Source organism: Caballeronia sp. GAFFF1 (assembly GCF_023630705.1).
Taxonomy (GTDB): domain Bacteria; phylum Pseudomonadota; class Gammaproteobacteria; order Burkholderiales; family Burkholderiaceae; genus Caballeronia.
The window spans coordinates 56,532-113,813 of record NZ_JALQEM010000031.1 but is presented as its reverse complement, the minus strand read 5'-3'; the positions used below and the strand labels follow the sequence as shown (position 1 = coordinate 113,813).

Sequence of the window (57,282 nt, the reverse complement as noted above, 5' to 3'; positions counted from 1 at the left end):
AAAGCAGCCGAGCTTCGGATCTCACCGACGCAATGGATGAATGTCCGGGCGGATTTCCACCCGGCAGCGACTTCCGGAGACACTCCCTTGCGCGAGACTCAAGCCCGATCAGAACCCGCAGCCGCCACCGCGGCCGGGTCCGCAGACAGTCCGTCGACGCCCGCTCGCCCGCGCATGTCCATCGCGCGATCGGGCCTGCCGCGGACGTTCCTTTGCCTCTCGCACCTTCGCTGGAATTTCGTGTATCAGCGACCGCAGCATTTGCTCTCGCGCATCGCGAAGCAGGCGGAAGTGCTCTTCTTCGAAGAGCCTCGACGAACAGATACCGCCGCGCCGTTCCTCGATGTTCGTACTACTGATGAAGGCATTCGAGTGCTGACGCCGTGCCTTCCGTCCGGCTTCACGCAGGAAGAGGACGAGCGCGCGCAACGCGCGCTGCTCGACGCGTATCTCGCGGATACGCTCACTTGGGATCTCGGTCTCTGGTACTACTCGCCGATGACGCTCGCTTTCACCGATCACCTCGACGCGAGGCTTATCGTGTATGACTGCATGGACGAGCTCTCGGCGTTCAGGAACGCGCCGCCGCAACTCACGGAGCGCGAAACGCGGCTCATGCGCAAGGCGCATGTCGTCTTCACGGGTGGTCAGAGCCTCTATGAGTCGAAGCGGCGTTTTCACCATAACGTGCATGCGTTTCCGAGCAGTGTCGATGTGGCGCACTTCGAGAAGGCGCGCGCGCCGCTGTCCGAGCCTGACGACCAGATGCCGATACCGCGCCCGCGTCTCGGCTTCTATGGCGTGCTCGACGAGCGCTTCGACGCCGCGCTGATCGGCGCGCTCGCCGCTGCGAGACCGGACTGGCAGTTCGTCATGCTCGGTCCCGTGGCGAAGATCCGGCCCGCTGATCTGCCGCAAGCAGCGAATATTCATTATCTCGGCCAGAAGTCCTACGACGACCTGCCGCGCTATCTCGCCGGCTGGGACGTCGCGCTGATGCCTTTCGCGATCAACGAGGCAACGCGCTTTATCAGCCCGACGAAGACGCCGGAATATCTCGCGGCAGGGCGCCCCGTGGTATCGACGCCCATTGCCGATGTGGTGTCGCGCTATGGCGAGAGCGGCGTGGTCCGCATCGCGGATGACGCGCCCGCCTTCGAGCGTGCCATCGAAAGCGCGCTGGAGGACGGACAGGACCGCGCAGCATTCATCGGCCGCGTCGAAGCGGTGCTGGCCGGGACTTCGTGGGACAACACGTGCGCCGCCATGCTCGCCGAGGTGAAAAAATGCGCATCGTAGAAACAACAGCAAACGGATCTTCCAATTCCGGCTCGAGCGGTCATCCGTCGCAGTCCGATGCGCGCCCACAGCAACGCAAAGGCTTCGATTATCTGATCGTCGGTGCAGGTTTCGCGGGCAGCGTGATGGCCGAGCGGCTCGCGAGCGAGTACGGCCAGCGCGTTCTGCTCATCGACCGGCGCCCGCATATTGCAGGCAATGCCTATGACGAGTACAACGCGGACGGCATTCTGATTCATCGTTACGGGCCGCATATCTTTCACACGAACGCACGGCGCGTACTGGATTATCTATCGCGTTTCACGGCATGGCGACCGTACCGTCATCGCGTGCTCGCGTCCGTCGACGGCATGCTCGTGCCGGTGCCGATCAATCTGACCACGCTCAATCGCCTCTATTCGCTCGACCTTTCGCCGCAGCAGGCGGAGGCGTTTCTCGCGGCGCGCGCCGAGCCGCTCGCCGAAATCAGGACATCTGAAGATGTGGTGGTGAGCAAGATCGGCCGCGAACTGTACGAAAAGTTCTTTCGCGGATACACCCGCAAGCAATGGGGCATGGACCCTTCGGAACTGGATCGCTCGGTGACATCGCGCGTACCGGTGCGCACGACGGCCGACGACGGCTACTTCAACGACGAGTATCAGTGCATGCCGCTCGAAGGATATACACGCATGTTCCAGAAGATGCTGGCGCATCCGAATATCAAGGTCATGCTCAATACCGATTATCGCGAGGTCCGCGACGAGGTGACTTATCGCAAGCTCGTCTATACGGGGCCGATTGACGAATACTTCGATCACTGTCTCGGGAAACTGCCTTATCGGTCGCTCGCATTCCGGCACGAAACGCTCGATCAGGAGCACTTTCAATCGCTTGCCGTGGTGAACTATCCGGCCGAGAAAGTGCCTTTCACGCGCATCACGGAGTACAAATATCTGACGGGCCAACAGCACGCGAAAACGAGCATCACGTACGAGTATCCGAGCGACGAAGGCGACCCTTATTACCCGATCCCGCGGCCCGCGAACGCGGCGTTGTTCAAGCGCTACGAGGCGCTCGCGGAGGCGCATCCGGAAGTCATCTTCGCGGGCCGGCTGGGAAGCTACCGCTACTACAACATGGATCAGGTGGTGGCCCAGGCTTTGAGCCTCGTCGAGCGTATCGCTGCGGCGGAGGGATTCGGAACTCGCGCCGAGGTCGCTACCGTCTGATTCTTTCAACCATTAGGAAGGTATGTTTTACCGTGGTTTTTAGGGTGGTTCTGTCTTGCAGGTAAGCGTCGATTAACACTACACTTTCGCCGCGATGGAATTTCCGGGTATGGCCATCGCGATAGAAGTGAAATCGGCATTCCTTACCGAGGACGATCGAATCGTCGCCTCGAACAGCGACGATGCACCGAGCATCACTGTCTGGCCCGGTGCCAGTCCGACACTGCAATGCGCGTTGCCGGACATCGATCATTCAACGCAAGACCATGTCGAAGCACGAGCAGGAAATGCTCCTCTTTGTCTCCCTGCAAGGAGCAATCGGGACGCTGGCCGGTTTTATCGGCTATTTCGTCGTCGGTGTCGATGACACCGACGCCATGTTTCGTTTTACCGCCTACATGCTGTGCGACGCGAGCGGCGCAGCACTCTTCGTCTATTTGCTCGGCCCGCGCCTGGGACTCACCGGGCGGCGGCTGATGCGCCTCAGTTTTCTCGTGCCCGGCGCGTTGCTTCTGTGTGGCGGCGACTCGATTCCGGTAATGGCAGCCGTCTACGGCTTCTTTCTCGGACTCACGTGGAGCGCGCGTTACTGGCTCGAAATGAGCGTGCTGACCGACACCGAGCGCGATAGCTATGCTTCGCGCTCCGGCGCGCTCGCCGTCGCGGGCGGCATCATCGCGACGCTCATCGCCACGCTCTGCCTCGCGAAGACGGAAAACAGCAGTCACGTGCTGTACGTCGCGTATGGCGTCGTGTGCGTCATCGCCGGTCTTGCGCTCGGGCGTCATGTCTCCGAAGCGCCGATGGTCCCCGCGACGAACCCGCTCGGCGTCATCGCGAAACCGGAGTTCCGCGCGTGTTTGCCGCTCTTTTTCGTCGAGTCGGGCCTGCTCGGCGTCGGCGGCGCGGTCGGATCGGTCGGCGCGGCCATGTCGTTAGCTTCGGCCAGCGACCTCGGCTGGGTGTCCACCGTCGCGGGACTGGCGGGCGCGGTCGCGCTCTACATGACGCGCAAGAGCCGCGGCGTGCATAACCGCGCGGGCTGGCTCGGCTGGTCGTGCCTCGCCGTCGCCATTTCGTTCGTCCTGCTCGGGTTCAGCGCGTGGCTCCCGGCGCTGTTCGTCGCGCATTCGATCCTTCGCGCGGCTGCGGGGCCGTTTCTCAACGCGAGCGAGCATGTGCTGAATCAGCGCGCGCTCGACATACGCGGCGAACTCGTGGACCGTATCGTCGCGCGAGATCTCGTCATGCTCGTCATGCGCATGGGTTCGCTGCTCGCGTTCTGGTGGCTGTCGAGCGCGATGTCTCCGGCCCACTTGCTCGAACTGGGCTCGGCCGTGCTCGCGCTTGGCGCCATCGCCGAATATCGCGTCGGACAAACGTGGTTCGGCGTCGCCACGCGCGGCCGGACCGCCGGGGCGCTGGACGGCTCGCTCAATTAACGCGCCTCACGCGCTATTCCACGATGGGCGCCGCCAGCCGGTAACGGTTCCTGCCTTCGCGCTTCGCCTCGTACATGGCGCTGTCGGCGGCGGCGAGAAGCGCATCCGGCGTCGTTCGCGCCCGCGCATTGCAGACGACGACGCCCACGCTCGTCGCGATCCTGACCTCGGTGCCAGCCAGCATGAACGGGCGGTTCAAGGCGCTGCAAATGGCGTCTGCGATGCGCGCCGCGGTGGCTTCGTCCGCCACGCCGTGACTGACGATCACGAACTCGTCGCCCGCCAGACGGCTCGTGAAATCGCTATGCCGTACCGTCTCCGTGAGCCGGGCGCCGACCAGCCGCAACAGCTCGTCGCCCGCTTCGTGACCGTATGCGTCGTTCACGGGCTTGAACTGGTCGAGGTCGAGGAAGAACACCGCGAGGGCCTGCCGCGTCGCGCTGTCGGACGCAATGTTGTGCGTGAGGTGCAGCAGCAGCGCGCGCCGGTTCGGCAGGCCGGTGAGCGCGTCGCGCATGGCTTGCGCTCGTAGCTTTCGCTCGGCCTGCCTGCGCGACGTCACGTCCTGCGCCATCATGTAGAAACCGATCACTTCGCGACCGCGCATGTCGGGCACGAGCGACACGCTCCACGTGCGCGGGTGTGCCTCGTGATCTTCCACATCGTCGTGTTGCAGCCGCTCGCCCGCGAGCGCGCGCCGGAACGAAGGCGCGAGCGTTCGATACATGGCAGCGGGCATCGCCGATGCGACCGGCTTGCCGCGCATGGACGCGGTGTCGCGCCCGAGCAGCCGCCGGTAGCCGTCGTTGTTGAACTGATAGCGCAGGTCCCGGTCGACGTAGGCGATCAGCACGGGCAAGCTGTCCGTGACCTTCTGAATCGCTTCCCGGCTTTCGATAATCTCCGCCTCCACGCGCTTGCGCTCGCTGACGTCCGTGATGAATGCGAAGAGCGTCTCGCCGTCCGGCGTCGCGGCGGTCGAGATGCGCAGCTCGGCGGGGAAAAGCTCCCCCGAGCGGCGCAGCGCGGTGACTTCCGTCGCTTTCGAAAGAATCGTGGCGACGCCGGTTCGGATGAAGCGGCGCATGCCCGCGTCGTGCGCGGCGCGCCACGCGGCCGGAACGATGGTCTCCGCCATCGGCAGGCCCATGACCTCGTGGCGGCCCCAGCCGAACATGTGTTCGGCCGCGTCGTTCCACTCGGTGATTCTCCCTTCGCCGTCTATCGCGACATACGCGTCCTGCGCGTTGTCGATCACCGCCTGAAGATGCTCGTTCTGCGCGCGCAGCGTCGCTTCGATCGTCTCGCGCCGCGCCACTTCGCCGCGCAGCCGCATGTTGGTCGCGCGCAGTTCGGCCGTACGCTCGTCCACTTGCTCTTCCAGTGCCGCGCGATGCTCGCGCTGCAGCCGCTCATTTTCCTTGCGCGCTGCGATGTCCTCGACGATCGCGATAAAGTGGAGCGGCTCGCCATTGGCCTGCCGCACGAGCGCGACGTGAAGCTGAACCCACAGGTGCGAACCGTCGCGGCGCAGATACCGCTTTTCCATCGCGTAGGTCGGGATGTGTCCTGCGAGCAGCTGACGTAGATTCTGCAGATCGCTCTCGAGATCTTCAACGAATGTGATCTGCTGGAACGTCAGCATCACGAGTTCGTCGGCGCTGTAGCCGAGCATTTCGCAGAGGCGCGCATTCACTTCGACGAAGCGCCCATCCGGCGCCACGATCGCGGCGCCCGTCGGCGTCTGTTCGAAGATCGTGCGGAATCGCGTTTCCGAGAGGCGTATGGCCTGCGTGTCCGCGTGATGCAGCACGCGCGCCGAATACGTGCTTTCGCGCGACAGCAATTCGCGCTCGACGATGGCGGCAAGGTCGCGCATGATCGCGGCATCTTCCGGCGACAGCGTGCGCGGCACCGTATCGATCGCGCAGAGCGTGCCGATGGCATGACCGTCGCTCGAGCGCAGCGGCACGCCCGCGTAAAAACGCACGGACTCCGGACCCGCGACGAACGGGTTGTCGGCGAAACGCGGATCGTTGCGCGCATCCTCCACGACGAGCATGTCGACTTCGTGCAGCGCGTGCGAGCAGAAAGACACATCGCGCGATGTTTCGCACGCTTCCATTCCGAGCCGCGACTTGAACCATTGCCGATGCTCGTCGACGAGCGACACGAGAGCGACCGGCACTTCGAGCGCGCGCGCCAGCACACGCGTCACGCGATCGAACGCTTCTTCGGCGGGCGTGTCCAGAATGTGCAGGCTGCGCAATACGCGCAGGCGTTCGGTTTCGTCGTCGGGCAGGGGAGCTACTTGCATGAAGGGCGCTTTCGAAGCATGAACGCGTAGAGTACGGTTCATTCTAACGGGTGCCGCCGGCTACGCTGTGTGTCCCAAGGACAGCATAGGCTGCCGGGGCAAACGAGAACCTTCACTCCTGCCGCTGCCGCGACGCGAGTTCGCCAAGGAGCGAGAACAGCTTGCCGACGTCGAGCGGTTTGACGAAGTGGTGATCGAACCCGGCCGACAGCGCCTTTTCTCTGTCTTGCTGCAAGCCGTATCCGGTCACGGCGACGAGAACGGCATCTGCCGTGCGCGGCTGATTCCTCAAGAGGGATGCCAACTGATAGCCGTCCATGTCCGGCAAGCCGATATCGAGAAGACACACGTGCGGTATCCACTGCTCGGTTTCCTGAAAGGCGGTGATGCCGTTCGCGGCCACGCGCACCTCGTTGCCGAGCGTCTCCATTAACATCGCGAGCGTCTCCGAGGCGTCGGTATTGTCGTCGACGATCAGCACTCGCAGCCGCGTCAGGAAGGGCGCTTCCCGCGTGTCGTCCTGCTCGATTTTTCTCTGCGTCTTCGTCATCTCGGCGTGAGGAATACACACGACGAACGTACTGCCTTTGCCGGGTCCCGCGCTATAGGCTCTCACTGTGCCGCCGTGAAGCGCGACCAGGCTTCGGACCAGCGCGAGCCCTATGCCGAGTCCTCCTTGCGTGCGGTCGGAACTGCGCTCGGCCTGCGCGAAAAGATCGAAAGCATGCGCGGCGACGTCGGGCGTCATGCCGATGCCGTTGTCGGTGACCGTCACCTTGATGAACTTGCCTTCGGCCGCGACCGAGAACTGGATATCGCCCCTTTCCGGCGTATATTTCGCCGCGTTGTTGAGCAGGTTGACGAAGACCTGCGTCAGCCGCTTTTCATCGGCGCGAACGAGCGCAGCGCACGGCAACGTGAGCAGCGACAGCCGATGCCTTTTCCGGTCGAGCATCGGCCTGACCTGCTCGATTGCGTCAGCCGCTATGCGGTTGGCATCGAGCACTTCCATGTCGAGCTTGATAAGCCCCTGCGTCACGCGCGACACATCGAGCAGATCGTCGATCAGACCGGTCATGTGCTTCACTTGCCGCGAGATGATCTCGCACGATTTGCTGACCCGCCGCGCGTCGCTGGGCGCGGCGCGCATCAGTTGCGCGGCGCTTGCTATCGGCGACAGCGGATTACGCAATTCATGCGACAGCATCGCGAGAAACTCGTCCTTGCGCTTGTCTGCAAGGCGCAGTTCCTCTTCTGCGTTGATGCGGTCCGTGATGTCCAGTTGAGCGACGACCGCGCCGACCACGGCGCCATGATCGTCCCGGATCGGTGCGCCGGTGCTCAGTAGCGTGCGCCGATTCGGTGGATCGTCGAAGCTCTCGATCGACACGATGTCCGTCGTCGCTCCGATGCCCTTGAGCACGCGGGCAATCGTCCAGTCGTGCGCGTTCAGCATTTGCCCGTGCTTGTCGGAGTGATCGGCCCAGCGTCCTTTCCATTGCGCGAAATCGTCGATGGTCGCGGGGCGCGGATGCGCTTTGCCCCATAGCTGCACGAAAGAGCGATTCACGCGCTCGATGCCGCCATGCTGATCGCAGACGACGATGCCGATAGGCGCCGCTTCGAGCACCGCGTCGAGGCGGCGCGTGGCGTCGAGTGCCTCACGCGCTGCGGCGCGCGCGCTTTGCTCGCTCGCGAGAAGACGCTCCTCGCTCTTGCGCTGCTCGGTGATATTGGAGAAGAGCACGCCGACCTGATTCGGCATCGACGCGTCGGGACGGAACGCATAGATGTCGAACCAGCGGTTCAGCTTCGACGCCTTCACCTGCACGTGAATCGGCACGCCGTTCTTCGCAACCGAGCCGTAGATTTCGAAGAAATGGCGATCGTGGCCGGGCACGAGTTCCGACATGTTCTTTCCCACGGCGTTCACTACGCTGGTCTGCGCTTCGAATGCAGGGTTCGTCGCCAGAAAGCGGTAGTCGACGGGATCGCCCCGCTCATCGAATGCCATCTCCACGACGCAGAAGCCCTGGTTGATGGCGTCGAAAAGAGTGCGGAACCGTTGTTCGCTTGCGGCCAGCGCTCTTTGTGTCAGATGCGCGGCGGTGACATCCGTGGTCGTGTGCGAGACGCAGATCAGCGATTCTTCCGCGTTGAAGATGGGCGTGTTGACCGCGCTCCAGAAGCGCTCCTCATAGCGCATGCTGCCGTCTTCGGCGCTGACCCACAGCGGAAAGCGCTGTAGCGGCATATGATCGGCGCGGCCGCTTTCTCTCGCCCGCGCGATGGACTGGCGCAGCGCCTCGACGCCCGTATCGTTCGGATCGGATTCGTTATGAGGAAAGATGTCGAAGAGGCTCTTGCCCACCATGTCTTCGCGGCGCAGCGTCGAGACCTTCAGGAAGGCATCGTTGACCGCGAGAACGATGGCCTCGGGCGTAGAAGAGAGCAGATAGCTGCCGACAGGGGCGGTATTGAATATTTCTTCGAATAATGATGGCGAAGCCATAGGCAGGGTGACGCACGATAAGCTGCGTCGCTTTTTGCTTGGACGAACCTTTATCGTCGCAACGTCCGTGCCGGCCCTGAAATGCGCGGCCGCGGTCGGCGCGGCCGCGCATGCGATCAATGTTGCGGCGCGCCCTCCCATGCCGGCAGTGTCGCGCCGTGATACACGGCGAGGATGGTCGATGCGACATTCGCCTGCTGATAACTCTCGACGAGCGTCTTCGCCCACGGCGCCTGAGCGTCCTTCGCGTTGACCGCAATAAAGTTGCGATACGGATTGCCCGGCACTTTCTCCTGCGCGATGCGCTCCTTCGGAATCTGAATGCCGGCCTTGATTGCCCAGTCGGTGTTGACGACTGCGGCATCCAGATCGCCGATGGCGCGCCCGACGATGCCCGCATCGAGTTCCTTGATCTGCACGTGCTTCGGGTTCTCCGCGATGTCGCGAGCGGTCGGCAGAAGACCGACGTTATCGCGCAGCTTGATGACGCCGTTCGCCTGCAACAGCAGAAGCGCGCGGCCTTCGTTGCTCGGATCGTTGGGTACGCCAATCGCCGCGTTCTGCGGCAAATCCGCGACTGACTTCACCTTGCGCGAATAGAGACCGATGGGCTGCACATAGGTGAAACCGACAGGCACGATCGCATAGTGACGCGCCTGAATCTGCGCATCGAGATACGGCTTGTGCTGGAACGAATTGGCGTCGAGATCGTGTTGCGCGAGCGCCTCGTTGGGCTGCGTGTAGTCGGAGAAGGTCGTGACCTTCACCGTGATGCCGTGCTTCGCTGCGTTGGCCGCGACCGTGCGCCAGACATCCTCGTCCTCGCCCGACATGATGCCGACGCGAACCGTCTGGCCGGCGGCCTGAACCGGCTGCAACCCTGCCACGCCCCATGCGAGCAGAACCGAGAAGAAAGCGGATTTGAATGGCGTGAAAGTCTTCATATAAGCGACGTCGTCAGTGGAAAGAGACGTGATGCTAGGGGCGCGCATACGTTGCCGCAAACAATATCGAACGCTATGCATAGTGCGCGCGCAGGCTGCAATGCTTATCACGATTTCTCGCTTAGGCCGCGCGGCGAGCGTTGTTACGATGGCCGGGAAAGCGGCATCGACGATGCCATCGCTCATCGCCCGAGGAACCACGAATGTCATATGAAAACGCGCCGCCTTCATCGACACGCAGACGCGCGCTCTTCACGCTTGCCGCGCTGGGCGCGAGCGCGCTTGCATCGAATGCCGCCCGTGCCGACGATGCCGGCAAGACCCTGCGAATCGGCTATCAGAAATACGGCAACTTCGTCGTGCTGAGGGCGCGCGGCACGCTCGAGAAGCGCCTCGGGCCGCAAGGGGTCACGGTGCAATGGCTCGAATTTCCGGCGGGGCCGCAACTGCTCGAAGGGCTCAATGCCGGCGCCGTCGATATCGGCACGGTCGGCGAGACGCCGCCTATCTTCGCGCAGGCAGCGGGCGTCGATTTCGTCTATGTCGGCAGTGAGCCGCCCGCGCCGCGCGCCGAAGCCATCGTCGTGCCGAAAGAATCGAACATCCGCTCGGTCGCGCAACTGCGCGGCAAGAAAATCGCGCTGAACAAGGGCTCGAATGTGCATTACCTCTTCGTCGAGGCGCTCAAGAAAGCAGGGCTTTCATACGCGGACGTTCAGCCGGTCTATCTCGCGCCCGCCGATGCGCGCGCGGCCTTCGTGCAGGGCAGCGTCGATGCGTGGGTGATCTGGGACCCATATCTCGCCGCCATCGAGCGCCAGGCGAACGCGCGGCAACTCGCAGACGGCACCGGGCTCGTGCGCAACATCCAGTACTACGTCGCGACGCGCAAGTTCGCCGCCGGCCAGCCGCAGATCGTGCGCGCCGTACTGGAAGAACTCGATCATGTGGATCGCTGGGCGCGCGACAACGTACCGGCCGTCGCGGCGCAACTGTCGCCGCTCGTCGGGCTGGACACCGCGACGATCGAGCACGCGTTGCAGCGCACCGCGTACGGCATCGAAGCCATATCGCCCGCGACGCTCGCGTATCAGCAGCAGATTGCCGACACGTTCACCAATCTCCGGCTGATCCCGAAGAAGCTCGACGTGACCGAGGCGCGCTGGAACGTCGCATAAGATGATTCGCCATACTAACGAATGACTGTCTACGAGAAACGCCCAAGCATGAATGTCTTCTGGTTCATTCCGACTCACGGCGACAGCCGCTATCTGGGCACGTCGCAAGGCGCGCGTGCCGCCGACTACGATTACTTCCGCCAGATCGCCGTCGCCGCCGACACGCTCGGCTACGAAGGCGTGCTGCTGCCGACGGGCCGCTCGTGCGAGGACGCGTGGGTGGTCGCATCGAGCCTCATTCCCGCGACGCGCCGCCTCAAGTTCCTGGTCGCGATCCGGCCGGGCCTCAGTTCGCCGGGACTCTCCGCGCGCATGGCGTCCACGTTCGACCGGCTTTCGAATGGGCGCCTGCTCATCAACGTCGTCACAGGCGGCGATCCGAACGAACTCGCCGGCGACGGCGTCTTCGAAAGCCACGACACGCGCTATGAAATCACCGATGAGTTTCTGAGCATCTGGCGCGGCCTGCTGGAAAGCTCGCACGAGAAGGGGAGTTTCGACTTCGCGGGCAAGCATCTGCGCACGGAAGGCGGCAAGGTGCTGTATCCGCCTGTGCAACGGCCGCATCCGCCGCTGTGGTTCGGCGGATCGTCGGCGGCGGCGCACGAGATCGCGGCCAGGCATATCGACACGTATCTCACGTGGGGCGAGCCGCCTGCCGAAGTCGAGAAGAAGCTCGCCGACATTCGCCGCCGCGCCGAGGCAGAAGGGCGCAGCATCCGCTTCGGCATTCGCCTGCATGTGATCGTGCGCGAAACGGAAGCCGAAGCCTGGGCCGATGCGGACAAGCTCATCAGCAAGCTCGACGACGAGACTATCCAGCGCGCGCAGGCCCAATTTTCGAAGATGGACTCCGAAGGGCAGCGGCGCATGGCGGCGCTGCATGGCGGCAAGCGCGACAAGCTGGAGGTCTATCCGCATCTGTGGGCGGGCGTCGGGCTCGTGCGCGGCGGCGCGGGAACCGCGCTCGTCGGCAATCCGCAGCAGGTCGCCGGGCTGATGAAGCAATATGCCGAACTCGGGATCGAGACGTTCATTCTGTCCGGTTACCCGCATCTGGAGGAGTCGTACCGCTTCGCGGAGCTCGTGTTTCCGCTTCTGCCGCGCGCACAGAAGGCGCCTGCATCAGGGCCGCTGTCGGGGCCGTTCGGCGAAGTGATCGGCACGTCGGAGCTGCCGAAGGCCGCGCACGGGTGAGGACCGCGATGAAGCGAAACGAAACGCTGCGGCGTGCCGGCGCGCGCGTCTTGCCCTGGATCGTCCCGTTGCTGATTCTGCTCGCGTGGGAGGCCGCCGCGCGCTCGGGCGGCCTGTCCGCGCGCGTGTTGCCCGAACCGCTCGCGGTCGCGAAGGCCGCGTGGTCTGTCTGGCAGTCGGGCGAATTGTGGGCCGACGTGAAAATCAGCGCGTGGCGCGCGTTCGCCGGTTTCGCGGTCGGCGGCGGCATCGGCTTCGTGCTCGGGCTCGCGACAGGCCTCTTTCGCCCCGCCGAAATCCTGCTCGATTCGACCGTGCAGATGATCCGCAACATCCCCGCGCTCGCGATGATCCCGCTCCTGATTCTCTGGTTCGGCATCGGTGAAGAGGCGAAGCTCGTGCTCGTCGCGCTCGGCGTGTTTTTCCCGGTGTATGTGAACACGTATCACGGCATTCGTTCCGTTGACCGCGATCTGATCGAGATGTCTCGCAGCTATGGCCTCTCGGGCTTCGCGCTGTATCGACATGTGATCCTGCCCGGCGCACTGCCGTCCATTCTCGTCGGCGTGCGCTTCGCGCTCGGCCTGATGTGGGTGATGCTGATCGTCGCGGAGACCATCTCGGCGCAATCGGGTATCGGCTACATGACGATGAACGCGCGCGAGTTCATGCAAACCGACGTGGTCGTCCTCGGCATTCTGCTCTACGCAGCGCTCGGCAAGCTCGCGGACATGGCCGCCCGCGCGATCGAACGCGCCAGCCTGCGCTGGCATCCCGCTTATCAGAACGAGGCGCAGTCGTGACTCTGATTTCTCTCGATACCCTGGATCTTCAACGGCCCGCGTCGCGCGCCTTGGAGCCGTTCACCCGAACGCCCGCGAGCCGCGATGTCGCCGTGTCGCTGCGTGGCGTCGAGAAGCGCTTCGGCGAGCGTCGCGTGCTGGCTGACCTCGACTTCTCGATCGAACGCGGCAGTTTCGTGTCGATCGTCGGTCGCAGCGGCTGCGGCAAGTCCACCTTGCTGCGGCTCATTGCAGGGCTCGACGAAGCCTCGGGCGGCGTGGTCGAGCGCCACGCCTCGACGCCCGGCGGCGAGTTGCAGGTTCGCATCATGTTTCAGGATGCGCGGCTCTTGCCGTGGAAAAGCGTGCTCGACAACGTGATGATCGGGCTGCCGCGTGACAGACGCAATCGGCGGGAAGAAGCCCGCGCGACGCTGGCCGAGGTGGGTTTGTCCGAGCGCGAGAAGGAGTGGCCCACCCGACTCTCGGGCGGTCAGCGGCAGCGCGTGGCGCTGGCGCGCGCGCTGGTGCATCGCCCGGACCTGCTGTTGCTCGATGAACCGCTCGGCGCGCTGGACGCGTTGACGCGCATCGAGATGCAGGGCTTGATCGAGCGGTTGCGGCGCGAGCACGGCTTTACTGCGCTGCTCGTCACGCATGACGTGCAGGAAGCGGTCTCGCTCGGCGACCGCATCGTGCTGATCGAGCAGGGGCGTATCACGCTGGATACGCCGGTGTCGTTGCCGCGGCCGCGTTCGCGCACCGCGAAAGAGTTTGCCGAACTCGAAGAACGCGTGCTGTCGCGCGTGCTGCGTCCGGCTTGAGTCGCAACGTCACGCTAGCTCTGCGCTACCGCGACCTTGTTCTCCACGACATGCCATGCGTCGGGCCGATGCGAGCCGAACGCGTGCGCGAAACTCGCGGCCTGCTGACCGACCGTGCGAAGCTGCGCGACGACCTTGGGGTCCGAGCAGGTATCGGCCGATTCGAAGCGCGTCTCCAGCGTGTTGACCGCCGCGCCGAACGGCGTCGGCCAGCCGCGCAGCGCATGCACGATCGAGCGCAGCGACGTCAGCACGGTGCCCGCAGCCTGCCAGCCATACGCGGTGACGATGCTGCCGACCGCGCGGCCGTCGAGATACGGACGCTCGTCGAGGCGCAGCTCTTCTAGCGTATCGAGCGCGTTCTTCACGAGACCCGAGATGCCGCCGTGATAGCCGGGCGTGGCGATGACGAGCGCATCGGCGGCGCGCACGGCTTCGATGAGTTCATGCTGCTCGTCGGTGAGTACGCGCGATTCGGGCGCATAGTGCGGCAAGCTATGCAGAAACGCGCCGCCGAACAACTGCACGCTCGCGCCGGATTCTTGCGCGCCCTTGAGCGCGAACGCGAGCGCGCGTTCTGTCGATGACGCAGGCCGCGTCGTGCCGCCGATTCCGACCACGAGCGGACGGCGCGATGTTTCGGTTCGGGTCAAGTTCGATGCTCCTTCAATGTGAACGGTGCGAACCGTCGGACCGATCATCATAGCCAGCGGTCGCGCGCTCTGGAACGCATCATTTTCGCTAAGGATATGCACGGTTGCGCAGGCCTCGGGCGCTGTCTTCTCGATGCGCCGGGCGCGCGGCTGCCGCACGCAGGATGCGGGCCGCGCAGCGTTAGCGCGTAGACTGTACGTAACAGTCGACTTTTCGTCGCCACCGCGACGGCTGCCGATCCTGTGACAGGGGACAACCATGGACGCGCGCATTCAGCGGGACATCGTGGTCGTCGGGGCGTCGGCGGGCGGCGTGCCCGCGCTGGGCGCGCTGCTCGCCCGTCTGCCGGCGCAGTTGCCGGCGACGCTCCTCATCGTCATGCACATTTCGCCCTACGGACCGAGCGCGCTGCACACCATTCTCGCCCGCGCGACGAATCTGCGGGTCGTCGCGGCGACCGACAACGCGCCTCCCGCGCACGGCACCGTCTTCATCGCGACCGCGGACCGGCATCTCATGCTCACGAAAGAGGGCGTGCGGATCACGCGCGGTCCGAAGGAATGCCGCGCGCGCCCGGCCGTGGACGTGCTGTTCCGCTCGGCGGCGGTGGCATACGGCGAGCGCGTGATCGGCGTGATACTGACCGGCGCGCTCGACGACGGCACCGCCGGGCTCTGGGCGGTCAAGGACCACGGCGGACTGGCGTTCGTGCAGGACCCGCTGACAGCGGACCATCCGTCCATGCCGGAGAGCGCGATCGCGCATGTCGAGGTGGACTTCGTCGGCGGCCTGGACGCGCTGGCCGGCAGAATCGTGAGCGCGGTCGTCACGCCCGCCGGCAGCGCGGCGCATGGCGTGTCCGCGCGCACGTACGCTGACATTGAAAACAGAATTTCGGAGACCGGGGACGGCGGGGAGGCGAGTTTCATGAAGCTCGGCAACATTTCGCGATACACGTGTCCCGACTGCAACGGCGTGCTCATGCAGATAGAAGAAGGGCCGATTGTCAGGTTCAGGTGCCACACGGGCCACGCGTTCTCGATCCAGACGTTGATCGCGGAAATCAACGAGGCCATCGACGGCGGCTTATGGACCACGCTGCGCGCCATCGAAGAAAGAATCATGCTGCTGCGCCAGATGGCCGATCTCGCTGAACGGGCCGGCTCCGCGCTCGACGCCGCCGCGTATCGCGAGCAGGCGGACGAAGCCGAGAAGCGCCTCGCGCCGCTGCGTCAACTCGTGCTGGACCCGGATTCGCTCGGGCATGCGCCAGCCGGGTGATCGCCGCGCGTTAGGCGCTCGACGTTGCACTAAGCGTACGGCCATCACGCGAGCGCCGGTCAGTCGGCTTGCGGCGCGTTCGTCAGGCAGTCGGCTTTGAACCAGGCATCCACCTGACGCTGCGCCGCTTGCAGATCCTCCGGATAGTACGGGTCGAACCATCGCGACGGATCGTAGCCCGCTTGCCTCAACGCCGTCAGTTCGCTTGGATTTCGCTCGCGGTTCGGAGGCGCATTGCTCCGAAGCGCGGCGAGGTCGCGGCACTGTGTCGGGCTCAAATGCGCGGCGTGAGTCGGCGGGCCGCTGGCGGCGCAGCCCGCGAGCAGGCAGGCGAGTGCCGGGAGCATCGGCAGAAGTTTCATGGCGGTCGTCCTTCATTGATGTGTGGTGGCAGACGGAGCAAAGCGAATGCCGCTACATGCGACCCAAACGCGTCTTCTGCCCGATGCCGGACCGCGAACCATGCCCGAAGTCAGTCATCGCGCTCATACGAGCGTTCGCTCGACCGATACATGCCTTTCGGAAAATATAATTAGGACCTTTGACGAAGCGCGCAAGACCTCCGACGACATATGATGACATCCACCGGCTCCGCGCAATCGACGCGCGCAAAATCTCTCGCGTCCCGCGCACGGTGACCGGTGCATCTCAATCGAAAGAGGATAGCCACAATGCACACAATCGACCGCGACGCACTCGCTCATGCACAGCTTGCCGGCGGCGCCGCAAAAACCACCGGCGGCAGCGGCGCAACCTGCCCGGCCGGCGGCTCGACGCTGCCGTCCGGCGGCACCAGCACGCAGACCGGCACGGCCACGTCTGTCATCACGGTGAACGGGCAGCAAATCATCAATCAGACCGTCACGTTCTGATTGCACGAAGCACGAAGGCGGACCGTGCGTTCGCCTTCGTGCTTTCACGGCGTTGCAGACTCAGGATGCCTCCATCGCTTTGCCGGCGCTTCTCGCGCGCTTCTGCAATGCTTCGGTCGTTTCCCCTTCGCCGTCGGGACGCCAGCCGGGCGGGCGAAGCAGAAAGCCGATCGCCTGAGACGCGCTCTTTGCGCGATACACGTCTTTCGCGAGGCTCACCCAATGTTCCATCTGAACGACGACCGGATTGCGCGACGTGGTCGGCGTCGTCAGGCCATAGCGGCACGGCTCATCGGCGCGTTCCTCGACATACGTGCCGAACAGCCGGTCGAAGATGACCAGCACGCCTCCGAAGTTGGCATCGAGATACGCCGCGTTCGATGCATGATGCACGCGGTGCGCAGACGGCGTGTTGAACACGTATTCCAGCCAGCCGAGTTTCGGGATCCATGTCGCGTGCAGCCAGAACTGGTAGAGCAGGTTGATCGACAGCGCGGCGAGCACGACTTCCGGCTTGAGGCCGAACCACACAAGCGGCGTGAAGAACAGCGCCGCGCCGGTGATCTTCGAGGTCCAGCCGAGCCGATACGCGGATGAAAGCGTCAACTGGTTCGGCGAATGATGGACCGCATGCGTCGCCCAGAAGAAGCGCACCGTGTGCGACGCGCGGTGATACCAGTAGTAGCAGAACTCCATGCCGATAAAGAGCAGGAAGACGGTCAGCGGCGTGTTGGTCGTAACCGTGTGGATGCGGTGCTCCCACGCGAACGCGAAGAACGGCGTGGCGAGCGAGAGCGGCACGAAAGCGAGCAGCTTGCGGCCGACCAGATCGGCGAGCGAGATCCACACCTCGTGCCAGGCGAACGCCTTGTCCGTGCCCTTATGTTTGCGGCTGAGCCAGACTGCTTCGATCATCGACGCCGCGAGCACGATGACGAGCACATACACCGATGACTTTCCGATCGCTTCCATGATTTCCGCCGTGGGTGGGTTAGGCATGTGCGCACTGTAGCGATGGGTCGCGTTAAAAACCACGCGCAACTTGTGTCGCGAAATGTCACGCGCTGTTGTGGCGTTGAAGGCTTGCTGAAGCATCGCCTCGTCGCTACAATTGCGAACAATTCCTATTTACGCACGCGCGATCCATGCCAAGAACCGCACGCTCATCCGTTATCGAGGCACCGTCCGCATGAGGCGCGTGCTCGTGCGGCTGCATCGCTGGTTCGGCGTGGCGACCGCGCTGTTTTTGTTCGTATCGGGGTTGACCGGCGCCATCATCGCGTGGGATCACGAAATCGACGCCTGGCTCAACCCCTCCTTCTTTCATGCGCAGAGCCGGGCCGCGCCGCTTGCGCCGCTCGAACTGGCGCGGCGCGTCGAGGCCGCCGATCCGCGCATCCAGGTGACGTATCTGCCGCTCGGCGTCGAGCCGGGCCATACGGCGCAGCTGATGGTCGTGCCGCGCACGAATCCGTCGACCGCTGCGCCATATGCCATCGACTTCAACCAGATCGCGGTCGATCCCGCGACGGGCGCGGTGCAAGGGCGCAGGATGTGGGGCGCGGTGTCGCTGGCGCGCATCGACCTGATGCCGTTCCTCTACAAGCTGCACTACACGTTGCATTTGCCGGTCGTGGGCGGCTTCGATATCGGAACGTGGCTGCTCGGCATCGTCGGCATCGTGTGGTTCTTCGATACCGGCATTGCGCTCGTGCTGTCGTTTCCGAGCGTGAAGGCGTGGCGCAAGTCGCTCGCGTTTCGTTTCAGCCGCGGCGGATACGCGCTCACGTTCGATCTGCATCGCTCCGGCGGCGTGTGGATCTGGGCGCTGCTCGTGGTCGTGGCGCTGACGTCCGTTTCGATGAATCTGAGCGATCCGGTCGTTCGTCCGGTGGTCTCGCTGTTCTCGACGCTCTCGCCGTCGTTCACCGAAAACGCCGCGCTCGTGCGTGCGGATTCGGCGGGGCGCGCCCCCGCGACGCGCGAGCAGATTCTGGCCGCCGCCGCGAGCGATGCGAAACGCGCGCACATCGCCGCGCCGATGGGCGCGCTGTACTACGTGCCGACGCTCGAAGCGTACGGCGTCGGCTTCTTTGCGCCGGGACAGGACCACGGCGACGGCGGGCTCGGCAATGCATGGCTCTACTACAACGGCCACACGGGCACGCTCGCGGGCTCGTCGATTCCGGGGCGCGGTTCCGCAGGCGACATCTTCATGCAGGCGCAGTTTCCGCTCCATTCGGGGCGCATCATCGGCGTAGCGGGACGTATCGCGATCAGCGCGGTCGGGATCGCGGTGGCGGTGTTGAGCGCCACCGGCCTCATCATCTGGATGCGCAAACGCGCGGCGCGCCGCCATTCGGCGACAGCCAATGCACGGGCGGCGCGCGGTCGGTCGGTCGCTTCGTGAGAGCCGTTGCGGCGGACAAGGCAGCCCGCTTCTTCTCTTGCCGGCTCGACGGCTTCGGGTCCTTTCTCATGCCACCGCCGAGCGACTGTGGACGGTATAAAATCAGAAGTACCCGCCTCGCGCTCTATAGCAGCCTGTAATCATGGAACCGACTTCGAGTAAGGAAGCGCCTCGCAGGCGCCTGTCAAAGCGATCGCTCAATGTGCTGTCGGCGCTGGTCGGGATTGCCACGCTCATGCTCGGCGTCGGCTGGCTGGTCTACAGCTGGACGGTGGATCTGGAAGTGCCGTACTTCGCGATTCCGCTCGTGCTCACGGTGCCCGTGATCGCCGCCGTGGCGTTTCGGAACATGTGGGACTAGCGTTTCGACCGACGGAAGAATGATGGAACGTAGGGGGAAAACAAAAACGCCGCGATGAACGCGGCGTTTTTGTTTGATGCGAATGCGTTGGTAGGCTCGATTGGACTCGAACCAACGACCCCCACCATGTCAAGGTGGTGCTCTAACCAGCTGAGCTACGAGCCTGTGAAGCCGCGCATTATAGAGACCCTCGCCGCGATGCACAAGCCCGACGGTTCGAAACTCTTCTCGCGTCGCGGACGAGGGTGGTGCACCGCGCTAAAGCATTTTCGCGGCCAGACGTAAACAAGAGCTAGGTCATCTCTATCGCGGCCCCGTCAGCCGCTCGTACATTCAAGCCCTCGCTTCGTGACGCCAATGTCTCATCAAACTGCCCCTGGCTCCACCGGCGCGCCGCGAACGAACCAGGGTTCCGCGCAGAACCAGGGTTTCCTGTCGTTCTTCCTGCATGCGTGCGCGAAGCACGCGGGCGTCTCCTGGCGTGACGCCGTCGCGCCTCTTCTTGCGGCCGTGGGCGCGTACGCGCTCGTGCATCTGGCGCTTGCCTCCGTCTCGGCGCTCGGCGCGATGTGCGTCGGCGGGGTGGCCGCCGTCGTCGTCGGCACGCTCGCCTTGCGCCGCGCGCTCCGTACGACCGCGCGCCATCGCGCGACCGTGGCGCTTGCCAAGGCGCTACTCGATGCCAATCGCGAATGTCTGAAGCTGCTCGACACGAATGGCCGCCTGCTCCGCATCTCCGAGTACGGCGCCGAACTCATGCGCGCTGCCGGTCCCGATCAACTGGCCGGCGCCGATTGGCTCGACTTCTGGAGCGGCAGCGAAGCAATCGCCGCGCGCGACGCCTTCGAAGGCGCGCTGCAAGGATCGCGGACATCGTTCACGGGAACGTGCCCGACGACCGCCGGCGAGCCGAAGGTCTGGCAATCGCGGCTCATACCGGTCGAAAAGAGCGGCGGCGGCATCTACGGCGTGCTGTGCGCGTCGCTCGACGTGACGAAGGAAGCCGAACTCGCCGCCGACCTGCGGGCGAAAGAAGCCCTCATGTCCGAAATGGAAGCGCATATCGGGCTCTGTTTCTACTCGTACAGCGCGGACTTCAGCTATTTCCATCACATCAGCGCGGGCTGCGCGTCCGTGTTCGGCCTCTCCGCGTCGACGCTTCGCGAGCGCCCGGAAGCCTGGATGGACGTCGTGTTGCCCGAGGACCGGCCGGTCGTTCAGGCGGCGATGCAGCGGCTCGCCGAGACATCGGTCGGTGGGCGCACGCAGTACCGCATTCGCGCGAACGGCGGCGAGATCCGCTGGGTGCAGAGCACCGCCTATCCGATCCTCGACGCAGCCGGAAACGTCGCGCGCGTGATCGGCGTCACGGAGGACGTGACGGCGGAGCAGGAACGGCTCGTCGAACTGGACCGGCTCGCCTACACCGATTCGCTCACCGGGCTTGCCAACCGCGGCGCGCTGGTGCGCGGAATCGAGGAACGTTGCCGGCAGGACACGACGTTCGCGTTGATGTTCGTGGATCTCGACCGCTTCAAGGTGCTCAACGATACGCTCGGTCATACGGCGGCCGACCGGCTGCTCAAATCGCTGAGCGAGGACATTCAGGCGTCGCTGCCGGCGGGCGCTTTCCTCGCGCGGCTCGGCGGCGACGAGTTCGCCGTGCTGATCGACGACGCGCAAGACAAGGATCATCTCGCCGGCATCGCGAAAAGCATTCTCGGCGCGTTGCGGCAGACGGGCGAGCCGACGCCCGCGGGCACCTTCGTCACGGCATCCATCGGCATTTCAGTGTTCCCGGAGAACGGCGCGGACCACGAAACGCTGCTGACGAGCGCCGACATTGCGATGTATGCGGCCAAGAAAGCCGGGCGCAACGGCTTCCGCTTTGCCGACCAGGTCGCGACGGGGCGGATCGTCGATTTCAGACTGGAGCGCGATGTGCCCGCTGCGCTCGCCGCCAAGCAGTTCGTGCTGCACTACCAGCCGATTTATCAGCCGCATTCGCTCGAAATGTGCAGCGTCGAGGCGCTGATCCGCTGGCGGCATCCCGCGCACGGGCTCGTGCCGCCCGACGTGTTCATTCCGATCCTCGAAGAAAGCGGTTTTATCAACGAGGTCGGCGCGTGGGTGATGGACGAGGCGTTGCGGCAGCTTGCGCAGTGGCGCCGAAGCGGCGCACATGGGCTCGGCGTGTCGGTCAACGTCTCCGCGCGTCAGTTGCGCGACGCGGCGATCGTCGATGTTGTCAACACCGCGCTGCAACGGCACGGGCTGCCGGCGTCGAGTCTCCAGCTCGAACTGACCGAGAGCGCATTGATGGAGAACCCCGAGCTCGCGCAACGCACGCTGCGGGCGCTGAAGGAACTGGGCGTGCGCATCGCGATCGACGATTTCGGAACCGGTTATTCGAGCTTGCGTTACCTTGCGGATTTCTCGCCCGATACGCTCAAGATCGACCGCTCGTTCATCGCGCGCCTGGAGAGTGACTTTGCGATTCACAAGATCGTGCGCGGCATTATTCAGCTTTCGCATGCGCTCGGCCTGACCGCGACGGCCGAGGGCGTGGAGTATCCGCCGCAGTTGCGGCTCCTGCGCGACGCGCAATGCGACTTCGTGCAGGGCTATCTGTTGAGCAAGCCTGTCGCGCCCGAGCAGGTTTTCGGGCTCCCGATCGTGGGAGGCGGCGCAGAGGGCCTTGTCGGATCGGTCGCCGCGCAACACGCCGGGGCGGTTCCGCATACGGCGTGAGCCCGCGGCTGCCGGCGTAACGCGTCAGCCGTTCAGTTCGTCGTGCAGCGCGACGTATTCCTGCGCGAGCTTGTGGCGCGGTTCCAGATAGATCATCGGCCGCGCGTGCTGGTGGCTCTCGCGAATCTTCACCGACGACGAAATGTGCGACGCGAGCACGGGCAGGTCTTCGGCGCGGAGTTCATCGACGAGCTTTTGCGGCAGACTGGCGCGCGGCTGAAACTGATTGATGACGATGCCTTCGACCTTCAGATCGGGATTGTGGTCGTGCCGGATTTCCTGCACGTTCTCCAGCACCGAGTACAGCGCGCGACGCGAGAAGTCGTCGCAATCGAACGGAACGAGACAGCGTTCGACGGCAATCAGCGCAGAGCGCGTGAAGAAGTTGAGAGCGGGCGGCGTGTCGATATAAACGGCGTCGTAATTCGACAGACTCTTGAGCGCGTCGCGCAGCTTGTAGATTTTGTAGCGTGATTCCAGCTTGCTTTGCAGCGTGTCGAGGCTGGGATGCGACGGCACGATATCCAGATTCTCGAACGGCGTCGCATGAATGAACGAGTCGAACGCGGGTTCGCGAAAGCTGTAACTCAGCGCTGATTCGAAGAAGCTCGCGAGGTTCGGACGCGCGTCGTGCGCAGCGGCGCCGAGCAGATACTGGCTCGCGTTGCCTTGCGGGTCCAGATCGACGACGAGCGTGCGCGAACCTCGCGACGCGCTGATCGCCGCCAGATTACAGACGATAGTGGACTTGCCTACGCCACCCTTTTGATTGAAGACGACACGTCGCATCGACTGGCTTCCCCTGAATGTGTACGGGCGTTCGTGAAAGGACAGCATCGTGTGCTGCATGCGGGAGCGTGAGGCGCAGCGTCATACGCCACGCGTCATAGTAGCGCATCGCTGTTTCACGTTCGAAGTCACGGTCGGCCGATACCGCATGTTCGCGCATTTCAAAGCCATTCGTAGCCGAGTACACTTTATTTGCGGTGCTTTTGCCGCAGAAGGAGGTCGCGATGAAATTCGTCGAACTGTTCAGGCGCGCCAGGCGGGGCGTCACGGTCGGTCACGCCGGCGACGCGGAGCCTCATCACGAGGATCATTCAGGCTCCGTGCAGAAGCAAGCCAAGAAGCTATGGGACGCGGTCGGCCGCAGGCGTCATAAGAACGCGAAGTGGCATTAGCCTCCATGCGCCGGTGTCGCCAGATTGCCTGAGGCGATGCCGGCCTTTGTCCATTCATCGGGCGATGCGGTCGTTCGATTGTAGACGCTGATTAACGCCGCCGTTTCGGCTGCGCCGCAAGGGTCGCGCGCTGTTCGCGATACGCGGATTCCAAACCATAGAATGGGCGCCGTTCTCCGCGAGCGTCTCCTGGCATGCACGCGAATTCACGCCTATAACTAGCTTTCAAGCGAAATGAGGCAAGCGAGCATATGAGCCCGCGCATCGCGGTATTCACGCGATTTCGAGTGACAGGATAAAGACCGAACGGAGAGATTGCATGGCGTCACTCGTCGATCACCCCGCACTACTCTTTGTCGTTCTGCTGGCCGTGTTCATCGTCTCGATTGCGTTCGGTGTATTCGTTCTTCGCCGCATTGCGCCGCTGCGCGATGATGAACGCGATGATTTCAATGTCGTACAGGGAGCGACTCTCACTTTATTGGCCTTGCTGATCGGTTTTAGCATGTCGATGGCGGTCAGCCGCTATGACCAGCGAAAGACGCTCGAAGAAGCCGAGGCGAATGCGATCGGCACTGAATACGTGCGAGCCGATTTGGCCGATCCGCATATCGGCGCCATGATGAAGGCTGCATTGGTCCGTTATGCACGCTTGCGACTGACCGAATTCCAGACGCGCGACCGAGACGCGCGAAGCCGTCTCGATGCCGAGACGGCGGCGGTTCAGTCCGAGTTGTGGCAACTGGCAGCGCAGGTGGCGAAGGCTCAGCCGACGCCTATCGGGTCGCTCGTGGTGGCGGGCATGAACGACGCGCTCAACTCCCAAGACTATTCGGAAGCCGCCAGAATCAATCATATTCCGTTAGGCGTATGGGTCTTGATGATCGTGATCGCGCTCCTGGGATGCGCCGTTCAGGGCTATGGCGCAAAAGGCAGGCGCCGCACGGTGCTGCTCATGACGATTCTTCCCGTGACCATTTCCTTGTCCCTCACGTTGATTGCCGACATCGACAGTCCTCGTGGCGGGATCATACGCATTCAGCCGCAGAACCTGACGCGGCTGCTTCACGCGTTAGAGAAGTGATAGTGAATAGTGGAGCGAAGCGCGACGGCGGCGCCGTCGCGCTCACTCACACTTACACTTGCGCCTGTCCGCCGTCGACAAAGAGTTCGGCGCCGTTGACGAAGCTCGCATCGTCCGAAGCGAGGAAGAGCGCTGCGGCGGCGATTTCGTTCGGGTCGCCGACGCGGCCCATCGGGATGCGCGACGCCAGATAGTCCAGCAAGCCTTGCTGCTGCGCGGCATCTGGGCCCGCGAGGTCGACGAGACCGGGCGTCTTCGTCGCGCCGGGGCTGATGGTGTTCACGCGGATGCCGCGATCCTTCAGGTCGAGAATCCAGCTGCGGGCGAAGTTGCGGATCGCCGCCTTCGACGCCGAATACACGCTGAATGCCGCCGTGCCTTCGCTGCCTGCGGTCGAGCCCGTCAGAATCACCGATGCGCCTTTCGACAACAGCGGCAGCGCCTTCTGCACAGTGAAGAGCGTGCCCTTCACATTGCGGTCGAACGTGTCGTGATAGTGCTCCTCGGTGATCTCGCCGAGCGGCAACATGGAGCCGCCGCCGGCGTTGGCGAACAGCACGTCGAGCCGGCCTTTTTCGCCGCGAATCTGCTCATACAGCGCGTCGAGCTGGTCGAGCTCGGACGAATCGACGCGAACGCCCGTGGCGTTGTCGATCGCGGCGACTGCCGCGTCGAGTTCGGCCTGACGGCGGCCGGTGATATAGACGTGTGCGCCTTCCGCGGCGAAGCGTTTGGCGGTGGCGAGGCCGATGCCGCTGGTTGCGCCGGTAACGAGAGCGATCTTGCCTTCGAGCTTGCGTGCCATGATTCTTTCCCTATCCATTTTCGTTGAGCGATGCGAGGAGAATATCGACGCCCGCGTCGTTTCGAAATAGACTGGCCTGCAAACCATCATTGCAGGAATGAAATGACGAAGCTCCCCGATTTCGAAGGACTGGCGATGTTCGCGAAGGTGGCCGAGGAGGGCTCGTTCGCGGCTGCGGCCCGGACGATGGGCGTGTCGGTCGCGACGGTGTCGCGCGGCGTGGCGAGGCTGGAGGAGCGGCTCGGCGCGCGGCTGTTCAACCGAACGTCGCGCCAGCTCGCGCTGACGGAATTCGGCGGCACTATCGCGGAGAAGGCCGGCGACATTTATCGGCAAGCAGAGGAGGCCGAGAACGCCGCGAGAGAGATGTCGGTGCAGCCGCGCGGGCTCATTCGTGTGGCCGTGCCCATGTCGTTCGGCGTGCGCTGGATCGCGCCGCTGCTGCCCAAGTTTCTGCGCGCCTTTCCGGACATATCGCTGGACCTGCACTTGTCGGATGCGACGGTCGATATCGTCGCGCAAGGCTTCGATGCGGCGCTCAGAATCGCCGCCTTGCCGGATTCCTCGCTCGTGGCAAGGCGGCTGTGCGCGGTCTCGCAGTTGCTCGTCGCATCGCCGGCCTATCTTGAACGCTTTGGCCGGCCGACGCATCCGCGCGACCTGATTGGCCGGCCGTGCCTCTCGTATGCCTACCGCGCGGGCACCGAAGTCTGGCGCTTCGTGAATGACGCGGGCGATGAAGAACCGGTCACGCCGGTCGGCCCGTTGCGCGTCACGAATTCGGATGCGCTACTGCCGACGTTGCTCGATGGACTCGCCATCGCGGAGCTGCCCGAGTTCATCGCGGGCGAATATCTCGCCGACGGACGGCTGGAAGCGATCCTGGCCGACTGGCACCTGACCCGAGGCGGGCTGTATTTCGTCACGCCATCGGCGCGGGCGCGTCCGGCGAGAGTGACGGCGCTTGCCGATTTTCTCGCTGCGCATCTCGCGGAACCAGCCTGGCTTTCGCCGCAAGCAAAGGCGGCTGCGCGCGGCGCGCCGCGCTTAGCTGTGCGCCAACGCCTATGAACCGTGCCGTCGTCGCGTGAACCGCTAGGTGTTTCTCAACTCGCGCCTGATGAGCTTTCCGGTCGATGTCATCGGGAGCGATTCACGATATTCGATCAAGCGCGGATATTCGTGCGCGGCCAGACGCGTGCGTACATGGTCCTGCAGTTCGCGAGTCAGTTCGTCGCTGGGTGAGAAGCCGTCGCTCAAGACGACGCACGCTTTGACGATCTCGGTCCGGTCTGCATCCGGCACGCCTACGACCGCCACGAGCCGAACGGCGGGATGCCCCAGCAGGCAATCTTCGATGGGTCCCGGCCCGATGCGATAGCCCGCGCTCGTGATGACGTCGTCGTTGCGGCCCACGTAGTGGATGAAACCGTCGCTGTCCATGCGGCCGAGGTCGCCCGTGAGCAGGTAGTCGCCCGCGAACTTCTCAGCTGTCGCCGCAGGATTGTTCCAGTAGCCCAGGAACATGACGGGGTCCGGCGCCCTGATCGCGATGTTGCCGATCTCATCGACCGGCTGCACGACGCCGCGGTCGTTCACCACGCGCACGTCGTGCCCCGGCGCCGCGCGTCCGATTGCGCCAGGCCGGGCCGGAAACCAGTTGCCGCATGAGGAGACGACCATGTTGCATTCGGTCTGACCGTAGAACTCGTTGATGGTGATGCCGAGTGCTTCGCGGCCCCAGGTCAGAAGCTCGGTGCCTAACGATTCGCCTCCGCTCGCGACGGAGCGCAGCCGCAGATTCCATCGCTCGCGCGGCGTCTTTTCGGTACGCAGCATCTTGAGGGCCGTCGGCGGGAGGAATACGTGCGTCACGCCGTGACGGCTCATCAGGTCGAACGCCGCGCTTGCACTGAACTTGTCGAAGCGATGCGAGACAACTGTCGCGCCGTGGTGCAGCGCGGGCAGAAGAACATCGAGCAGGCCGCCGATCCATGCCCAGTCCGCGGGCGTCCAGAACGTGTCGGTCTGACTGATCGACCCGCCATGCGACATCTCGACGCCCGGCAGATGGCCGAGCAGCACGCGCTGCGCATGCAACGCGCCCTTCGGCTTGCCGGTGGTGCCGGACGTATAGATGATGACGGCGGGGTCATCGGCTCTTGTCGCCACGGGCTCGAAGGTGTCGATTTGCGAGGCGAGCGCCGTGTCGAAGTTCTCGACTGCGCCGCTCGCTTCAGGCTGCGCGCCTGTCACGAACACCGTGCGCAGCGCGGGCAACCGGTCACGGATGCCTGCGATCTTTCGCGCGCCCGCGGCATCGGTCACGAGCACGCTGGCTCCGCTGTCGCGCAGGCGAAACTCCAGCGCTTCCTCGCCGAAGAGCGCAAAGAGCGGCACCGAGATCGCGCCGAGTTTGAACGCGGCGATATGCGCGATGGCCGTCTGCGGCGATTGCGCGATCAGGATCGCAACCCGGCTTCCTTGCACGATGCCATGCGCCCGAAAGCAGTTGGCGGCGCGATTGCTCTGGGTTCGCAACTCCGCGAAGGTCAGTCGCTCGATGCTGCCGTCGCGATGTTCGTGGATCAAAGCGGTGTCGTCGGGACGGGAGGCGGCCCATTTGTCGCAGACGTCCACGCCGATGTTGTAGTGCTCGGGAATGGCCCAGTGAAAGCTTTCGACCGCGGCTTCGTAACTGGTTTCTTTGGACAGCATGGGCGGACTCCTTGTAGTCTCGTCGATTGTGCCAGCGTATCGCGATTTTCTCCGCATGCCGCGACGATTCCACAGGACGAATGGAGTGTCGAAACAATTGCGCGCCTCGCATTGATGCCCCTCGCCACTAGCGATATGCTGGAACCGTTGGCGATAGTCGAATGCAAGTCAACCGGAGACAACGGCTTGGTCAAGCGCGCATGGATCTACCCCTGCCTGTTCGCCTTGAGCGCGGTGCTGGGCGGATGCAACAAGAGCGGCTCGAAGGACGCGAATCAGGAAGCGGGCGCAGCCGCGAGTCAGGCGTCTTCGCAGGCGAGCGCGGCAAGCGGCATATCGGCCGCATCGGGCGCGCAAGAGCGCGGTGCGTTACCTTCCGTCGCCCGGGCGCAACTGCCGGGGGAAGCCGCCGACACACTGCGTCTGATCAAGGCGGGCGGCCCTTTCCCGTATCGGGACGACGGCGTCCTGTTCCGCAATAGCGCGGGTCTGCTGCCCCAGCAGCCGCGCGGCTACTACCACGCCTACACCGTCCGCACGCCGGGTGCGACGGATCGCGGGCAACGCCGCATCGTATGCGGCGGCGCGCGAAGACAGACCAGCGAGTGCTATTACACCGACGATTACTACGCCAGCTTCAAGCGCATTGCGGAGTGATGCAAGCAAGTTGCAAGAGCCTTGTTGTTACTAACATTGGTTCTGCGTATGCAAAGGCGTGTACACGTTCTGGGAACAAGGCCGTGTGATGACGCATGCTCGACTAATCGTCTTCGATGCGTACGCGCTCAGCTTCATGCCGGCCTTCTGAAGCGAAGCGCGTGGAGGTCAAGCGAGCGGAATGCGCGCGTCACCGAGCGGCCGCAGTTTACCCGGATGCACGGCACGGCAGAGCGCCTCGACGAAAAAGAAATCGCCGAACATGGTCGCGCCATCCACGCCGATGTTATGGGGCTTCGAATAGCACGAGTTGTGTAGCAAGCCGTGTTGGCCGTCCTTCGTGAATTCTTCGCGACATAATGCTTCGAGCATCGCGGTGCCATGGCGATGCCACTTTGCGCCGACCTGCGTATCCGGATGCAGACGCGCCATTTCCAGCAACGCCGATGCAACCACCGCAGCGGCCGCCGTGTCCTTGATTTCGGCATCGCGGCCTTTGGCGTCGAAGTCCCACGGCGGCACCTGACGCCCCTCGAGGCGACGCAGATAGTAATCGGCAAGACGTTCGGCGAGGTCGAGGTACTTGCGCTTGCCGGTTTCGCGCGCAGAGTTGACGTAACCGTAAATTGCCCATGCCTGACCACGGCTCCACGCGGATTCGTCGAACGCGCCCTGAAATGTATAGCCGCGTTTGCGCATGCCGCTTTCCACGTCGTATTCGACGGCGTGGTAAGTCGAGTCGTCATCGCGCACGAAGGCGCGCGCAGTCATCTCGGCGTGGGCGTCGGCCGCTTGCCGGTAGCTGCCGTCGTCGGCATGATTCGCGGCCCAGTAGAGCAGCGACAAATTCGCCATTGTGTCGATTGCGGATGCGCTTCGGCCACGCGGATCCGACAGCGGTCCCCATGACGCGAGATAGGCGCCGTCGCGAGTCGTCACGAGGCGCGCGCGCAGCTTGTCGGCGGCTTCGAGCGCCAACTCCGCGAACCATTCGTCGCCGGTGATGTGATGCCCCGGCACGGCGCTGCTATCGAAAATGAAGCCGATGTCGTGCGTATTCGGGTCTTGCGCTCGCTGCCCGACGAGCAGCATGCGGGCACGCGCCCATTCAAGGAACCGCGCCTCACCGGTATGCAGATACGACGTCAGCAGAAGCCCGACCCAGAAGCCGCAGAACCAGTTGCCGTGGCTCCACGCGTCACCGTCATAGCCGGCGGAAAGCGAGGCGGGTAGACGCACCCATTGGCCGTCGGGACCGGTGACTTGCGGGAATTCGACTCCGAACGTCAGTTCGTCGGCGGCCACTTTCTTTGCAGTCTTATCTAGCGTTTCGCGAAACAGCCTGATCTGTTCTTCGGACAGCGCCATCGGATTCTTTGCGTTCGACACGGTGTCTCCTTGAGTTCGTCATGCGCAGGATGATTCTAAAAAGAGCCTGCGCGATGGCGTTAGGATGAAACGCGTGAACTGTTGGACATTTCCGCACTCAGGCGGGGCATGACGAATCAGATATGCAGCTTGTCGAGGCTACGCCGGTAGTCGATCGGTGAGCGGCCTGTGTGCTTGCGAAAACAGCGGCTGAAATAGGCGGGATCGTCGAAAGACAGCATGGAGGCGATCTCTGCCACATTCACTTCGGAATGAAGCAGCAAACGCTTGGCCTCGAGCATCACGCGTTCCCGAATGAGTTTGGGCGCGGTGCTGCCTAGTGCTTGCCGTGTTGCCTCGTTGAGAGCCCGTTCGGTCACGTTCAGAAGGCGCGCATAGTCGGACGCTTCGTTCACCGAACGAAAATGCTTCTCTAGCAAACTCTTGAAGCGGCGCGAGAGCAGCACGCTGCGTGAGGCGGCGGCGTCGCGCATGGCGGCGGCGTCGCACATGCGCGCCACCTTGATCAGGAACACATGCAGCCAGGCCCAGATCGCGTCGGTGTAGCCGACTTGCTCATCGCGGTACTCTTCGCGGATTCCGTCCATCACGCGCGAGAGTTCGCGGACCTGCGCATCATTCAGATGCAGGCACGCCCCGAGCTGTTCGAAGTTGTAGACGGGTACCTCGGTTTCGGTGTGGCGGTTCTGTACGCGAAACGCGAAGAACTCGGACGAGAAGCTGATCGAATAACCGAGCGTATCCGCGGAGAGATCCAGATCGTGAATCTGGCCCGGCGTCATGAAGTACAGCGTATTGGGACGGACTTCGTAGCGCACAGAATCGATCACGTGCGAGCCACTGCCGGCGATTACCCACATTACGTGATAGAAGTCGTGGCGATGCGGATAGACGAGCGTCGATTTTAGCGCCTCGATTGGCGCGAGGTGAAAGTCCGGCGTCTTGACGTGCGCGCCGTATTCGTAGTCCTCGATCCTAATGACCGGAACGTGACAACAACAAGCGGTATCCAACTGTCTCCTCCCTGTTGGCGGCGCTATGTCTCGCGCCTGCCAGCCTGCCCGAGAATCGCGGGCCACTGCACGAAGTGTAGCGGTGCAGTGACCGTCGACGTTACTGGCATTTACACCATGCAAGGTGCGGTGCGGAGGTCATGCGGCGAGATTGCGGGCCATCAACGCCTGGTTGAAGCGCAGTTCCTTCAGCGCGGATAGCCCGCTCAGCACCACACGTCCTTGCTGGTTTCGAACGGTCGTATCCATAACGAGGATACGCTTTGCCGGCTTCTTCTCGACGACGCACACGTTGATCGTCACCGTGTCGCCGATATAAACCGGCCCGAGAAAGCGCAGCTCCTGCCCGACATAAGCGAAGCCTGGGCCCGTGAGTTCCGTATGAGCCGCGGACACGAGCGCCGCTGTCAAAAGCCCATGCACCACGCGCCGTCCGAAGGGCGAGCACTCGGCAAACGCATCTTCCATGTGCAGCGGGTTCAGGTCGCCGGACAGACGTCCAAATGCGTTCACTTCAGCTTCTGTCACCGTATGCACGATCACCTGCGTGCGGCCGATGTCGACATCCTCGAAGCGCAGGAGCGCCGGCCAGTTGTTCGGTTGTGCGCTCATGCTTCTCTCCTCGATGTCAACGCAACACCGCCCTCGACATAGGCGTCGATCTCTTGCGGTGTGTAACCCAGTTCCGCGAGCACTTCGCGGGTATGTTGTCCCTGTTTCGGCGGATGACGGCGCAAGGGTGGCGTCTCGCCGTCATAGCGGACAGGATGCGCGAGCACGCGCACGGGCCCCGCCTGCTCATGCTCGAACGATACGATCATCTGATTGTGCAAAACCTGCGGGTCGTGCTCGACCTGTTCGTAGTCGTTGACGGGCGCGAACCAGATGTCGTGTTCCTCGAAGGTATGCATCCACTCGGCCGTAGTGCGCGTCTTGAGCGTGTCGTAGACAAGGCCATTGATTTCCTCGCGGCGCCGGACGTTATCCTTCGGATGCGTGAACTCCGCAAGGGCGGGACACGCCAACGCGCTCGCGAGTTTCTGTACAGGCGTGAGCGACATCGCGATGTAGCCGTCGCGCGTCTGGTACACGCCATAGGGCGCCGGATGAAACCGGCTGCCGGTCGGCGGATGCGTGCGCGCCCAGAGCGGCCCCTTGTTCATGTAGTACGTGAAGGGCTCGATCTGCAGATCGAGCGCGGCGTTGAGCAGATTACTCTCCACTCGCGTGCCCACGCCGGTACGCTCGCGCGCCTGCAACGCGGCCACCACGCCGAATGCGGCCAGCGCGGCGGCATGCTGATCGACGATCGCCGAGCCGACCGGCGTCGGTGGCGACTCGGCATCGCCGGAGAGCATGGTCATGCCGCTCATCGCCTGAAGCAGCAGGTCCTGCCCCGGACGCTTCAGATATGGGCCGGACGAACCATATCCCGTGCATGAGCAGTAGACGAGGCGAGAATTGACCTCATGCACCTGTGCGTAGCCGAAGCCCATCTTGTCCAGCACGCCGGGCCGATAGTTTTCGATGAGCACATCCGCTTCGCGGATCAGACGCCACACGATCTCGCGTGCGGATTCCTCCCGCAGATCGAGCGAGATGCTCCGTTGATTGCGGTTGCCGAGCAGAAAAAACACGCTCACGCCTTCGACGAAGGCATCCGCGCCGGTCCAGCCGCGTTCGAATGCGCCGCCCGGCGGCTCGATCTTGATGACATCCGCGCCCACGTCGGCCAGCATCTGCACGGCGGCGGGCCCTTGCAAGAAATGCGTGAAGCTCAGTACCTTGATGCCTTCCAGCATAACGTTCCCCTCGGTTCCGAAGCGCGTTCACGCGAGCAGCGTGCGCGCAATGATCATGCGTTGTATTTCCGATGTACCTTCCACGATCTCGAGCACCTTGGCATCGCCAAATGCGCGGGCGACCGCGAACTCGGCCATCACGCCGTATCCGCCATGAATCTGCACCGCCTGATGCGCGGCCTTCATCGCGTGTTCGGTGGCAAAGAGCTTGGCCTGCGAAGCCTGCGCGTCGAACGGTAAGCCCGCATCCTTGAGCGCGGCGGCGTCGTAGAGCATGAGACGCGCGGCATGGGCATCGGTGGCCATGTCGGCAACCTTGAATTGAAGCCCCTGAAACTCGGCGATGGCGCGCCCGAACGCGCGCCGCTCTTTCATGTACGCCATCGAACGTTCCAGCGACCCTTGCAAGATGCCTAGTGCAAGCGCGCCGATGAGAATGCGACCGGTGCTAATCTGCGCCAATGTCTGACGCAGCCCCGCGCCGCGTTCGCCTAGAAGCTGATTCGCCGGAATAGCGCAGCGGTCGAAGAACAGTTCATGCGTGATGGATGCGCGCCAGCCGATCTTGCGCAGCTTGCGTCCCTTGCTGAAGCCTGGCGTCCCCTGAGGCACGATGAAATTGGAGATCTCCTTGCGGCCGTCGGGTCGCGTGCCCGTCGCTGCCGCGATCACCGTCGGCCCGCCTATCTCCGTGCCCGAATTGCTGATGAAGGTCTTCGCGCCGTCGATGATCCACTGCTCGCCGTCGAAGACCGCCCGCGTGCCGATGTTCGCCGCATCCGAACCGGCGTCTGGCTCGGAAAGACCGATGGAACCGATCTGCGTGCCGTCGAGAATGGGCCGCAGATACCGCGCTTTCTGTTCGGTCGTGCCGTAGTTGTTCAATAGGCTCGCGACCGTCGAATTCGCCATCAGCGCATTGGCGACGGCGCAATCCACGCGGGCGAGTTCTTCGAGCACGATCACGAAGGAGAGCCAGTCGCCACCGCCGCCGCCGAACGCTTCCGGGTACGGCAAACCGGTGAAGCCGAGTTCGCATGCATGTCGCCAGAGCGCATACGGAAACGCCTCGTGCTCCCATAGCGATTCCGATTGCGGTGCGACTTCATTTTCCGCGAAGCGTCGCACGGCTTCGCGAATCATCGTGTGCTGTTCCCCGAGCCAGTGAGGTTGATTGAGCGTTGTCGTCATGGCGTGACCGGTGCAAGGTGGGTTCGGGCCGTGCGTCGCGCGGCCTGGCGTTCCAGGAATTGCCGCAGCCCAGCCCGCGCGCCTTCGCTCGAGAAGTTCACCGCGTATTGCGCGGCTTCGAAATCGAGTCCCGCCGACAAGGGCAACTCGTTCGCGCGGTTCAGGGCCCGCTTGGACATTTCCACCGCGAACGGATCGTAGGAAGCGAGCGTCGCGGCCAAAGACTGCACCGCCTCGAAGAGATCGTCGGGAGCCGCTACCCCGTGAATGAAGCCGAACGCCTCGCATTCCTGCGCGGAGAAGCGCCTGCCGCTCATGACGAAGCGTTTGGCGCACGCGAGCCCCATCTTGGCGACCGCGAGTTGCGTGCCGCCCCAGCCGGGCATCGTGTTGAGCGTGATTTCCGGGAACGCGAAGCTCGCGTTCGTCGAGGCCACGATGAAGTCGCATGCAAGCGCGAGTTCGAAGCCGCCGCCGAGCGCATAGCCGTTGACCATCGCGATGGTCGGCTTCGCGCAGTCGTGCAGGCGCAGAAGGGCGCGCTGGCCGGCCACCATGTCGCGATAGGCGGCGACGCCATCGAGAGAGACGAGGCGCTCGATATCGTTGCCCGCGGCGAAGGCTTTGGCGCCGCTGCCTGTGATCGCGATAACGCGCGTCGCTTCGTCGGCGAGGGCTTCTTCGATGCTGGCAGAAAGCGAAACCAGCATCTCGGGCGTGAATGCGTTGAGCTTGTCGGCGCGATTGAGTGTCAAAAGACGCAGGCTGCCGTGCTGCGTGGAAAAGACGGGAAGCGGGCTTTTCTGCATGGTTTCACAGCACTTTGAGATAGGTCTTGCCGGATGCCACGACGACGCCGTCCTGGCGCGTCACATCGGCGGCGAACACGCAGACGTTGCGTTCCTCGTCCTTCTCTTCGAGCGTCAGACGAGCAGTCACGGTATCGCCAATGAATACCGGTGCATTGAACGTGATGTCATAGCGATACGACACCGCGCCGGGGCTAGGCGCCTTCTGCGCCATATGGCCCATGACGGTCGAGAGAAACCCGACCGACAAGCAGCCTTGCGCGATGCGCCGCTCGAAGCGCGTGCCTTTCGCATATTCCTCGTTCAGATGCACGGCGTAAAAGTCGCCGACGATGCCGGCAAAGCCGTAGATGTCGTATTCGGAAACGGTTTTCGCAAAATCGGCTGTGTCGCCGATTGCATAGCAATCCATATGAGGACGTTTGGCCATGTCGTGATGGGTCGTGGTCGGTTGCGTGAATACGGTGCGATGCGTTCTAACACCGTGCCTTTAGGGTGGAACCCACTTTAATGAGAGCCCGCCTGCGACCGGTAGGACGGTTCACGCAATCTTTTGGACTTTTTTGCAGCGCGCGGGATCACGCAGGACAGCACCGTAAAAAAGTCCAAGAAATTTGAAAACTGGTCCTAACGCACCATCGCTGCGATCACAAATACTTGCGACAACCCGCTGGCCTACAGGCACGTCGCAAGACGGCAATCTGCCGATGCGAGGCATGGGCAAGGCGGTGTCCATATCGAGCAAGGAGACAACATGAGTTCGCTTTCCAGAGCGCAGAGCATGCTGCGCGTGGCGATGAGCGCGGTGCTTGCCGCAGTGTGCGTATCTGCATCGACGGGCGCTATCGCGCAAGACAAGGTCGTGATGAAACTGGGCCACACGCTTGCGCCCGACAATCACTATCAACTCACGGCGCAGGTGTTCGCCAAGGAAGTCGCGGCGCGCACGCATGGGCATGTCGAAATACAGCTGTTCCCGCAATCGCAGCTGGGCGGCGAAGTACAGATGACGCAGGCGTTGCGCACCGGTACGCAGGACCTGATGATTTCCGCGCAGGCGCCCATCGACAACACGATCAAGCAGTGGCAGATCTTCGACATGCCGTACCTCTTCTCCAGCATGGACGAAGCGAACGCCGTGCTGCAAGGTCCCGTCGGCCGCAAGTATCTCGACATGATGAAGCCCGTGAACATGATCGGCCTCACGTGGCTCGCGGTGGGCGAACGCAATCTGTTCACCACCAAGCGCCCCGTCAATTCGCTTGCGGACATGAAGGACCTCAAGGTGCGCGTGATGCAGAGCCCCGGCTATATCGCGGGCTACAAGGCGCTCGGCGCCAATCCGACACCGCTCGCCTATAACCAGTTGTTCCTCGCACTTTCGCAAGGTCTCGTCGATGGCGCCGACACTTCGCCGGAACAGTTCGTACAAGACAAGTTCTCGGATGTCGCCAAGCATTTCTATGTCACGCACGTGAACTATCTGCCGGTCGTGCTGGCGATGAGCAAGGCCTCATGGGACAAACTCTCGCCCGCGGACCAAAAGGCGTTTCAGGAGTCTGCGAAGATCGCGGCGGACTACGACTTGAAGGAATACAAGCGCGAATACGACGCCGCTATCGCCGCGATGAAGTCCAAGGGCATCCACGTCACGACGGTCGACACGGCACCGTGGGCGCAAGCGACGAAGTCTGCGCGCGAAGAACTGATCGCGAAGATTCCGGACGGCCCGGCGCTGTATCAGGAGATCAATACGGCCAAGCAAGCGTCGGCGGTCGCGTCGAAATGAACGATGCGAACGACGGCCGTGGGTCCAACCCGGCATCGGAGGTGACACGCATGGAAAAGCTCGCTCGCGGCTTGATGTTCGTCGACGACATCGTGCTCAAGATCAATCTGTTTGTCTGTAGCTGCCTGCTGCTCGCGGCGGTGATCGTGGCCGGACTCGGGGTGTTCTTTCGCTTCGTGCTGCACGATTCACTGTCGTGGTCGGACGAAGTGTCGGCTTATCTTTTCGTGTGGCTGACGTGTCTGGGCGCCGCAGCCGGCGTGAAGTTGCGCGCGCATCCGGAAGTGCGCGTGCTGGCGGACCGCATGCCTGCTGCCATCGCGCCGCTGCTCAAGGACTTCACGGACTGCGCGATTCTCGCACTCGGCGCGGTGTTCGTGCTGTACGGCACCGACATGCTCGCGCTGATGGGCACCGAAACCGCCGCGTCCATTCCGATTTCGATGGTGTATCCGTATCTTTCGATCCCCGTGTGCGGCGCGCTGCTCGCGTTTCACTCGCTCGTGCGCATCGTCGTATCGCATCTCGCGCCACAGGCGCAGACCGATGCCGCGCTGATCGAAGGCGTGTCCGAACATCTCTAGGATAAACATCATGTGGGCAATTGCTTTTGGAGCAGGGCTACTAGGGTTGGGCGTGCCGGTGGCCATCTGCATCGGCATAGCGGCGACCATCGCGCTGTCGATCAACGGCACGCCGCTGCTCGTCATTCCGCAGCAACTGTTCTCGAACCTCAACAACGTGGGCCTGCTCGCCATACCGTTCTTCATGTTGACGGGTGCGATCATGGACGCGGGCGGCGTGTCGAAGCGCATCATCGAGTTCTCGCAAGCGCTCGTGGGCTTCATGCGCGGCGGCATCGGTCAAGTGACGATCGTCGCGAGCATGTTCTTCGCGGACTTGTCCGGCTCGGCGACGGCGGACACTGCCGCGATCGGCTCCGTGATGATTCCCGGCATGGTCAAGAAGGGCTATAACCGTGCATTCGCGGTGGCGCTGCAATCGGCGGCGGGATCGCTCGGGCTGCTGTCGCCGGTGTCGATGAGCATGCTGGTCTATGCGTACACGGCGAACGTTTCGGTGGGCACCATGTTCATCGCGGGCATCTTGCCGATGCTGCTCGTGGTCGCGTCGTTCATGATCGTCAATTACGTGACGGCCGTTAAGAATGACTACAGCGCGGTCGAGCCGTTCGATGCGCGCAAGCTATGGACGACGTTCCGCGAGGCATTCTGGGCGCTGCTCACGCCGGTGATCATTCTGGGCGGCATCCTCGGCGGCATTTTCACCCCGGTCGAGGCGGGAGTCGTCGCAGCAGTCTATGTGACCTTGGTGAGCGCGTTCATTTTCCGTACGCTCAAGCTCTCGCATTTCAAGGACATATTGGTGCGGACTTCGGTGAACACCACGCGCGTATCGTTTCTGCTCGGGCTTGCGTTCGTGCTCGGGCGATATCTGATCGAAGCGCAGATTCCGCTGCACGTGGCGAACAGTTTCCTCGCGATCACCACGAGCGCCATCGTGCTGCTGATCCTGATCAACCTGTTCCTCATCGCGGCGCATACCGTGCTTGAAACCATTTCGAGCATCGCGGTGGTGATTCCGGTGTTCTTGCCGCTCGTCGTGCAGATGCATATCGATCCGATCGTGTTCGGCGTGATCGTGCTCATCAACTCGGCCATCGGCATCAATCTGCCGCCGATCGGTTTCTGCCTGTTCACGGCGGCGTCCATAGGCGGCGTGTCGGTGGAGAAGGCGACGCGCGCGATTCTTCCGTTTATCTTCGCGCTGGTCGTCGACCTTCTGCTGATCATCTTCTTTCCGCACATCCCGCAGTTCCTTCCGCATCTGCTGGGCGCGAAGTGAACGTATGGGGATGGCGTCCGCTTCGCAACAATGCGACGTGAGCGCGGCTTACCTTGGCGCGGGTAAGCCTCAACGATCGTGGGAATGCTGATCGAACTGCCGGTCGTGGTGTTCGTCGTAGGCGTCGTCAGCCGAGGCAGCGCTGGTATGATGCGCGCTCAGGCTGAGGACAACAATCGATGAGCGACGCTAACCAACGGCCGGAGCACCCGCTGATGCCTTCCGACTTGCCCAACGTCACGCTGCCGTTACTGGACACGCCGGACCTCGACAAGCTCGCGCCGCGCGCTGTCTCGACGCACGCGCCGCGCATCCTGCTGCTCTATGGCTCGCTGCGCCCCACGTCGTACAGTCGCTTGTTGACGCTCGAAGCCGAGCGGATTCTCCGGCACTTCGGCGCCGAAACGAAGGTCTTCGATCCGCGTGACTTGCCGATTGCCGACAGCGTTCCAGCCGAACATCCGAAGGTCGTCGAGCTTCGCAAGCTGTCGGAGTGGTCGGAGGGACAAGTCTGGTGCAGTCCCGAGCGCCACGGCACGCTGACTGCCGTATTCAAGAATCAGATCGACTGGCTGCCGCTCGAACTCGGCGGCGTCCGTCCGACGCAGGGCCGCACGCTCGCCGTGATGCAGGTCTGCGGCGGATCGCAGTCGTTCAATGCGGTCAACGCGCTGCGCGTGCTGGGCCGCTGGATGCGCATGGTGACGATCCCGAACCAGTCGTCGGTGGCGAAGGCGTACCAGGAGTTCGATGCGAACGGGCGCATGAAGCCGTCGTCGTACTATGACCGCGTCGTGGATGTCATGGAGGAGTTGTACAAGTTCACGCTGCTCGTGCGCGACCGCACCGATTACCTGACGGATCGTTATAGCGAGCGAAAGGAGAAAGCGCCCGTCGTGGCGGCGACGCTCGCTAACGCTGCGATGAGCCATGAGCGCGATGCGAAGACCGCGGACAGCGACGACGGGGAAGTTGAATAGCGGGGCGGGTAGCGCACCGCGCTGAACCCGCTCTCCCGCACGTCGCTGCAACCCCTCAATTCGCCAGCGACAAATACGGCGAACTGAACGCCTGCGGCGGAAACACTGCCTGTGTGCTGCCCTGACGCGTAAAGCTATAGCGGACATACACGGCGGCGAGCCATTCGCGATACTGATACGCGTTGCCGAACGATGCCGTCGCGCCGAACGCGAGTTGCGGCGCGAGCTGATATTCGCCGGTAGCGTTGAGCGAGTATGAAACGCCCGTCTTGCTCGACCCCGGGTAGACGGCGCCCGCGTCGGGACTGAGCGGGGAACTGGCGGCTGCGGACTGACGCGTGCTGTCGGTCGGGAAGTAGTTCGACGCATCCTGCCGGTAATGCTGCACGCCGATCGATCCCTTCACGTCGTAGCTGAACATTCCCAGTCGTCCCATGTATTCGACCGGAAAATTCAGGATCACATACTGCTGCGGGCTGAAGTAACCGCCCTGCCCGTATGTGAAGTACGAGAGGTTCTTGTCGTAGTGCATCAGCGTGGTGTTCGCGCCCACGGTGAGCGTCTGGTCCGCATCCTTGATGAGACGCGTATAGATGCCGCCGCCGCCCTTCACAGCGCTGTTCGTCGCAACGTGCTTGCCGTCGAGAAACTGGTATGCCGCGTTCACGTAGACGCCGTTCGTGCTGTCGTCCCAGCCGAGCGCGGCGCGCGCGCCGCTCGAAGTGACGCCGCCCCATTCGAGACCCGCGCCTGCATCGCGCGCGCCGGCGTAGGACAGGAGGCTGTCGGTAACGGCGCGTCGCGCGACGGCGAGCGAGTACGACACCTTGTCCGTGATGGCGTTCTGATATTGCAGTCCGCCGACGACGTTGGTTTCGCGAAAGCCGAGCGGCGTCGTGCCGACATCGGCCTGGATGTTGCGGTTTTCATAGCCGACGGACAGGCCGACGCCCGTTGCGGTCTGCGAGCCGAAGTCGTTGGTCAGGTTGACGATGTTCGTCGTCGTGCTCGGATTGTTGCTCGCGCCCGCGCCGAATCGCGCGAGCGTGTTGTTGGTGCCGCTCGCGGTGCCGGCATCGAGCGTGACGGGCGTGGCGCGCAGCACGATATGGCCGTTGCCCGCCTTGATGCGGCCTTCGATGGGCGCTTCGATGTCGGTAAGGTTCGACAGGCCGTTCTCGCCATCGCGATTGCGAAACAGCACGCCGCCGGTGATGGTGCTGGCCTGTTCGCGGTTGATCGCCGCCAGTTCTTCCGCGACGCCCGCGGTTTGAGGGTTCGCGGCCGGCGCCGGCAAGCCCGATGCGCTCATCGATGCCGCTGTCGCCGCGCGCAGCGCGCCTTGCGGCTGCGCCGAGTAGTACGGCTGCGCATAGCCGGCGGGCGGCTGCGGGATGTACGGCTGCTGAGCGTAGGGCTGCGGCGCGTATTGTTGTTGCGGATACGGCTGCTGCGGATACGGCTGTTGGGGATACGGCTGCTGCGGATACGGCTGTTGGGGATACGGCTGCTGCGGATGCGGCTGCTGCGCGAAAGGCTGTTGCTGGTAAGGCTGTTGTTGGTAAGGCTGCTGCTGATAAGCCTGCTGCCCGTACGCGTACGGATCTGCCGGACGCGCCTTCTGCGCGGTGCTATTGCGCGTCGCCGTGCGTTTGCCGGCCGGCACGCTCGCCGCGGGTTGCGGTGCGTAGGCGTTGGCCTGAGCATCGCGGGCGGCGGGGGACATCGGCCAGGGCGAACTGTCGTAACCGTCCGATACGGGCGGGTAAGCCGGAGCCTGCTGCGCATACGGCTGCTGTTGCGGATACGGCTGATAGCCCCGCGCGGGATAACCGTTCGCATCCTGTCCGGGATACGGCTGAAGCGGCGCGCCCGATTGCGCCGCGCCGTAAGGGTCGGGACCGTAGCCGTTAGCGTAAGCCGGTGCCGGCGGCGCGGCATAAACGCCCGATTGCGCCGGGCGGTAGCCGTCCGGCCCGTAGCCGTCGGCACGAGCCGGCGCCGAGTAAGCGACGGATGGCGCTGCGCCATCGGCTCGTGCGCGCGGCGAAAAGTGACTGCCTGATTGCGCCGAGCCGTAGGCATCGCCACCATAGCCGCCGAACTCGCGCCGACCGCCCGCTTGCTCGGTAGCATCGGAAGCACCGCCGTAACCGTCTGATTGCGCCTTTCCGAAAGCATCGGCACTATAGCCGCCAGGTTCGCGCCGACTGCCCGCTTGCCCCGTGCCATCCGAAGCGCCGCCGTAACCGCCCGACTGTGCCGACCCAGAAGCATCGCCGCCATAGCCGCCGAACTCGCGTCGACTACCCGCTTGCTCGGTTGCATCCGAAGCACCGCCATAACCGCCCGCCTGCGCCGGCCCATAACCATCGCCACCATAGCCGCCGCGCACAGCCCGACCGCCCGCTTGCCCCGTCCCATCGGCTGCACCGCCATAACCGCCGCTCGCGGCCGCGCGCGGCGCGCCCGGCGTTATCGAGGGCGCGGAATAAGGCACGGAATAAGGCACAGAATAAGGCGCTGCACCAGGCAGACTGGGTGGCGGATAGGACGGCACGGCTTGCTGATTGTTCGGTAGGGTGACGGGCCGATACGCGCCCGCGTTATTCGCACTCGACGATGAAAGCGACGCCGCAGCCGTATCGACCGCAGTCTTGCCTTCGAACGGATTGGTGCCGGGCAGCGGCATCGACCCGATGCGTTGCATCGCGGTCTGCCAGTCGCGCGGCACGCGGCTGCTTTGACCGGACGCGTTCGCCAGCGCAGGCGTATCGGCGGCGACGAGCGAGCGTTGCAGGAACTGCGCGGCGAGATCCAGCTTGCCTTCTGCGCGGTACATCCGGCCGATGCCCGCGAGCACGCCCGGATCGTTCGGCGCGGCCTCGTACGCCTGCTTCGCAAGCGATTCGGCCAGCTTGAAATCGCGCACGCCGCTGGCCGCCGACATCGCCGCCGTCTGCAAGCCCACGTCGTCGGGACGGCGCGAGAGCGCCGCGCGGTAACACGACAACGCATTGCGGTCATCGCCCGCCGAGGTGTACATGCGGCCGAGCGCCGCCTGCAGGTCGGGATTGTCGGGCATCGCGGCGAGCCACGGCGAGATCACGTCGTAAGCGGCGGCGAGGTCGCCTTGCCTGCGCACCCCGTCCGCCTGCGCGATCACGATTCCCAGGTTCAGATTGTCGAAGTCCCGACGCTGCTGCGTGGTGAGCTGCGTCGCGGAAAGACGCCGCATGACGGAGCCGAGTTCGGCATCCTGATGCGTCGCGGACAAAATGCCCGCGTATTGCAGTTGCAAGCCGATATCACTCGGCACATTCGCGATCGCGCCGCGTATCAGCGACAGCGCGCGCGTCGGATCGCCCGCGTTCACATACGCCGAGGCAATCGCGCCCATGAGCTCCGCGTTGCCCGCCGCGACAGGCTCGGCGCGGCGCAGAATCGCGAACGCCTGCGGGTTCTGGCCCGCAGCGGCCGCGCGCGTCGCGAGTTCCGCCTGCTGATGCACCCACAAGCGATGCTGCAACGCCGTCATCGCGGACGTGCGCTTCGCCTGCGGAACGCGGTCCAGTTGCGCGAGACCGGCCGACCAGTCCTGCGTCTCGGCGGAAAGGAGCGCGCTCGCGTAGAGCGCGTCGGTCATGTCGGGGTGCGTCGCGAGCAGGCCGTCCATCATGCTGCGCGCATTGCCCACCGCGCCCTGACGCACGTAGATGCGCGCGAGGTCGAGCCGCAGCCACGGGTCGTCCGGCATGTTGAGCAGCGCGTCTTCGAAGAGACTGCGCGCCGCGCCGAGATCGCCCCGCGCTTCGGCGGCCCGCGCCTGCGCGGCCTGCGCCTGGCCGCGCAGCGTGTTGATGCCGCCGGCTTTCGCCTGCTGCTCCGTGTTGAGCTTGTTGGCGAAGGCGAGCGCCTCGTCGCCGCGGCCCTGCGCGGCCAGCGCGCCGACGAGCCCGCGGATCGCATCCGGGTTGTCGGCCTGACGGCGCAGCGCCATGCGATACGCGGCTTCCGCGCCGCGCGGATCGCCGTTGGTAAGCAGCATCTCGCCGAGCAGCACTTGCGCCGTGACGTCGGACGGATCGATTGCGATGGCGCGCTCGAATAGCGCCTTGGCCTGCGCGATCTGGCCGTTGCTGCGCGCACCGATGGCGTCGCTCGTGTATGTCCAGTACGTCGCGCTCGTGAGCGCGTCTTTCCAGCGCGCCGGGTTGCCGGCCCGCGACGCGCGTTCGAGATACGTGCGGGCCTCGGCGAAACGCTCCTGCTTCAGCGCTGCGACGCCCATGCCGCCGAGCGCGTCGGCGTCGTTAGGATTGCTCGCGAGCACCGACGAAAAGCGCGCGCGCGCCGCCGCGAGATCGCCGTGATCCAGCGCGGCGAAACCGTCCGCGACGGTGCGGCCGCGCGCATCGACGGCGGCGTCGGCTTGGGCGCGCTCGCGGGCGGACTTGTCCTGCTGCACCATCGAATCGAAGCGGGCCTTCACGGCGGCGTCGTCCGGCGAGACTTGCAGATACGCCTGATAAAGCGGCGCGTCCGATGCCCGCGCGCCCAGCCACAAGAGCGCCTGCCGCCAGCTTTTCTTCGCGTCCGCGCCGACCGCGCTGTCGCCCGACAGCTTCGCGAGCCGCGCGATGCCGTCGCGCCGCGTGGCATCGCGATACGTCAGATGCTGCGCATACGCGAGCTGATAGCGCGGATCGTCCGGATTCTGACGCGCCAGTTGTTCGAGGCCGCGGCGCGCTTCGTCCCAGCCTTGCGGCGTGGCGGCGACCGCCTGGTAATACTCGAGTTGCAACGCGGGCGTCGCGGGCTTGCCGTCGATCGCGCGCTTGTATTCCTGCACGGCCGACGCGCTCTGTCCGCTTTGCGCGAGACGCCGCGCGTCGTTCACGGTCTGATCGCGCGAACTGGTTTCGCCGAGACGCCGGCCAAGTTCGTCGATATTCGGATAGTTCGGCGCGACCTGACGCAACTGCGCGAGATACTGCTGCGCGCCGCTGCCGTCCTTGCGATCCGCGAGCACCATGCCCATGCCGAAGAGCGCGTCCGGCTGCTGCGGATTGACGCGCAGCACTTTCTGCCACGCCTGTTCCGCAAGGTCTCCGCGCCGGTGCGACTGCCAGTACTTGCCCTGATCGATGAGCACCGTGAGCGGATCGGTCGTCGCGGCCTGCGCCCAGGCCATCGCCGGCGCGGCGCACAAGAGCGCCGCGATCATGCGCTTGCGAGTCGGGATCAGCATGCGCTTCTCCACGTCGGCACGAGGCGGCCCAAGTCATCGAAGCGAAAACGCCCGTCGATGAAACCGCCGCCGAAAAGCCCGAGCACGCGGTCGTAGTAGACCGGCTCGCGGCCCGCGACGGGCGGCGCGGCCAGCGCTTCGAGACGCGCGCGCGCGAGGCCGAGGCCGCGTTCGTCGTTCAGCGCCTTCAAGTACGGAGCGAGCGCGCCCCAGTACGAGAGCGGGCCTTCGCCGCTTGCCGCGCCGCTCATGGTCGAGACCTTCTCGGGCGGAAAGCCCGTTTGCGCGATGCTCGCGCGCATGCCGCCGAGCGCGTCGAGCCACGGACGCGCGAGCGGGTCGCTCGGCGACGCCATGCCGGCCCACAGATACACGCGGATCGCGTCATAGCTGCCGACATCGCCGTTCTTCGGATCGACGACGAACTGGCCGTTCGCGCTTGCCTGATACGCCGCCCAATCGGGCGCATAGCCGCGCGGCGAGGTGATCCTAATCATCTTCGCGGCGTTCTGCGCGAGCTTCGTCCACGGGCCGTCCGGCATCTCCTGCGCGAGGCCGCGCAAAACCGGCAACGGCAGATAGCTCGGATTCAGACGCGTGACCTGGCCGGTGCGAAAGCCTTGCGGACCCGGCAGCAACATGGGACCGAGTCCCGGCAGATCGGCGACTTCCTGCTTCACGATCTGCGTCGCGAGCGCGTAGGCGAGCTTCGTGTACGCCGGCTCCTTCCAGAGACGCCCCGCCTGAAACAAGTCGTAGGCGATCCACACATCGGAGTCCGAAGCAGAGTTCGCGTCCATCACGCCGAACGATCCGTCCTGCCGCTTGCCCCATTGCCATGCGGGCAGGCGCAGGCTCGCCGCGTCGAAATGATTGGCCGAGAGGTTCGTGCGCGTCCAGTTGAGCACGCGGTCGAAGGTCGCGCGGTCGTTCGCGACGAGCGCGAAAAACATCGCATACGACTGGCCTTCGGACGTGGTTTGCTGCGTGTCGGTCGAGCGGTCGATCACGCGGCCGTCGGCCTGCACGACACGCTCGACGAAAAGGCGATACGCGGGCCAGTCGCACTGCTGCGCGGCGTGCGCGCCGGGGGCGGCCGCCGCGAGCATCGCGCCGGCGAGGAGTGTGGCGGTCGTTGGCCGCATGTCAGTCTCTCAGACGCCGCGCGGCGATCGAACGCAGCGCGCGATAGAACAGGGCGGCGATGATAAGCGAGGCGAGCACGCCCGCGATCACCAGCAGAAACGGGTGCGACGACAGCGCCCAGCGCATGTAGTGCACCGGCGAGAGATGGCCGACGTAATACGCTTCGCCGTTCGACGTGACCGTCACCGTGCGGCCGTGGATCACGGCCATGGCGCCTTGAATCGACGGCAGCAGATCATTGTCGAGCAGGGCGGCGGACAGATCGGCGTCGGACTGCCCCGCCGCGCTGATGAGCGCGACCGCGCTGCGTCCGCTCTTGAGCGGCGACTCGAAGCCGGTCAGGAGCGCATCGCCGCTCGAACTCACGAGCGAGAGGTCCGCGCGCGCGGGCGAACGCTCCGGACCTTGCTCGCCATGCCACCAGTCGACGAGCTTGAACGCCACATCGGAAAGCTGGAAGGTGCGCGCGTCGCCATCGCCGGAAAAAGGCATCTGCTTCGCCCAGCGTTGCAGCAAGGGCTGGCGTCCCGGCGAGCCGAGAATCAGCAGATCCTTGTCGGCGAAGCGGTCCACATCGTTCGCGCTCGTCACGGTCACGCCCGTCACCGGATAACCCGTCGATGCGCCCATGCGGCCCATTTCCAGCAGATACAGACTGTAGTCGGCCGAATTCGGCTCGTTCGGCAGCACGACCGCCGTCTGCGAAAGGTCCGCCATGCGCGTGAACGGAAAGCCGCCGTTCGCGAACGCGGCCAGATCGGGCAGCGCCATGTAGTGCGGGAAGCCGGAGAGGTCGATGGTCGAATTCGGATCCACCGCGCCGACGACGTTATCCAGCACGCGGCCCTGGCATTCGCCGGTCTTCGGAATGTCGTAATAGAAGTGCAGGCGCAGTTGCGCGCGCGGCGTGATGAGAAGCGGCGGCAAATAAATCTCGCGGCGCGCGGCGACCGTCTTGTCCGGCAGCACGCGGCTGAAGTACGCGCCGAGATCGAACGTCGACGTGGACACCGCCGGAATGCGCAGCGACTGCACGAAGCCGTTGTTCACGCTGATATTGAGCGACGAACGGTCGGGCGCCGGGCGCACCGTATAGCGATAGCGCAGGTCCACCGGCACGCCCTTCGTCTGCCACATGAAGAGATCGGGCGGCACACGCAGGTTCACGCGCACCGCGTCGGCGTCGTAGCCGTGCGCGGTCAAATCCTGCGCTTCGGCCAGTTCGCCGAAGCGCACGGGCCGGTCGGCCGGCAGCCAGTTCGGCGCGTCGTAGGGGCGGCGCGGTTGCAGGTCGTTGAACTGCGTGATGGTCGCGCTCGTTCCCGACAGCGCGTTGCGGCCGACGCCCAGCGCCTTCGCGGCGGTCTTCAGTTCGTTGTCGTCGCGGCCGAGCACGAGCAACAGACGCCCGCGCGCGTTCGCATCGCGTTCGACGAGCGCGATCGTCGGACCGGACACCGGCGGGATAGCAACGCCCGCGACCTTCGCATCGCCGACGGCGAACACCACGGCATTGCCCGACAGCGGCACGTTGTCGGTCTGCGCCGGGAAGATCGCGCCGCGATAGCCCGCGAGCGAGCCGAAATACGACGCCACGGTCCCGGCCGCTTCCAGCGCGGGCAGGCTCGGCTTGCCTGCGAAGACGAACGGCAGTTCGAGGCGGCGCACGTCGCGGCGGTCGAAGAAGGGCAGCGGCAGCGCGGCGAGATCGGGCTTGCCGGCAATCGACGCATACGTGAGATCGAGCGAGCTCGCGTTGCTGACGGTCGCCCACAGCGTCGAATTGGACGGGTCCTCGCACTGTTGCGTGTAATGCCCGATCAACTGCACGTTGAGGTGGTTGAATTCGGTGATGAAGCGCGGATCGATCGCCACGTCGCGCGCGACGAGCGTGCCCGCCTGATCGCGCGGCACGGGCAGCGTCGCGGCGACTTCGCCGTTGATGAGTACCTTCAGTTGCGAAATGGACGGCAACAGCGACGGCGAATAGCTGTAGATCAGATGCAGCACCGCGCCGGTCACGACTTCGTCGCCGCGCACCGAGAACGCGATGCCGTTCTGGCCGTCGGTGCCGCGCAGTTGCAGCGGATCCAGCGCGCCGTAGTCGGCGAAGGTCAGCGTCTGACGGCGGCCGCCGGGCACCAGCGTGCCGCGATCAGCGGTCGTCGGAATGCGCGAGGTGAGCGGCTTGTCCGGCTTGCCGGAGAAGGCCGGCACGGGCATCGCGAGCGCCGGCTGCTGGATCGCGGCAGGGTTGTAGACGACGGCCGGACCGGGCGCGGCTACTGCGCCAACGCCCGTGGCCTGCTGCGTGCCATTTGCCTGTGGCGTGCTCTCGACCGCCGCCGCGATGGACGCGAACGGCGCGGCAAACGCCGTCTGCAAGGCCACGAAGACGGCCAATGCGCGCGCCAAAGGTCGTTCGCTAAAACGCGGCGCGCGCTCGCCCGTTCGTTGTTCAACGCGCAACTTCGACATACCCATGCCCATTATTGGTCTTTGGTTTTCAGCTTGTTCACATCGACCGGGCGCTTGTTCATCCAGGTACGAAGGTCGTTGTACAAATGCTCGAACAATCCCGCGATGCCGCGCGTGCCGACCAGCAGCACATGCGACAGGCCGCGCAGCGGCGTATCCGGGCGGCGTCCCTCGGACCAGCCGGTCCAGGCATCGGCGCGGGCGAACGTCGTCTTCACGAAGTCGTATTCCTGCTCGCGCGTGAGCTCGGAAAAGCGCAGGCCGACGCGGCCCGGCTCGGTATAGCCGACGGTCGCGGGGAACGCGTATTCCTCGTCGCCGCGAAAGAGCGAGACCGTGACGCGCTCGTGCATCGGCACGGCGATCTTGCCCGGCAGCGCGACGCCCACGCCGCCTTCCGAATAGTCGATGGTCTCGCAAGCGAGCGTGCGCCCGGTCGAGAACTTGAGCATGACGGGCATCTTCATCGACACGCGATGCGTCGCGCGAACCTGCTTGCGCTCGCTCGCCGCCGCCACCGACGCGCCGAGAATCAGCATGTTGTAGACCGTCCAGCACAGGTTGAGCAGCGTCGTGTTCACTTCGCTGCGCACGTGCCAGTACATGCCGATATGCACGATGCCCGCGACGAAGCCGAGCAGGTTCAGCAGCAGCAGGAACAGATACGGCCGCGAGATCGTCCAGTCGAAGTAGTCCTTCGCGATCTGGCCGCCTTTGGCCGTCACGTTGAACTTGCCGAGCTTCGGATTGATGACCGCGAGCAGCGTCGGCGCGGTGATGTACGACGCGAGCACCGATTCGTACACCTCGGCCCAGAACGAGTGGCGGAAGCTGCGCTGCATGCGCGAATTGGTGATGCTCGCGTGCATCATGTGCGGCAGCGCGAAGATCGCGATAGTGCTCGCCGCCGCTTCGATCACGTGCGCGCCGAAGAAGAGATACGAGAGCGGCGCGGTGAGAAACACGAGACGCGGCACGCCATAGAAGAAGTGCAGCATGCCGTTCAGATAGCACAGCCGCTGGCCGATCCTGAGGCCCTTGCCGGTGAGCGGATTGTCGATGCGGAAAATCTGCGTCATGCCGCGCGCCCAGCGAATGCGCTGCCCGATATGGCTCGACAGGCTTTCGGTGGCGAGACCGGCCGCCTGCGGGATCGCGAGATACGCGGTCGTATAGCCGAGCCGATGCAGCTTGAGCGCCGTATGCGCGTCTTCCGTGACGGTTTCGACCGCGATGCCGCCGATCTCTTCGACCATCGAACGGCGCAGCACCGCACACGAGCCGCAGAAGAAGGTTGCGTTCCAGAGATCGTTGCCGTCCTGCACGAGGCCGTAGAACAGTTCGCCTTCGTTCGGCACCTTGCGGAACGTGCCGAGATTGCGCTCGAACGGATCGGGCGAGAAGAAATGGTGCGGCGTCTGCAGCATCGAAAGCAGCTTGTCGCGCAGGAACCAGCCGAGGCAGACCTGCAGGAACGAGCGCGTCGGGATGTGATCGCAGTCGAAGATCGCGAGGTATTCGCCCTTCGTGATCTTCAGCGCCTCGTTGATGTTGCCCGCCTTCGCGTGGCGGTTATGCGTGCGGATCGTCCAGTTGACGCCGACTTCCTCGCAGAACGTCTTGAACTCGGGACGGCGGCCGTCGTCGAGCACGTGAATGGCGAGCTTGTCGGTCGGGTAGTCGAGCGCGAGCGCGGCGTAGATAGTCGGCTTCACGACCGAGAGCGGCTCGTTGTAGGTCGGAATGAAGACATCCACGGTCGGCCACTGGCTGCGGTCCGCGGGCAGCGGCAGCGGCTTGCGCTTGAGCGGCCACGCGGTCTGGAAGTAGCCGAGCAGCAGCACGAGCGCCGCATAGACTTCGGCCGCGACGAGCAAAAGGCCCCACGCGGCGTCGAGCGGGCGTTCCCAGTACGTGGTTTCGGTGAGCCGCCAGAACATGTAGCGGCCCGACGCGACGATCGACAGCATGATCATCACGAGCGTCGCGTATTGTCCTTGCAGACGCCGGAATCCGAGCGCGCAGACGAAGCAGATGCTCGCGAACGCAAGCTGCTGGCCGAACGCGAGCGGCACCGTGACGACGAAGTACAGCGCGAACGCGGCGAACATCGTGAGGAGAACGACGACGATGCGGCTGCCCCAGATGCTCGCATCGACGAAACGTTCGAGGCGCGAGGTCGCGACGCTGACCTCCGTCTCGGGCGACGGGATCTTGGCCGAACTCATGCGAGTTTCCTCGACGAAGCAGCCATCGCGTCGATGGCGGCGAGGAGCCAGTCGCCGCACGCGCGCAGATCGGCGGCGGCTTGCGAAAGCGGATCGTAGTGAATGAGCGTGGTGTCGCACGCGAGCGATTCGGAAACGCCTTCGTCCTGATGGATCACGCCCGGAAACAGCTTCGCGCCGAGCATGTTGCGCAGCACCTTGAGCACGTCCTTGCTCAACTGGCGCGACTGATCGACCTGATTCACGACGTAGCCCTGGCCCGCGAAGTCCTGTCGCGGCGCGGCGTAGGCATCGACCATGCGCTCCATGCCGGGAATCGCGGCGTAGGAGGCGGCGTCGGCCAATACCACGTTCAGCGCGAAGTTCGCGGCCGTCAGCGCGGTGCGCGTGTAGACGGACGAGCCGGGCGGCGTGTCGACGATCACGATGTCGTTCGCATCCAGCGCGAGCGCATCGAGCGAGCGCGCGAGCCACGACGGATCGCTGTCGACGAGCGCCTCGAAGCGGCGGCGGTCGTCCTCGGTCACGGCGCCGTAAGGCAGCACGGTGACGCCGTCGACGCCGTCGAACATCACGGACTGCCACGGCTCGCGGCTAAGGGTCGCGCGCGAGATGCCGTCGATGCTGTCGAGCGGGATGCCGAAATGCAGGCGCAGCGCGTTCTGCGGATCGAGATCGAGCACGATCACGCGGCGGTTGCGCGCGGCCAGCACCGAGGCGAGATTGGCGGCGAGCGTCGTCTTGCCGACGCCGCCTTTCGCGGAAACTACCGTGATGACTCTCATAAGCGGGGAAGGCGGCCGGCGCGCGTGTTCGTGGGTTCGCTCTCCGCGCGGCCGGCGTGCCGCAGGCGTTCGAAGAGGACGTTGAGCGAATCCGCGGGTGCGTTCGTCGCCGGCTGCGCTTGCGGCTTGAAGAGCTTGCCGAGGATGGACTGCGGCGCGGCAGGCGCGGGCGCGCTCGTCACGCTTTCAGGCACTTGCGCAGGCGCGCGGCGCGCGGGTTCCGGCTTCGGCGCCGCGGCTGCGTTCGTGACAGTCTGAACCGATGCAACGGCGGCAACGGCCGAATCCGGAATCGTTCCGGTCTCGTGCGACGCCGATTCGCCCGTCGCCGAGAAGCGCAATGCGCTCAGCGATTCCGCGGCGGGCGGATCGACCGGCGGAATCGCGCGGCGATGCGCGCGCATGAAGAGCTGGCGCTTGCCGCGATTGATCGGCATTCCCGTGGGCTGCGTGTTGGACGGCTCGCTCGATTGCATCGGCGCCTCGCGGCGCGGCGCGATGTCGGGGATGGCGGGCTGCGCGAAGTCGAGCGTCGCGAGCAACGGCCAGCGGGTGCGCGCCGACTGCGCCTCGTTCTCCCGGCCGATTTCCTGGTAGTCGCCTGCATTGCCGCCGAAATGATCGAACAGCTTCTGGATATCGCGCGAAGTACTCATGATGCCGCTTCCTCGTCGTGCCTTACGTGATGCGTGGCCGGTACTGCTCGTTGTGGTCCGCCGAACCGGGCGGTCGATGCCGCCGCGTCGAGGCGGCGGTCACCGGTATTCAAAATGCCGAATTCAGGCTGCGGCGCGCGCGAGCCTGAACTCGATGGCGGCGTCGCCGCCGAATTCGCTTGCCTGCCGCACAGCGAGCCCTTGCGCGCCCAGGCCGGCGAGCCACTGCTGATACGCGCCTTCGAGGAACGCAGGCGTCCACGCGAGGGCGCTCTCACCGAAGGCCGGCAACGGCGCGCAGTAATGCACGATGCTCAGGTGGTCGCGCTCGTCGGACAGCTCGACGAAGCCCCAGTCGGCGTCTCGCCACTGCGCGTTGAGCGCGTCCGCGAGCGCGGACGTCGAATCGCAGGGCGGCAGCGCATGCGCCTTCGCGAAACGGCTGCCCACGCGATGCATCAGCTCGCGCAGTTCGTCATGTCCGATCTGCGCTTCGAATTCATCCGCGAGCGCAGCCAGCATGCCGCGCCATTGCCTGGATATTTGACTGTCCAACAGATAATCGAAGATAGCGGCCATGTTTTTGTTAGGCAGGCGTGACGCGCGATGCGTGGTTGCTCGATCTGGTTCTCGTCCTCGCGGGAGATTTCTTTAGCGTGCGAGCACCGATCCGGACGTTTGTCGAGGCGCTATTACCCGCCAGAACTTACTTCAATGCGTTTTTTTTCGCCAGTGGAAAGACTAGCTGTTGTTTCTGTCAGTTCGGCGAATCGCGCTTCGCGGCCTGCTGACTTGGGATCTCACAGGTGAGCTCTGAACGTAAGCTGGACAAGCCCGCTTGCGGGCTCCGATAACGCACACCGGCCTTCACGGCGGCGGCAGTGTACCACCTCGTTAACGCGCTTGAACCAGACATGTCGGGTCTTATTTCATCCCGATCGACCCTAGGCGGAACTAATTACATGAGCGTCGGCGTCGTATGCTCAATGCGCTTGTCAGTGCCCGGAGAAGCGCGCATGGCGTCCGATGTGAACCGCTCCCCCACGAGGGCGCGCACAAAAGCGTGAGCTTGCCTTTCTGACGTTGCGCATCCGCTAAGGCACTTTCACCCGCGCAATACGGCACAACGATTGCGCTTGCATCGACGCCGTTTATCGGCCTCATGTGAAGGAGCCGCGATGAAAGTGGATTTGCTCGTCAACGGGGCAGTGCTCGTGCTCGATCTCGACGCACGCGTCACGCTTCTGGATGCGCTGCGCGAACATGCCGGACTGACCGGCGCGAAGAAGGGCTGCGACCAGGGGCAGTGCGGCGCGTGCACCGTGCTGATCGACGGACGCCGCGTGCTCTCCTGTCTCACGCTCGCCGCCACGGCGCGCGGCAAGATCACGACGATCGAAGGTCTCGCTAACGGCCACGCGCTGCATCCGATGCAGGAGGCTTTCGTCGCGTGCGACGCCTTGCAGTGCGGCTACTGCACGCCGGGGCAGATCATGAGCGCCATCGCGTGCATCCAAGAAGGGCACGCGAATTCGCGCGATGAAATCCGCGAGTACATGAGCGGCAATCTGTGCCGCTGCGGCGCGTATCCAAAGATTGTCGACGCCATCGAGCAGGTGCGCGACGCAACGCACGCGGAGCGCGGATAATGCGGCCCTTCCAGCTACTGAGTGTCGAGCAGGCGGGCGACGTGGCCCAGTGCGCGCCGTTCGACGACAACAGCGAACTCACGGTGAAGTCGCCCGTGCAGCTTCTCGCCGGCGGCACGAACCTCGTCGACCTGATGAAGCTCGGCGTCATGACGCCCGAGCGCCTCGTCGATATCAATCCGCTCTCTGCTGCGCATGCGGCTATCGAAGCGAGCGAAGACAGGCTGAAGCTCGGCGCGTTCGCGCGCATGGCCGATGCCGCCGATCATCCGGTGCTGCGGCGCGACTATCCCGTTATCGCGCAATCGTTGTGGAAAGCGGCGAGCCCGCAACTGCGCAACATGGCGACGCTCGGCGGCAACGTCCTGCAACGCACGCGCTGCCTCTATTTCAGGGACACGAGCTGGCACGCGTGCAACAAGCGCACGCCGGGCAGCGGCTGCGCGGCGAAGGAGGGCGTGAACCGGCGGCTCGCGGTGCTCGGCGTGAGCGAGCATTGCATCGCGAACTATCCGGGCGATTTCGCCATCGCGCTCGTCGCGCTCGGCGCGCAGGTCGAGATTCTCGGCACGGACGGGCAGACGCGTCGCTTGCCGTTCGAGGAACTGCATCGCCTGCCGGGCGACACGCCGCATGTCGAGACCCATCTGCGTCCCGGCGATCTCATCGTCGCGTTTCACGTGCCCGCGGGCGCCTGGACGCGACGCTCGCTGTATCTCAAGATTCGCGATCGCGCGTCGTATGACTTCGCGCTCGCGTCCGCGGCCGTGGCGCTCGAACTCGATGCGCAGGGCGTCGTGCGAGAGGCGCGCATCGGTATCGGCGCGAGCGTTGCGAAGCCGTGGCGCGCGCACGAGGCGGAGACGGCGCTCGTCGGCAAGACGATCGACGAGCATAGCGCGGGCGAGGCGGCGGATGCTGCTTTCGCGGGTGCTGTCGTTAGCGGGGAGAATACGTTCAAGCCCGAGCTCGGACGCCGCACGCTGGTGCGCGCGCTATTGGAAGTTGCCGCTCTGCCGGAGATGCCATGAGCCACGACGATTCACTCGCCTCTCATCAGCCGGCGTTCGGCGTGCCGCATGTCCGCATCGACGGCGAAGCGAAAGTCACGGGCCGGGCGTGCTATGCGTCCGATGAGCCGGTGGAGAACGCGGTGTACGCGTTCCTGTTGACGAGCACGGTCGCCAATGGCCGCGTGCGGCGCATTCATGCCGACGATGCCTTGTCTCTCGACGGCGTGCTCGATGTCCTGACGCACGAGAACGTGGGCAGCGAGGCGAAGCCGCCGGAGCAGCAGGCGGGCGGCGCGACGACCAGCACGCTGGAGAGCGATCGCGTCTGGCACGACGGGCAGATCATCGGCGTGGTGGTGGCGACGAGCTATGAGATCGCGCGGGAAGCAGCACAGCGCACGCGCATCGACTACGAGGAAGCGCCGGCTTCGGCCACGTTCGGCAGCGCGGGCGTCGCGGGCGAACGGCGCGAGCCGGGCGAGCATGAGGACTATCGCATCGGCGATTTCGAGCGGGCGTTCGCCGGCGCCGAATGCCGTGTCGAAGCCATCTACGCCACGCCGACGCAGCACCACAATCCGATCGAGCTCTACACGACCACCTGCGCGTGGCAGGGCGACAGGCTGACCATCTGGGAGCCGAGCCAGTTCGTCTACGGTCTGCGCGGCAACGTCGCGCAGCAGCTCGGCATCTCGCGCGAACAGGTGCATGTGATCTCGCGCTTCGTCGGCGGCGCGTTCGGCGGCAAGGGCAACGCGACGGCCCGCACCGCGTGGATCGCCATCGCCGCGCGGCGCGTGGGACGGCCGGTCAAGCTTGTGGCGACACGGGACCAGAGCTATACCATCGCGACGTATCGCGCGGAGACGCGCCATCATGTCCAGTTGGGCGCGACGCGCGACGGCAAGCTCGTCGCGTTGCGGCACGAAGGCTGGGAACTCACGAGCCGACCCAGCATGTATAACGTTTCGGGTACCGAAACAACGGCGCGCGTCTACGCGTGTCCGAACATCGAAACCGTCGTGAACGTGGTGCACGCGGACCGCAATACGCCCGGCTTCATGCGCGCGCCGCCGGAAACGCCCTATATGTTCGCGCTGGAAACGGCGATGGATGAACTGGCCGTGCAGTTGTCGATGGACCCGGTCGAACTGCGCCGCCGCAACGACACCGCGCAGGACCCGGTCACGGGCAAGTCGTTCACGAGCCGCGAGCTCGTCGCGTGTCTCGATGCGGGCGCCGAACGCTTCGGCTGGCACGAACGCAACGCGCAGCCCGGTTCGATGTCCGACGGCGACTGGCTCATCGGCTGGGGCTGCGCGAGCGCGGCGTATCCGTCGAACATTGCCGCGACGGCCGCACGCGTGAGCTTGCATGCGGATGGCCGGGCGCGCGTCGATATCGCCGCGCACGACATCGGCACCGGCGCGTACACCGTCATCGCCCTGACGGCGGCGCATTGTCTCGGCATCGATCTGGAAGAGGTCGAGGTGCACATCGGCGACACTGACTATCCGCCCGCCGCGCTGGCGGCGGGATCGAGCCATACCGCGAGCATCACGCACGCGGTCGCCTCCGCGTGCGAGGCGCTGCGCGACAAGCTCGCGCGGGCTGCGTCGCTGGCGGGGCCGCTGATGGGCCGCGATCCGCAGGCGATGCAGTTCGCGTCGGGCCGCCTGAGTGCCGGCGACGCTTCTGAGCCGTTGCACGATGCCGTCGTGCGCACGGGCGGCGAAATCGTCATTGCCGAGAGCGAGCATATTCCGCGCGGACTGAAGGCCGAAGCCATGGACACACTGCGCGCGGGCAAACTGCCGATCATGCGCGGTCATCAGCGCGACGACGCCACCGCGTATGCGTTCGGCGCGCACTTCGTGGAAGTGCGCGTGCATCGTCTGACGCGCGAGATTCGCGTCTCGCGCATGGTCGGCGCGTTCGCGTCGGGGACCATCGTCAATCCGCTCACGGCGCACAGTCAGTACATGGGCGGCATGATCTGGGGCATCGGCGCGGCCTTGCTCGAAGCCACGGAAATCGACGCGCGGCATGCCCGGTACATGAACGACAACATCAGCGAGTATCTGATTGCGGCGAATGCCGATGTCGGCGAGCTCGACGTCATCATGCTGCCGGAAACGGATACGCAAGTGAACCCGCTCGGCGTGAAAGGGCTGGGGGAAATCGGTATCGTGGGCGTGAATGCGGCCATTGCCAACGCGGTATGGCACGCGACCGGCCGGCGCGTGCGCGAATTGCCTATCCGTATCGAGGACCTGCTGTGAGCCGCGATGTCGCGATTACATCAGGCGACCCCACTCATAATCGACGCTGTCAGGCGTCAACGGGAAAAGGCCTGCGCCGGGCGTAAAGGTCAGTTCACCGAAATAAATATGATCGTCCACGTTATAGAGGTCGACGCGCACGAAGTCGAAATCGCTTGCCAGGGTGCGCGCTACCCATAAGATTTCGTCGAGGTTGTGCGGACGGGGAGCGGGCTTGTCGCTGCGCGAGTAATGCCCCATCTTGATGTCGAGCCGGTTCCAGTGGGGGTCGTAGATATCCCCGCGTGGATGTCCTCCGAAGCGATCCGAAATCACGAGAATGAAGATTTGCGGATCGTCGGCGTTCCTGTTGAAGACATGAATCTTGATATCGGGCGGCACCTTGTTGTCCGGGCCCAGAAGGAGCTTCTCGAACAGGATGCGGCGCTCGATCGCCTGATAATGCCGTTCCCTCGCCACCGTGAAGAAGTTGGTC

At 64.4% G+C, this 57,282-nt stretch carries 47 protein-coding genes and 1 tRNA gene (1 of these 48 cut by a window edge); 23 read left to right on the top strand and 25 right to left on the bottom strand.

From position 1 onward, the window contains the following. Nucleotides 1-240: 240 nt before the first annotated feature. The 3 genes from NCR37_RS28530 (at nt 241) to NCR37_RS17370 (ending at nt 3,952) form a co-directional block, all read left to right on the top strand. Entirely contained in the window at nt 241-1,299 is a 1,059-nt protein-coding gene (locus tag NCR37_RS28530; protein WP_250474090.1) for a glycosyltransferase family 1 protein, read from the top strand. Continuing rightward, a complete protein-coding gene (gene glf / locus NCR37_RS17375) occupies nt 1,287-2,510 on the top strand; it encodes a UDP-galactopyranose mutase (RefSeq protein WP_284506920.1) in 1,224 nt (407 codons plus the stop codon). Before NCR37_RS28530 ends, glf begins: the two co-directional genes overlap by 13 nt. A gap of 266 nt (nt 2,511-2,776) precedes the next feature. Beyond that, on the top strand, nt 2,777-3,952 hold the full coding sequence (locus tag NCR37_RS17370; RefSeq protein ID WP_250474089.1) for a hypothetical protein: 1,176 nt from the start codon (nt 2,777-2,779) through the stop codon (nt 3,950-3,952). 13 nt (nt 3,953-3,965) lie between these two features. Here NCR37_RS17370 and NCR37_RS17365 read toward each other — a convergent pair whose 3' ends face one another. The 3 genes from NCR37_RS17365 to NCR37_RS17355 all read right to left on the bottom strand — a co-directional run bounded on the left by NCR37_RS17365 (nt 3,966) and on the right by NCR37_RS17355 (nt 9,725). Continuing rightward, nucleotides 3,966-6,269: a PAS domain S-box protein gene (locus tag NCR37_RS17365; RefSeq protein WP_250474088.1), complete on the bottom strand. Its 2,304-nt coding sequence runs from the start codon at nt 6,267-6,269 to the stop codon at nt 3,966-3,968. Between the two features lie 112 nt (nt 6,270-6,381). Then, nucleotides 6,382-8,781 (bottom strand): hybrid sensor histidine kinase/response regulator, encoded by a 2,400-nt coding sequence (locus tag NCR37_RS17360; protein ID WP_250474087.1) that lies wholly within the window; start codon nt 8,779-8,781, stop codon nt 6,382-6,384. 116 nt (nt 8,782-8,897) lie between these two features. After that, complete coding sequence (locus NCR37_RS17355) at nt 8,898-9,725, bottom strand: MetQ/NlpA family lipoprotein (RefSeq protein ID WP_250474086.1); 828 nt, start codon at nt 9,723-9,725, stop codon at nt 8,898-8,900. Between the two features lie 203 nt (nt 9,726-9,928). On the opposite strand from NCR37_RS17355, the gene NCR37_RS17350 reads away from it, so the two are divergent. From NCR37_RS17350 to NCR37_RS17335, 4 genes are read left to right on the top strand one after another with little or no spacing between them, the layout of a single operon-like run. After that, on the top strand, nt 9,929-10,903 hold the full coding sequence (locus NCR37_RS17350; protein WP_250474085.1) for a sulfonate ABC transporter substrate-binding protein: 975 nt from the start codon (nt 9,929-9,931) through the stop codon (nt 10,901-10,903). 48 nt (nt 10,904-10,951) lie between these two features. Next, nucleotides 10,952-12,100, top strand: a complete 1,149-nt coding sequence (ssuD, locus tag NCR37_RS17345) for an FMNH2-dependent alkanesulfonate monooxygenase (protein ID WP_250474084.1) — start codon at nt 10,952-10,954, stop codon at nt 12,098-12,100. An 8-nt stretch (nt 12,101-12,108) separates the two neighbouring features. Next, complete coding sequence (gene ssuC / locus NCR37_RS17340) at nt 12,109-12,903, top strand: aliphatic sulfonate ABC transporter permease SsuC (RefSeq protein ID WP_250474083.1); 795 nt, start codon at nt 12,109-12,111, stop codon at nt 12,901-12,903. Then, complete coding sequence (locus tag NCR37_RS17335) at nt 12,900-13,706, top strand: ATP-binding cassette domain-containing protein (protein ID WP_502800543.1); 807 nt, start codon at nt 12,900-12,902, stop codon at nt 13,704-13,706. The genes ssuC and NCR37_RS17335 overlap by 4 nt, the downstream gene beginning before the upstream one ends. A gap of 14 nt (nt 13,707-13,720) precedes the next feature. Here NCR37_RS17335 and NCR37_RS17330 read toward each other — a convergent pair whose 3' ends face one another. Further along, on the bottom strand, nt 13,721-14,407 hold the full coding sequence (locus NCR37_RS17330) for an NADPH-dependent FMN reductase (RefSeq protein ID WP_502800549.1): 687 nt from the start codon (nt 14,405-14,407) through the stop codon (nt 13,721-13,723). A gap of 211 nt (nt 14,408-14,618) precedes the next feature. Here NCR37_RS17330 and NCR37_RS17325 point away from each other — a divergent pair, with 211 nt between their 5' ends. Further along, nucleotides 14,619-15,641 (top strand): chemotaxis protein CheB, encoded by a 1,023-nt coding sequence (locus NCR37_RS17325; RefSeq protein WP_250474081.1) that lies wholly within the window; start codon nt 14,619-14,621, stop codon nt 15,639-15,641. 59 nt (nt 15,642-15,700) lie between these two features. Here the strand turns inward: NCR37_RS17325 and NCR37_RS17320 are convergent, their stop codons facing one another. After that, the gene (locus NCR37_RS17320; RefSeq protein WP_250474080.1) at nt 15,701-16,003 is read right to left on the bottom strand and encodes a DUF4148 domain-containing protein; all 303 of its coding nucleotides are present in this window, start codon (nt 16,001-16,003) and stop codon (nt 15,701-15,703) included. A 309-nt stretch (nt 16,004-16,312) separates the two neighbouring features. On the opposite strand from NCR37_RS17320, the gene NCR37_RS17315 reads away from it, so the two are divergent. Further along, nucleotides 16,313-16,513, top strand: a complete 201-nt coding sequence (locus NCR37_RS17315) for a hypothetical protein (protein WP_250474079.1) — start codon at nt 16,313-16,315, stop codon at nt 16,511-16,513. A gap of 60 nt (nt 16,514-16,573) precedes the next feature. Here NCR37_RS17315 and NCR37_RS17310 read toward each other — a convergent pair whose 3' ends face one another. Next, complete coding sequence (locus tag NCR37_RS17310) at nt 16,574-17,485, bottom strand: sterol desaturase family protein (RefSeq protein WP_250474078.1); 912 nt, start codon at nt 17,483-17,485, stop codon at nt 16,574-16,576. Between the two features lie 217 nt (nt 17,486-17,702). Here NCR37_RS17310 and NCR37_RS17305 point away from each other — a divergent pair, with 217 nt between their 5' ends. Together NCR37_RS17305 and NCR37_RS17300 are read left to right on the top strand one after the other, a co-directional pair. Further along, nucleotides 17,703-18,923, top strand: a complete 1,221-nt coding sequence (locus tag NCR37_RS17305; protein ID WP_250474077.1) for a PepSY-associated TM helix domain-containing protein — start codon at nt 17,703-17,705, stop codon at nt 18,921-18,923. A gap of 142 nt (nt 18,924-19,065) precedes the next feature. Then, the gene (locus tag NCR37_RS17300; protein ID WP_250474076.1) at nt 19,066-19,284 is read left to right on the top strand and encodes a hypothetical protein; all 219 of its coding nucleotides are present in this window, start codon (nt 19,066-19,068) and stop codon (nt 19,282-19,284) included. Between the two features lie 88 nt (nt 19,285-19,372). Here the strand turns inward: NCR37_RS17300 and NCR37_RS17295 are convergent. Further along, nucleotides 19,373-19,449 (bottom strand) — tRNA-Val (locus NCR37_RS17295). A gap of 192 nt (nt 19,450-19,641) precedes the next feature. On the opposite strand from NCR37_RS17295, the gene NCR37_RS17290 reads away from it, so the two are divergent. Continuing rightward, nucleotides 19,642-22,035, top strand: coding sequence for a putative bifunctional diguanylate cyclase/phosphodiesterase (locus NCR37_RS17290; RefSeq protein ID WP_250474075.1), 2,394 nt, complete (start codon nt 19,642-19,644; stop codon nt 22,033-22,035). Between the two features lie 24 nt (nt 22,036-22,059). Here the strand turns inward: NCR37_RS17290 and NCR37_RS17285 are convergent, their stop codons facing one another. Then, nucleotides 22,060-22,824, bottom strand: coding sequence for a ParA family protein (locus NCR37_RS17285; RefSeq protein ID WP_250474074.1), 765 nt, complete (start codon nt 22,822-22,824; stop codon nt 22,060-22,062). A 224-nt stretch (nt 22,825-23,048) separates the two neighbouring features. On the opposite strand from NCR37_RS17285, the gene NCR37_RS17280 reads away from it, so the two are divergent. Together NCR37_RS17280 and NCR37_RS17275 are read left to right on the top strand one after the other, a co-directional pair. Then, entirely contained in the window at nt 23,049-23,216 is a 168-nt protein-coding gene (locus tag NCR37_RS17280; protein ID WP_250474073.1) for a hypothetical protein, read from the top strand. Between the two features lie 319 nt (nt 23,217-23,535). After that, nucleotides 23,536-24,300, top strand: coding sequence for a bestrophin-like domain (locus NCR37_RS17275; RefSeq protein ID WP_250474072.1), 765 nt, complete (start codon nt 23,536-23,538; stop codon nt 24,298-24,300). A 52-nt stretch (nt 24,301-24,352) separates the two neighbouring features. Here the strand turns inward: NCR37_RS17275 and NCR37_RS17270 are convergent, their stop codons facing one another. Further along, nucleotides 24,353-25,105 carry an SDR family NAD(P)-dependent oxidoreductase gene (locus NCR37_RS17270; protein WP_250474071.1) on the bottom strand — a complete coding sequence of 251 codons (753 nt, stop codon included), beginning with the start codon at nt 25,103-25,105 and terminating at the stop codon, nt 24,353-24,355. A 102-nt stretch (nt 25,106-25,207) separates the two neighbouring features. On the opposite strand from NCR37_RS17270, the gene NCR37_RS17265 reads away from it, so the two are divergent. Continuing rightward, entirely contained in the window at nt 25,208-26,176 is a 969-nt protein-coding gene (locus tag NCR37_RS17265) for a LysR family transcriptional regulator (RefSeq protein ID WP_250474070.1), read from the top strand. Nucleotides 26,177-26,200: 24 nt separating this feature from the next. Here NCR37_RS17265 and NCR37_RS17260 read toward each other — a convergent pair whose 3' ends face one another. Then, nucleotides 26,201-27,823, bottom strand: a complete 1,623-nt coding sequence (locus NCR37_RS17260) for an acyl-CoA synthetase (protein ID WP_250474069.1) — start codon at nt 27,821-27,823, stop codon at nt 26,201-26,203. Between the two features lie 186 nt (nt 27,824-28,009). Here NCR37_RS17260 and NCR37_RS17255 point away from each other — a divergent pair, with 186 nt between their 5' ends. Beyond that, the gene (locus NCR37_RS17255) at nt 28,010-28,480 is read left to right on the top strand and encodes a ribonuclease (protein WP_250474068.1); all 471 of its coding nucleotides are present in this window, start codon (nt 28,010-28,012) and stop codon (nt 28,478-28,480) included. A 168-nt stretch (nt 28,481-28,648) separates the two neighbouring features. Here NCR37_RS17255 and NCR37_RS17250 read toward each other — a convergent pair whose 3' ends face one another. The 7 genes from NCR37_RS17250 to NCR37_RS17220 all read right to left on the bottom strand — a co-directional run bounded on the left by NCR37_RS17250 (nt 28,649) and on the right by NCR37_RS17220 (nt 35,114). Next, nucleotides 28,649-29,869, bottom strand: coding sequence for a glycoside hydrolase family 88 protein (locus NCR37_RS17250; RefSeq protein ID WP_250474067.1), 1,221 nt, complete (start codon nt 29,867-29,869; stop codon nt 28,649-28,651). A 116-nt stretch (nt 29,870-29,985) separates the two neighbouring features. Then, nucleotides 29,986-30,882: a helix-turn-helix domain-containing protein gene (locus NCR37_RS17245; protein WP_248323088.1), complete on the bottom strand. Its 897-nt coding sequence runs from the start codon at nt 30,880-30,882 to the stop codon at nt 29,986-29,988. 138 nt (nt 30,883-31,020) lie between these two features. After that, the gene (locus NCR37_RS17240) at nt 31,021-31,494 is read right to left on the bottom strand and encodes a MaoC family dehydratase (protein ID WP_250474066.1); all 474 of its coding nucleotides are present in this window, start codon (nt 31,492-31,494) and stop codon (nt 31,021-31,023) included. After that, nucleotides 31,491-32,684, bottom strand: a complete 1,194-nt coding sequence (locus NCR37_RS17235) for a CaiB/BaiF CoA transferase family protein (protein WP_250474065.1) — start codon at nt 32,682-32,684, stop codon at nt 31,491-31,493. Before NCR37_RS17235 ends, NCR37_RS17240 begins: the two co-directional genes overlap by 4 nt. A 27-nt stretch (nt 32,685-32,711) precedes the next feature. Beyond that, nucleotides 32,712-33,875, bottom strand: coding sequence for an acyl-CoA dehydrogenase family protein (locus NCR37_RS17230; RefSeq protein ID WP_250474064.1), 1,164 nt, complete (start codon nt 33,873-33,875; stop codon nt 32,712-32,714). Continuing rightward, nucleotides 33,872-34,684, bottom strand: coding sequence for an enoyl-CoA hydratase/isomerase family protein (locus tag NCR37_RS17225; protein WP_250474063.1), 813 nt, complete (start codon nt 34,682-34,684; stop codon nt 33,872-33,874). The genes NCR37_RS17230 and NCR37_RS17225 overlap by 4 nt, the downstream gene beginning before the upstream one ends. A gap of 4 nt (nt 34,685-34,688) precedes the next feature. Then, the gene (locus tag NCR37_RS17220; RefSeq protein WP_248323093.1) at nt 34,689-35,114 is read right to left on the bottom strand and encodes a MaoC family dehydratase; all 426 of its coding nucleotides are present in this window, start codon (nt 35,112-35,114) and stop codon (nt 34,689-34,691) included. 324 nt (nt 35,115-35,438) lie between these two features. Between NCR37_RS17220 and NCR37_RS17215 the strand changes: the two genes are divergently transcribed. The 4 genes from NCR37_RS17215 (at nt 35,439) to arsH (ending at nt 39,319) form a co-directional block, all read left to right on the top strand. Beyond that, nucleotides 35,439-36,473 carry a TRAP transporter substrate-binding protein gene (locus tag NCR37_RS17215; RefSeq protein WP_250474062.1) on the top strand — a complete coding sequence of 345 codons (1,035 nt, stop codon included), beginning with the start codon at nt 35,439-35,441 and terminating at the stop codon, nt 36,471-36,473. A 50-nt stretch (nt 36,474-36,523) separates the two neighbouring features. Continuing rightward, nucleotides 36,524-37,057, top strand: coding sequence for a TRAP transporter small permease (locus NCR37_RS17210; RefSeq protein WP_248323095.1), 534 nt, complete (start codon nt 36,524-36,526; stop codon nt 37,055-37,057). 10 nt (nt 37,058-37,067) lie between these two features. Continuing rightward, the gene (locus NCR37_RS17205; RefSeq protein WP_248323096.1) at nt 37,068-38,339 is read left to right on the top strand and encodes a TRAP transporter large permease; all 1,272 of its coding nucleotides are present in this window, start codon (nt 37,068-37,070) and stop codon (nt 38,337-38,339) included. A gap of 215 nt (nt 38,340-38,554) precedes the next feature. Then, a complete protein-coding gene (gene arsH / locus NCR37_RS17200) occupies nt 38,555-39,319 on the top strand; it encodes an arsenical resistance protein ArsH (protein WP_250474240.1) in 765 nt (254 codons plus the stop codon). Between the two features lie 55 nt (nt 39,320-39,374). On the opposite strand, the gene NCR37_RS17195 is transcribed toward arsH, so the two are convergent. The 7 genes from NCR37_RS17195 to bcsD all read right to left on the bottom strand — a co-directional run bounded on the left by NCR37_RS17195 (nt 39,375) and on the right by bcsD (nt 52,442). Then, entirely contained in the window at nt 39,375-44,570 is a 5,196-nt protein-coding gene (locus NCR37_RS17195) for a cellulose synthase subunit BcsC-related outer membrane protein (protein WP_250474061.1), read from the bottom strand. Continuing rightward, nucleotides 44,564-45,715 (bottom strand): cellulose synthase complex periplasmic endoglucanase BcsZ, encoded by a 1,152-nt coding sequence (gene bcsZ, locus NCR37_RS17190; protein WP_250474060.1) that lies wholly within the window; start codon nt 45,713-45,715, stop codon nt 44,564-44,566. The genes NCR37_RS17195 and bcsZ overlap by 7 nt, the downstream gene beginning before the upstream one ends. Nucleotide 45,716: 1 nt before the next feature. Then, the gene (gene bcsB / locus NCR37_RS17185) at nt 45,717-48,206 is read right to left on the bottom strand and encodes a cellulose biosynthesis cyclic di-GMP-binding regulatory protein BcsB (RefSeq protein ID WP_250474059.1); all 2,490 of its coding nucleotides are present in this window, start codon (nt 48,204-48,206) and stop codon (nt 45,717-45,719) included. After that, nucleotides 48,206-50,422, bottom strand: coding sequence for a UDP-forming cellulose synthase catalytic subunit (bcsA, locus tag NCR37_RS17180; protein WP_250474058.1), 2,217 nt, complete (start codon nt 50,420-50,422; stop codon nt 48,206-48,208). The genes bcsB and bcsA overlap by 1 nt, the downstream gene beginning before the upstream one ends. Next, nucleotides 50,419-51,207, bottom strand: a complete 789-nt coding sequence (gene bcsQ / locus NCR37_RS17175) for a cellulose biosynthesis protein BcsQ (RefSeq protein ID WP_250474057.1) — start codon at nt 51,205-51,207, stop codon at nt 50,419-50,421. Before bcsQ ends, bcsA begins: the two co-directional genes overlap by 4 nt. Next, complete coding sequence (gene bcsP, locus NCR37_RS17170) at nt 51,204-51,863, bottom strand: cellulose biosynthesis protein BcsP (protein ID WP_250474056.1); 660 nt, start codon at nt 51,861-51,863, stop codon at nt 51,204-51,206. Before bcsP ends, bcsQ begins: the two co-directional genes overlap by 4 nt. Nucleotides 51,864-51,986: 123 nt before the next feature. Further along, a complete protein-coding gene (gene bcsD, locus NCR37_RS17165) occupies nt 51,987-52,442 on the bottom strand; it encodes a cellulose biosynthesis protein BcsD (protein ID WP_250474055.1) in 456 nt (151 codons plus the stop codon). 599 nt (nt 52,443-53,041) lie between these two features. On the opposite strand from bcsD, the gene NCR37_RS17160 reads away from it, so the two are divergent. The 3 genes from NCR37_RS17160 to NCR37_RS17150 are packed head-to-tail and all read left to right on the top strand — an operon-like array spanning nt 53,042 to nt 56,807. After that, nucleotides 53,042-53,512, top strand: a complete 471-nt coding sequence (locus NCR37_RS17160; RefSeq protein ID WP_250474054.1) for a (2Fe-2S)-binding protein — start codon at nt 53,042-53,044, stop codon at nt 53,510-53,512. Further along, on the top strand, nt 53,512-54,543 hold the full coding sequence (locus tag NCR37_RS17155) for an FAD binding domain-containing protein (RefSeq protein WP_250474053.1): 1,032 nt from the start codon (nt 53,512-53,514) through the stop codon (nt 54,541-54,543). The genes NCR37_RS17160 and NCR37_RS17155 overlap by 1 nt, the downstream gene beginning before the upstream one ends. Then, the gene (locus NCR37_RS17150) at nt 54,540-56,807 is read left to right on the top strand and encodes a xanthine dehydrogenase family protein molybdopterin-binding subunit (protein ID WP_250474052.1); all 2,268 of its coding nucleotides are present in this window, start codon (nt 54,540-54,542) and stop codon (nt 56,805-56,807) included. The genes NCR37_RS17155 and NCR37_RS17150 overlap by 4 nt, the downstream gene beginning before the upstream one ends. A 15-nt stretch (nt 56,808-56,822) precedes the next feature. Here the strand turns inward: NCR37_RS17150 and NCR37_RS17145 are convergent, their stop codons facing one another. After that, on the bottom strand, nt 56,823-57,282 hold the 3' portion of the coding sequence (locus NCR37_RS17145; RefSeq protein WP_250474239.1) for an ATP-grasp fold amidoligase family protein. The gene runs 401 nt beyond the window's last position; only the last 460 of its 861 coding nucleotides appear in the window; its start codon lies beyond the right edge, outside the window; the stop codon is at nt 56,823-56,825.

Excerpts from the sequence above, each read along its gene's own strand:
- glf (WP_284506920.1), top strand. The coding sequence starts at position 1,287 with ATGCGCATCGTAGAAACAACAGCAAACGGATCTTCCAATTCCGGCTCG.
- NCR37_RS17370 (WP_250474089.1), top strand. The coding sequence starts at position 2,777 with ATGTCGAAGCACGAGCAGGAAATGCTCCTCTTTGTCTCCCTGCAAGGA.
- NCR37_RS17365 (WP_250474088.1), bottom strand. The coding sequence starts at position 6,269 with ATGCAAGTAGCTCCCCTGCCCGACGACGAAACCGAACGCCTGCGCGTA.
- NCR37_RS17360 (WP_250474087.1), bottom strand. The coding sequence starts at position 8,781 with ATGGCTTCGCCATCATTATTCGAAGAAATATTCAATACCGCCCCTGTC.
- NCR37_RS17355 (WP_250474086.1), bottom strand. The coding sequence starts at position 9,725 with ATGAAGACTTTCACGCCATTCAAATCCGCTTTCTTCTCGGTTCTGCTC.
- NCR37_RS17350 (WP_250474085.1), top strand. The coding sequence starts at position 9,929 with ATGTCATATGAAAACGCGCCGCCTTCATCGACACGCAGACGCGCGCTC.
- ssuD (WP_250474084.1), top strand. The coding sequence starts at position 10,952 with ATGAATGTCTTCTGGTTCATTCCGACTCACGGCGACAGCCGCTATCTG.
- ssuC (WP_250474083.1), top strand. The coding sequence starts at position 12,109 with ATGAAGCGAAACGAAACGCTGCGGCGTGCCGGCGCGCGCGTCTTGCCC.
- NCR37_RS17330 (WP_502800549.1), bottom strand. The coding sequence starts at position 14,407 with ATGATCGGTCCGACGGTTCGCACCGTTCACATTGAAGGAGCATCGAAC.
- NCR37_RS17325 (WP_250474081.1), top strand. The coding sequence starts at position 14,619 with ATGGACGCGCGCATTCAGCGGGACATCGTGGTCGTCGGGGCGTCGGCG.
- NCR37_RS17320 (WP_250474080.1), bottom strand. The coding sequence starts at position 16,003 with ATGAAACTTCTGCCGATGCTCCCGGCACTCGCCTGCCTGCTCGCGGGC.
- NCR37_RS17315 (WP_250474079.1), top strand. The coding sequence starts at position 16,313 with ATGCACACAATCGACCGCGACGCACTCGCTCATGCACAGCTTGCCGGC.
- NCR37_RS17310 (WP_250474078.1), bottom strand. The coding sequence starts at position 17,485 with ATGGAAGCGATCGGAAAGTCATCGGTGTATGTGCTCGTCATCGTGCTC.
- NCR37_RS17305 (WP_250474077.1), top strand. The coding sequence starts at position 17,703 with ATGAGGCGCGTGCTCGTGCGGCTGCATCGCTGGTTCGGCGTGGCGACC.
- NCR37_RS17300 (WP_250474076.1), top strand. The coding sequence starts at position 19,066 with ATGGAACCGACTTCGAGTAAGGAAGCGCCTCGCAGGCGCCTGTCAAAG.
- NCR37_RS17290 (WP_250474075.1), top strand. The coding sequence starts at position 19,642 with ATGTCTCATCAAACTGCCCCTGGCTCCACCGGCGCGCCGCGAACGAAC.
- NCR37_RS17285 (WP_250474074.1), bottom strand. The coding sequence starts at position 22,824 with ATGCGACGTGTCGTCTTCAATCAAAAGGGTGGCGTAGGCAAGTCCACT.
- NCR37_RS17280 (WP_250474073.1), top strand. The coding sequence starts at position 23,049 with ATGAAATTCGTCGAACTGTTCAGGCGCGCCAGGCGGGGCGTCACGGTC.
- NCR37_RS17275 (WP_250474072.1), top strand. The coding sequence starts at position 23,536 with ATGGCGTCACTCGTCGATCACCCCGCACTACTCTTTGTCGTTCTGCTG.
- NCR37_RS17270 (WP_250474071.1), bottom strand. The coding sequence starts at position 25,105 with ATGGCACGCAAGCTCGAAGGCAAGATCGCTCTCGTTACCGGCGCAACC.
- NCR37_RS17265 (WP_250474070.1), top strand. The coding sequence starts at position 25,208 with ATGACGAAGCTCCCCGATTTCGAAGGACTGGCGATGTTCGCGAAGGTG.
- NCR37_RS17260 (WP_250474069.1), bottom strand. The coding sequence starts at position 27,823 with ATGCTGTCCAAAGAAACCAGTTACGAAGCCGCGGTCGAAAGCTTTCAC.
- NCR37_RS17240 (WP_250474066.1), bottom strand. The coding sequence starts at position 31,494 with ATGAGCGCACAACCGAACAACTGGCCGGCGCTCCTGCGCTTCGAGGAT.
- NCR37_RS17235 (WP_250474065.1), bottom strand. The coding sequence starts at position 32,684 with ATGCTGGAAGGCATCAAGGTACTGAGCTTCACGCATTTCTTGCAAGGG.
- NCR37_RS17230 (WP_250474064.1), bottom strand. The coding sequence starts at position 33,875 with ATGACGACAACGCTCAATCAACCTCACTGGCTCGGGGAACAGCACACG.
- NCR37_RS17225 (WP_250474063.1), bottom strand. The coding sequence starts at position 34,684 with ATGCAGAAAAGCCCGCTTCCCGTCTTTTCCACGCAGCACGGCAGCCTG.
- NCR37_RS17220 (WP_248323093.1), bottom strand. The coding sequence starts at position 35,114 with ATGGCCAAACGTCCTCATATGGATTGCTATGCAATCGGCGACACAGCC.
- NCR37_RS17215 (WP_250474062.1), top strand. The coding sequence starts at position 35,439 with ATGAGTTCGCTTTCCAGAGCGCAGAGCATGCTGCGCGTGGCGATGAGC.
- NCR37_RS17210 (WP_248323095.1), top strand. The coding sequence starts at position 36,524 with ATGGAAAAGCTCGCTCGCGGCTTGATGTTCGTCGACGACATCGTGCTC.
- NCR37_RS17205 (WP_248323096.1), top strand. The coding sequence starts at position 37,068 with ATGTGGGCAATTGCTTTTGGAGCAGGGCTACTAGGGTTGGGCGTGCCG.
- arsH (WP_250474240.1), top strand. The coding sequence starts at position 38,555 with ATGCCTTCCGACTTGCCCAACGTCACGCTGCCGTTACTGGACACGCCG.
- NCR37_RS17195 (WP_250474061.1), bottom strand. The coding sequence starts at position 44,570 with ATGCTGATCCCGACTCGCAAGCGCATGATCGCGGCGCTCTTGTGCGCC.
- bcsZ (WP_250474060.1), bottom strand. The coding sequence starts at position 45,715 with ATGCGGCCAACGACCGCCACACTCCTCGCCGGCGCGATGCTCGCGGCG.
- bcsB (WP_250474059.1), bottom strand. The coding sequence starts at position 48,206 with ATGGGCATGGGTATGTCGAAGTTGCGCGTTGAACAACGAACGGGCGAG.
- bcsA (WP_250474058.1), bottom strand. The coding sequence starts at position 50,422 with ATGAGTTCGGCCAAGATCCCGTCGCCCGAGACGGAGGTCAGCGTCGCG.
- bcsQ (WP_250474057.1), bottom strand. The coding sequence starts at position 51,207 with ATGAGAGTCATCACGGTAGTTTCCGCGAAAGGCGGCGTCGGCAAGACG.
- bcsP (WP_250474056.1), bottom strand. The coding sequence starts at position 51,863 with ATGAGTACTTCGCGCGATATCCAGAAGCTGTTCGATCATTTCGGCGGC.
- bcsD (WP_250474055.1), bottom strand. The coding sequence starts at position 52,442 with ATGGCCGCTATCTTCGATTATCTGTTGGACAGTCAAATATCCAGGCAA.
- NCR37_RS17160 (WP_250474054.1), top strand. The coding sequence starts at position 53,042 with ATGAAAGTGGATTTGCTCGTCAACGGGGCAGTGCTCGTGCTCGATCTC.
- NCR37_RS17155 (WP_250474053.1), top strand. The coding sequence starts at position 53,512 with ATGCGGCCCTTCCAGCTACTGAGTGTCGAGCAGGCGGGCGACGTGGCC.
- NCR37_RS17150 (WP_250474052.1), top strand. The coding sequence starts at position 54,540 with ATGAGCCACGACGATTCACTCGCCTCTCATCAGCCGGCGTTCGGCGTG.